At 64.9% G+C, this 55,307-nt stretch carries 58 protein-coding genes and 1 tRNA gene (1 of these 59 running past the window's edge); 32 read left to right on the top strand and 27 right to left on the bottom strand.

Going from position 1 to position 55,307, the window contains the following annotated elements; genetic code table 11:
- A protein-coding gene (locus E4K64_RS34010) for a DEAD/DEAH box helicase (RefSeq protein WP_135167244.1) crosses the window boundary here: on the bottom strand, positions 1-749 show its beginning. Its footprint begins 790 nt before the window's first position; 749 of the gene's 1,539 nt are visible here — the first part of the coding sequence; the start codon lies at positions 747-749; its stop codon lies off the left edge, out of view.
- Between the two features lie 297 nt (positions 750-1,046).
- Positions 1,047-2,006 (bottom strand): helix-turn-helix domain-containing protein, encoded by a 960-nt coding sequence (locus E4K64_RS34005; RefSeq protein WP_135167243.1) that lies wholly within the window; start codon positions 2,004-2,006, stop codon positions 1,047-1,049.
- A 199-nt stretch (positions 2,007-2,205) separates the two neighbouring features.
- On the opposite strand from E4K64_RS34005, the gene E4K64_RS34000 reads away from it, so the two are divergent.
- From E4K64_RS34000 to E4K64_RS33985, 4 genes are all read left to right on the top strand, one after another.
- Positions 2,206-3,720, top strand: a complete 1,515-nt coding sequence (locus E4K64_RS34000; RefSeq protein WP_167772406.1) for a caspase family protein — start codon at positions 2,206-2,208, stop codon at positions 3,718-3,720.
- An 82-nt stretch (positions 3,721-3,802) separates the two neighbouring features.
- Positions 3,803-4,231, top strand: a complete 429-nt coding sequence (locus E4K64_RS33995) for a hypothetical protein (protein ID WP_135167241.1) — start codon at positions 3,803-3,805, stop codon at positions 4,229-4,231.
- Between the two features lie 421 nt (positions 4,232-4,652).
- The gene (locus tag E4K64_RS33990) at positions 4,653-5,900 is read left to right on the top strand and encodes an FAD-dependent oxidoreductase (RefSeq protein WP_135167240.1); all 1,248 of its coding nucleotides are present in this window, start codon (positions 4,653-4,655) and stop codon (positions 5,898-5,900) included.
- Positions 5,901-6,078: 178 nt separating this feature from the next.
- Positions 6,079-6,846 (top strand): outer membrane protein, encoded by a 768-nt coding sequence (locus E4K64_RS33985; RefSeq protein ID WP_126261504.1) that lies wholly within the window; start codon positions 6,079-6,081, stop codon positions 6,844-6,846.
- Between the two features lie 176 nt (positions 6,847-7,022).
- On the opposite strand, the gene E4K64_RS33980 is transcribed toward E4K64_RS33985, so the two are convergent.
- The 4 genes from E4K64_RS33980 to parE all read right to left on the bottom strand — a co-directional run bounded on the left by E4K64_RS33980 (position 7,023) and on the right by parE (position 11,576).
- Positions 7,023-7,793 (bottom strand): SDR family NAD(P)-dependent oxidoreductase, encoded by a 771-nt coding sequence (locus E4K64_RS33980; protein ID WP_135167239.1) that lies wholly within the window; start codon positions 7,791-7,793, stop codon positions 7,023-7,025.
- Positions 7,794-7,813: 20 nt separating this feature from the next.
- Complete coding sequence (locus tag E4K64_RS33975) at positions 7,814-7,999, bottom strand: hypothetical protein (RefSeq protein WP_018641722.1); 186 nt, start codon at positions 7,997-7,999, stop codon at positions 7,814-7,816.
- A 304-nt stretch (positions 8,000-8,303) separates the two neighbouring features.
- Positions 8,304-9,092: an outer membrane protein gene (locus tag E4K64_RS33970; RefSeq protein ID WP_135167238.1), complete on the bottom strand. Its 789-nt coding sequence runs from the start codon at positions 9,090-9,092 to the stop codon at positions 8,304-8,306.
- 441 nt (positions 9,093-9,533) lie between these two features.
- Complete coding sequence (gene parE, locus E4K64_RS33965) at positions 9,534-11,576, bottom strand: DNA topoisomerase IV subunit B (RefSeq protein ID WP_135167237.1); 2,043 nt, start codon at positions 11,574-11,576, stop codon at positions 9,534-9,536.
- Between the two features lie 272 nt (positions 11,577-11,848).
- Between parE and E4K64_RS33955 the strand changes: the two genes are divergently transcribed.
- The 3 genes from E4K64_RS33955 to argC all read left to right on the top strand — a co-directional run bounded on the left by E4K64_RS33955 (position 11,849) and on the right by argC (position 14,359).
- A complete protein-coding gene (locus E4K64_RS33955) occupies positions 11,849-12,379 on the top strand; it encodes a DedA family protein (protein WP_135167235.1) in 531 nt (176 codons plus the stop codon).
- Positions 12,380-12,713: 334 nt separating this feature from the next.
- The gene (locus E4K64_RS33950; RefSeq protein WP_135167234.1) at positions 12,714-13,379 is read left to right on the top strand and encodes an FMN-binding negative transcriptional regulator; all 666 of its coding nucleotides are present in this window, start codon (positions 12,714-12,716) and stop codon (positions 13,377-13,379) included.
- Positions 13,376-14,359, top strand: a complete 984-nt coding sequence (argC, locus tag E4K64_RS33945) for an N-acetyl-gamma-glutamyl-phosphate reductase (protein ID WP_135167233.1) — start codon at positions 13,376-13,378, stop codon at positions 14,357-14,359. Before E4K64_RS33950 ends, argC begins: the two co-directional genes overlap by 4 nt.
- A gap of 130 nt (positions 14,360-14,489) precedes the next feature.
- On the opposite strand, the gene E4K64_RS33940 is transcribed toward argC, so the two are convergent.
- On the bottom strand, positions 14,490-14,888 hold the full coding sequence (locus E4K64_RS33940) for an MAPEG family protein (RefSeq protein WP_135167232.1): 399 nt from the start codon (positions 14,886-14,888) through the stop codon (positions 14,490-14,492).
- Positions 14,889-14,952: 64 nt separating this feature from the next.
- A complete protein-coding gene (locus E4K64_RS33935; RefSeq protein WP_167772405.1) occupies positions 14,953-16,761 on the bottom strand; it encodes a PHA/PHB synthase family protein in 1,809 nt (602 codons plus the stop codon).
- A gap of 252 nt (positions 16,762-17,013) precedes the next feature.
- Between E4K64_RS33935 and E4K64_RS33930 the strand changes: the two genes are divergently transcribed.
- From E4K64_RS33930 to E4K64_RS33910, 5 genes are all read left to right on the top strand, one after another.
- Complete coding sequence (locus E4K64_RS33930) at positions 17,014-17,289, top strand: hypothetical protein (protein ID WP_135167231.1); 276 nt, start codon at positions 17,014-17,016, stop codon at positions 17,287-17,289.
- Positions 17,290-17,504: 215 nt separating this feature from the next.
- Positions 17,505-18,725, top strand: a complete 1,221-nt coding sequence (locus tag E4K64_RS33925; RefSeq protein WP_126261493.1) for an LL-diaminopimelate aminotransferase — start codon at positions 17,505-17,507, stop codon at positions 18,723-18,725.
- Positions 18,726-18,754: 29 nt separating this feature from the next.
- A complete protein-coding gene (locus E4K64_RS33920) occupies positions 18,755-20,071 on the top strand; it encodes a homoserine dehydrogenase (protein WP_126261492.1) in 1,317 nt (438 codons plus the stop codon).
- An 89-nt stretch (positions 20,072-20,160) separates the two neighbouring features.
- Positions 20,161-21,162 carry a class II fructose-bisphosphatase gene (gene glpX, locus E4K64_RS33915; protein WP_135167230.1) on the top strand — a complete coding sequence of 334 codons (1,002 nt, stop codon included), beginning with the start codon at positions 20,161-20,163 and terminating at the stop codon, positions 21,160-21,162.
- A gap of 167 nt (positions 21,163-21,329) precedes the next feature.
- Positions 21,330-22,049: a haloacid dehalogenase type II gene (locus E4K64_RS33910; RefSeq protein ID WP_135167229.1), complete on the top strand. Its 720-nt coding sequence runs from the start codon at positions 21,330-21,332 to the stop codon at positions 22,047-22,049.
- Between the two features lie 233 nt (positions 22,050-22,282).
- Here the strand turns inward: E4K64_RS33910 and E4K64_RS33905 are convergent, their stop codons facing one another.
- Complete coding sequence (locus tag E4K64_RS33905; protein ID WP_126261488.1) at positions 22,283-22,948, bottom strand: GntR family transcriptional regulator; 666 nt, start codon at positions 22,946-22,948, stop codon at positions 22,283-22,285.
- 119 nt (positions 22,949-23,067) lie between these two features.
- Here E4K64_RS33905 and E4K64_RS33900 point away from each other — a divergent pair, with 119 nt between their 5' ends.
- The 6 genes from E4K64_RS33900 (at position 23,068) to E4K64_RS33875 (ending at position 29,443) form a co-directional block, all read left to right on the top strand.
- Complete coding sequence (locus tag E4K64_RS33900) at positions 23,068-23,862, top strand: enoyl-CoA hydratase/isomerase family protein (protein WP_135167228.1); 795 nt, start codon at positions 23,068-23,070, stop codon at positions 23,860-23,862.
- 9 nt (positions 23,863-23,871) lie between these two features.
- Positions 23,872-25,125 carry a CaiB/BaiF CoA transferase family protein gene (locus E4K64_RS33895; RefSeq protein WP_135167227.1) on the top strand — a complete coding sequence of 418 codons (1,254 nt, stop codon included), beginning with the start codon at positions 23,872-23,874 and terminating at the stop codon, positions 25,123-25,125.
- A 65-nt stretch (positions 25,126-25,190) separates the two neighbouring features.
- Positions 25,191-26,183: a Bug family tripartite tricarboxylate transporter substrate binding protein gene (locus E4K64_RS33890; RefSeq protein WP_135167226.1), complete on the top strand. Its 993-nt coding sequence runs from the start codon at positions 25,191-25,193 to the stop codon at positions 26,181-26,183.
- Positions 26,184-26,403: 220 nt separating this feature from the next.
- Positions 26,404-26,886 carry a tripartite tricarboxylate transporter TctB family protein gene (locus tag E4K64_RS33885; protein WP_135167225.1) on the top strand — a complete coding sequence of 161 codons (483 nt, stop codon included), beginning with the start codon at positions 26,404-26,406 and terminating at the stop codon, positions 26,884-26,886.
- A gap of 11 nt (positions 26,887-26,897) precedes the next feature.
- Entirely contained in the window at positions 26,898-28,436 is a 1,539-nt protein-coding gene (locus E4K64_RS33880; protein WP_135167224.1) for a tripartite tricarboxylate transporter permease, read from the top strand.
- Entirely contained in the window at positions 28,433-29,443 is a 1,011-nt protein-coding gene (locus tag E4K64_RS33875) for a 4-hydroxythreonine-4-phosphate dehydrogenase PdxA (RefSeq protein WP_135167223.1), read from the top strand. Before E4K64_RS33880 ends, E4K64_RS33875 begins: the two co-directional genes overlap by 4 nt.
- 16 nt (positions 29,444-29,459) lie before the next feature.
- On the opposite strand, the gene E4K64_RS33870 is transcribed toward E4K64_RS33875, so the two are convergent.
- Together E4K64_RS33870 and E4K64_RS33865 are read right to left on the bottom strand one after the other, a co-directional pair.
- A complete protein-coding gene (locus tag E4K64_RS33870; protein ID WP_135167222.1) occupies positions 29,460-30,203 on the bottom strand; it encodes an SDR family oxidoreductase in 744 nt (247 codons plus the stop codon).
- 364 nt (positions 30,204-30,567) lie between these two features.
- Positions 30,568-31,644 (bottom strand): methyl-accepting chemotaxis protein, encoded by a 1,077-nt coding sequence (locus tag E4K64_RS33865; RefSeq protein ID WP_135167221.1) that lies wholly within the window; start codon positions 31,642-31,644, stop codon positions 30,568-30,570.
- A gap of 278 nt (positions 31,645-31,922) precedes the next feature.
- On the opposite strand from E4K64_RS33865, the gene recJ reads away from it, so the two are divergent.
- The 3 genes from recJ to E4K64_RS33850 all read left to right on the top strand — a co-directional run bounded on the left by recJ (position 31,923) and on the right by E4K64_RS33850 (position 35,555).
- On the top strand, positions 31,923-33,764 hold the full coding sequence (recJ, locus tag E4K64_RS33860) for a single-stranded-DNA-specific exonuclease RecJ (protein ID WP_135167220.1): 1,842 nt from the start codon (positions 31,923-31,925) through the stop codon (positions 33,762-33,764).
- Positions 33,765-33,851: 87 nt separating this feature from the next.
- On the top strand, positions 33,852-34,661 hold the full coding sequence (locus E4K64_RS33855; protein WP_167772404.1) for an SDR family NAD(P)-dependent oxidoreductase: 810 nt from the start codon (positions 33,852-33,854) through the stop codon (positions 34,659-34,661).
- Between the two features lie 96 nt (positions 34,662-34,757).
- Positions 34,758-35,555, top strand: coding sequence for an aldolase (locus tag E4K64_RS33850; protein WP_167772403.1), 798 nt, complete (start codon positions 34,758-34,760; stop codon positions 35,553-35,555).
- Between the two features lie 131 nt (positions 35,556-35,686).
- On the opposite strand, the gene E4K64_RS33845 is transcribed toward E4K64_RS33850, so the two are convergent.
- Positions 35,687-36,916, bottom strand: coding sequence for a lytic murein transglycosylase (locus E4K64_RS33845; protein ID WP_135167217.1), 1,230 nt, complete (start codon positions 36,914-36,916; stop codon positions 35,687-35,689).
- Between the two features lie 146 nt (positions 36,917-37,062).
- Here E4K64_RS33845 and E4K64_RS33840 point away from each other — a divergent pair, with 146 nt between their 5' ends.
- Both E4K64_RS33840 and E4K64_RS33835 read left to right on the top strand, forming a co-directional pair.
- Positions 37,063-37,323, top strand: coding sequence for a hypothetical protein (locus tag E4K64_RS33840; RefSeq protein ID WP_135167253.1), 261 nt, complete (start codon positions 37,063-37,065; stop codon positions 37,321-37,323).
- A 60-nt stretch (positions 37,324-37,383) separates the two neighbouring features.
- Positions 37,384-37,635, top strand: a complete 252-nt coding sequence (locus E4K64_RS33835) for a hypothetical protein (protein WP_135167216.1) — start codon at positions 37,384-37,386, stop codon at positions 37,633-37,635.
- A gap of 40 nt (positions 37,636-37,675) precedes the next feature.
- Here the strand turns inward: E4K64_RS33835 and E4K64_RS33830 are convergent, their stop codons facing one another.
- Positions 37,676-38,206, bottom strand: coding sequence for a MarR family winged helix-turn-helix transcriptional regulator (locus tag E4K64_RS33830; protein WP_135167215.1), 531 nt, complete (start codon positions 38,204-38,206; stop codon positions 37,676-37,678).
- A 54-nt stretch (positions 38,207-38,260) separates the two neighbouring features.
- On the opposite strand from E4K64_RS33830, the gene E4K64_RS33825 reads away from it, so the two are divergent.
- Positions 38,261-38,740: a carboxymuconolactone decarboxylase family protein gene (locus E4K64_RS33825; protein WP_135167214.1), complete on the top strand. Its 480-nt coding sequence runs from the start codon at positions 38,261-38,263 to the stop codon at positions 38,738-38,740.
- Positions 38,741-38,760: 20 nt separating this feature from the next.
- Complete coding sequence (locus E4K64_RS33820; protein ID WP_135167213.1) at positions 38,761-39,264, top strand: cupin domain-containing protein; 504 nt, start codon at positions 38,761-38,763, stop codon at positions 39,262-39,264.
- Positions 39,265-39,288: 24 nt separating this feature from the next.
- Here E4K64_RS33820 and E4K64_RS33815 read toward each other — a convergent pair whose 3' ends face one another.
- From E4K64_RS33815 to efp, 3 genes are read right to left on the bottom strand one after another with little or no spacing between them, the layout of a single operon-like run.
- Positions 39,289-40,281, bottom strand: a complete 993-nt coding sequence (locus tag E4K64_RS33815) for a DUF808 domain-containing protein (protein WP_135167212.1) — start codon at positions 40,279-40,281, stop codon at positions 39,289-39,291.
- Positions 40,282-40,341: 60 nt separating this feature from the next.
- Entirely contained in the window at positions 40,342-41,964 is a 1,623-nt protein-coding gene (locus E4K64_RS33810) for a M23 family peptidase (RefSeq protein WP_135167211.1), read from the bottom strand.
- 24 nt (positions 41,965-41,988) lie between these two features.
- On the bottom strand, positions 41,989-42,555 hold the full coding sequence (efp, locus tag E4K64_RS33805) for an elongation factor P (RefSeq protein ID WP_126261469.1): 567 nt from the start codon (positions 42,553-42,555) through the stop codon (positions 41,989-41,991).
- 162 nt (positions 42,556-42,717) lie between these two features.
- Here efp and epmA point away from each other — a divergent pair, with 162 nt between their 5' ends.
- Genes epmA through E4K64_RS33790 form a run of 3 tightly spaced genes read left to right on the top strand, consistent with a single transcriptional unit; the run spans position 42,718 to position 45,161 of the window.
- Entirely contained in the window at positions 42,718-43,782 is a 1,065-nt protein-coding gene (gene epmA, locus E4K64_RS33800; RefSeq protein WP_135167210.1) for an EF-P lysine aminoacylase EpmA, read from the top strand.
- Complete coding sequence (locus tag E4K64_RS33795) at positions 43,779-44,873, top strand: lysine-2,3-aminomutase-like protein (RefSeq protein WP_135167209.1); 1,095 nt, start codon at positions 43,779-43,781, stop codon at positions 44,871-44,873. The genes epmA and E4K64_RS33795 overlap by 4 nt, the downstream gene beginning before the upstream one ends.
- Before the next feature lie 36 nt (positions 44,874-44,909).
- Positions 44,910-45,161 carry a hypothetical protein gene (locus E4K64_RS33790; protein ID WP_135167208.1) on the top strand — a complete coding sequence of 84 codons (252 nt, stop codon included), beginning with the start codon at positions 44,910-44,912 and terminating at the stop codon, positions 45,159-45,161.
- A 59-nt stretch (positions 45,162-45,220) separates the two neighbouring features.
- Here the strand turns inward: E4K64_RS33790 and E4K64_RS33785 are convergent, their stop codons facing one another.
- The 7 genes from E4K64_RS33785 to E4K64_RS33755 form a co-directional block, all read right to left on the bottom strand.
- Complete coding sequence (locus E4K64_RS33785; protein WP_135167207.1) at positions 45,221-46,306, bottom strand: 3-deoxy-7-phosphoheptulonate synthase; 1,086 nt, start codon at positions 46,304-46,306, stop codon at positions 45,221-45,223.
- 234 nt (positions 46,307-46,540) lie between these two features.
- Positions 46,541-47,119 (bottom strand): HdeD family acid-resistance protein, encoded by a 579-nt coding sequence (locus tag E4K64_RS33780; protein ID WP_135167206.1) that lies wholly within the window; start codon positions 47,117-47,119, stop codon positions 46,541-46,543.
- Positions 47,120-47,188: 69 nt separating this feature from the next.
- Positions 47,189-48,229: a PrsW family glutamic-type intramembrane protease gene (locus tag E4K64_RS33775; RefSeq protein ID WP_135167205.1), complete on the bottom strand. Its 1,041-nt coding sequence runs from the start codon at positions 48,227-48,229 to the stop codon at positions 47,189-47,191.
- A 545-nt stretch (positions 48,230-48,774) separates the two neighbouring features.
- Positions 48,775-49,032 (bottom strand): hypothetical protein, encoded by a 258-nt coding sequence (locus E4K64_RS33770; RefSeq protein WP_135167204.1) that lies wholly within the window; start codon positions 49,030-49,032, stop codon positions 48,775-48,777.
- 122 nt (positions 49,033-49,154) lie between these two features.
- The gene (locus tag E4K64_RS33765) at positions 49,155-49,781 is read right to left on the bottom strand and encodes a PilZ domain-containing protein (RefSeq protein WP_167772402.1); all 627 of its coding nucleotides are present in this window, start codon (positions 49,779-49,781) and stop codon (positions 49,155-49,157) included.
- A gap of 208 nt (positions 49,782-49,989) precedes the next feature.
- Positions 49,990-50,646: a hypothetical protein gene (locus tag E4K64_RS33760; protein WP_235884863.1), complete on the bottom strand. Its 657-nt coding sequence runs from the start codon at positions 50,644-50,646 to the stop codon at positions 49,990-49,992.
- 124 nt (positions 50,647-50,770) lie between these two features.
- Positions 50,771-50,845 (bottom strand) — tRNA-Glu (locus E4K64_RS33755).
- 225 nt (positions 50,846-51,070) lie between these two features.
- Between E4K64_RS33755 and E4K64_RS33750 the strand changes: the two genes are divergently transcribed.
- The 3 genes from E4K64_RS33750 to E4K64_RS33740 are packed head-to-tail and all read left to right on the top strand — an operon-like array spanning position 51,071 to position 51,802.
- Positions 51,071-51,325 (top strand): PilZ domain-containing protein, encoded by a 255-nt coding sequence (locus E4K64_RS33750; RefSeq protein WP_135167202.1) that lies wholly within the window; start codon positions 51,071-51,073, stop codon positions 51,323-51,325.
- Positions 51,326-51,376: 51 nt separating this feature from the next.
- On the top strand, positions 51,377-51,628 hold the full coding sequence (locus tag E4K64_RS33745) for a hypothetical protein (protein WP_135167201.1): 252 nt from the start codon (positions 51,377-51,379) through the stop codon (positions 51,626-51,628).
- A 6-nt stretch (positions 51,629-51,634) separates the two neighbouring features.
- Positions 51,635-51,802, top strand: coding sequence for a hypothetical protein (locus tag E4K64_RS33740; protein WP_135167200.1), 168 nt, complete (start codon positions 51,635-51,637; stop codon positions 51,800-51,802).
- Between the two features lie 125 nt (positions 51,803-51,927).
- Here the strand turns inward: E4K64_RS33740 and E4K64_RS33735 are convergent, their stop codons facing one another.
- From E4K64_RS33735 to E4K64_RS33720, 4 genes are all read right to left on the bottom strand, one after another.
- Positions 51,928-52,566, bottom strand: a complete 639-nt coding sequence (locus E4K64_RS33735; protein WP_135167199.1) for a glutathione S-transferase family protein — start codon at positions 52,564-52,566, stop codon at positions 51,928-51,930.
- 289 nt (positions 52,567-52,855) lie between these two features.
- Positions 52,856-53,308, bottom strand: coding sequence for a VOC family protein (locus E4K64_RS33730; protein ID WP_135167198.1), 453 nt, complete (start codon positions 53,306-53,308; stop codon positions 52,856-52,858).
- Positions 53,309-53,548: 240 nt separating this feature from the next.
- Complete coding sequence (locus tag E4K64_RS33725) at positions 53,549-53,983, bottom strand: hypothetical protein (protein WP_135167197.1); 435 nt, start codon at positions 53,981-53,983, stop codon at positions 53,549-53,551.
- 87 nt (positions 53,984-54,070) lie between these two features.
- Entirely contained in the window at positions 54,071-55,033 is a 963-nt protein-coding gene (locus tag E4K64_RS33720; protein ID WP_135167196.1) for an abortive infection family protein, read from the bottom strand.
- A gap of 69 nt (positions 55,034-55,102) precedes the next feature.
- Here E4K64_RS33720 and E4K64_RS33715 point away from each other — a divergent pair.
- Positions 55,103-55,307: transposase (locus tag E4K64_RS33715; protein WP_135165941.1), on the top strand; the 205-nt coding region annotated here is incomplete at its 3' end.

Below are 55,307 nucleotides of genomic sequence, written 5' to 3'. Positions count from 1 at the left end.
ATGATCGCGTTCTTGAGGTCCTTGGCTTCGCGCAGCAGGCGGCGCAGCAGCTCGCGCTTCTCGTGCGCCTCGCGGCCGGCAGGCACCTGGACCTGCGTGACGGTGACGGCGGCGGTGGCGGGCTTGGAGACCTCGACCTTCTGCGGATTGTGCAGGAAGGTTTCGGTGATGCGCCGGATCTCCGGCGGCATGGTCGCGGTGAAGAAAAGGGTCTGCCGTGTGAACGGGACGAGCTTGCAGACGCGCTCGATGTCGGGGATGAAGCCCATGTCCAGCATGCGGTCGGCTTCGTCGATGACGAGCAGCTCGACGCCGGTGAGCAGGAGGCCGCCGCGCTCGGTGTGGTCGAGCAGGCGGCCGGGGGTTGCGATCAGCACGTCGACGCCGCGCGTCAGCTTGGCATCCTGGTCGCCGAAGGAGACGCCGCCGATCAGCAGGGCGACGTTCAGTTTCTGCCCGGCGCCGTAGCGGTCGAAGTTCTCCTTGACCTGGGCCGCGAGCTCGCGGGTCGGCTCGAGGATCAGCGTGCGAGGCATACGTGCCCGGGCGCGCCCTTTTTCGAGGATGGTGAGCATCGGCAGCACGAAGGCCGCGGTCTTGCCGGTGCCGGTCTGGGCGATGCCGAGCACGTCCTTGCGCGCTAGGACGTGGGGGATCGCCTGTTCCTGGATGGGGGTCGGGGTGGTGTAACCGGTGGCCGCCACTGCGGCGAGGACTTTTTCGGATAGTCCGAGATTTGAGAAGGACATTGAGCCTCTGGTCGAAACCGCCGTTCGGAATCGAGGGTAATAAGGCTGTCGCGTTCCACCCCGAAACGGCGCGCTCTCAAAGAAGCTGGGGGTGCTGACTCACGCGAACAAAGCGCAAGGCTCAGGAATCGCTCTTCGATCTGAGCCGCGTCGCCCCGGAACATAGGCGGGAATCGGCCAAAGTCAATGGAGCGGGCGCGGGAAGATCCTAAAAAACCTGAGGTTTTTGCCCAAATCTCGGGCGCTGCTAGGGTTTTCCGGCCGCGTATGAATCGAGCGAGGTTCCAGGCTCGGCGGCTACCCCCGATCCGAGCCTTGGGCCCGGAAGTCGCCGGGGGCCATGCCATAGGCGGCGTTGAAGACCCTGTAATAGGTCGCCAGGCTCTCGAAGCCGCAGGAGGCCGCGATATCGGCGATCAGCCGCTCGGGCGCCTCGCGCATCAGGCGGCGGCTCTGTTTCAGGCGTTCATCCGTCACGGTCTGCGAGAAGGTCTTTTCCGCGGTCTCGAACAGCATGTGCAGGTGGCGCACGGATATTCCGAGCTCGTCGGCGACCACCGTCGGCGCCAGATGCGGGTTCTGCAGCTGCCGCGCGATCAGGCGACGGGCCTGGGCGAGGCGGGCGGTCCGCAGCGCGGCCTGTCCGCGCCGGCTGCCGGGCCTGACGATGCCGCGCTCGATCAGCGCCAGGTGGGCCAAAGCCTGGACCAGGGAGGTCGCATCGTCGGCGCCTTGATCCCTGGAGGCTTCACCGAGTTCGACAAAACAGGCTTCGAGCAGGGGCGCCAGGGTGGGATCGCCGAACGTGCGGGGCGCAAGCTCGCGCATGCGCTTGTCCTGCCCCGGGATGATGCTCACGGGGATCTTCAGGATCCGGAGGTGGAAGCCCCCGGTGCCCAGCGGCGCGGTGCGGTAGGGCAGGTCGGTATGGCTGGTCGCGAAGCTGCCGTTGGCGATCGAAAAATCGCTTCCGCGCAGCCCGCCGAACCACCCGCCGCTGCCGAGCTGCTGGTAGACGCAGATGGCGTCACCCGGCGCGTCGGCGATGTCGGAGCCGCTGCGTTCGACCGCGTAGGGCGAGGCCTTCAGCTCGACGAGGCCGGCGCCGCCCAGCTGACGTAGCGAGAATTCGCCGAAGAAGTCCGCGCGGTGCTCGCGGGCGAGCTCGGCGGTGACGCCGAACAGGCCCTTGGAACGCACCTCGCGCCAATAGTCGAAGCGATCATTCGGCGCGACTTCGTCGGTACACCAATACACGGCAACCCCCGCTTGCAGCGCAATGCCCCAGATTGTGCAGATTCCGCGGGAATCTGCCATAGCCGGATCATGGATCCGGAGCCCTGTTCCCTTGAACCGTCGTTACGCCTGCGCCGACTATCACACAGCGGCAGGGGGTCCAATGAACTGCCGTTCGAAGGAAGCGGCCTCTCCGCCGTTCTGCAACGGGAAATTTGCGATGACGCGTCGGCTTTTCAGAATTCTGGCGGCCCTTGGCCTTGCGGCGGGCCTGAGCGGCTTTGCGCTTCCCGCTTCTGCCGAGAAGCGCGTTGCGCTGGTCGTCGGCAACAACGACTACAGGAACGTCCCGAAGCTGCTCAAGGCGGTCAACGACGCCCGCACCATGGGCGACACGCTGAAGCAGCTCGGCTTCTCGGTGATGGTCGCGGAGAACCAGAGCCGGCAGCAATTCTCCGAGACGCTGCTCGCCTTCGACAAGGCGATCGAGCCCGGCGATACCGCGTTCTTCTTCTACGCCGGCCACGGTTTCGAGATCGCCGGCCAGAACTATCTGCTGCCGACCGACGTGCCGGCGGCGACGGAAGGGCAGGAAGAGCTGGTGCGCGACGCCTCGATCCTGGCCGACCGCATCGTCGAGCGCCTGCAGAACAAGAAGGCGCGGACCTCGATCCTGGTGTTCGACGCCTGCCGCAACAACCCGTTCGAGCGCAAGGGCACCCGTGCGGTCGCCGGCGCCGGCGGGCTTGCGCCGATGACGCAATTGCCCGAAGGCGTGTTCTCGGTGTTCTCGGCCGGTCCCCGCCAGACAGCGCTCGATCGTCTGTCCAATGACGACGCCAATCCCAATTCGGTGTTCACGCGCACCTTCGCCAGGGAGCTGCTCCAGCCCGGCGAGAACCTCGTGCAGGTGGCGCAGCGCACCCGCCGCGCCGTCAGCGAGATGGCCGATACCGTCAAGCACAGGCAGGTGCCGGTCTATTTCGATCAGATGGTCGACGACGTTTTCCTGAGCGGCACGGCGAAGGACGCCGCCGCGCGCCCGGCCGATCCGCCGCAGCAGAAGCTCGCGGCACTGCCGCCGGTGTCGGTGCCGCAGCTGCCGAAGGAGGTGACCACCAACGCGCCGATCGCGAGCTTCTCGCGGCACAATGGCGGCTGGAGCGTTACGTTCTCGTTCGCCGACCCGACGCTCGGCATTTCCTGGCGCATGGCTGGCAAGAGCGATTTCCGCGAGACCGGCTTCATCGACACGCTCGATCCGCGCACGCGCAAGCGGATGCCGAACCCGTCGATCGAATTGCCGTCGGACGCGCAGGCCGGCACTATCGAGGTCCGCTATGTCGACCAGTCCGGCGACATGCAGGGGCCGTTCCCGATCCGGTTCGATCCCGAGGCCGCGCTGATCCGCGACCAGCGCAAGATCCTCGACATGACTTCGACGAGCTGGCTGTCGTTCCGCGAGTTCAACGGGCTGCTGGTCTACTACACGCACCTCGTGTCCTACCGCTGCGCCATCCGCGAGGTGCGCATCGGCATCGACACCGCCGTGCCCAACCAGGTGCTGAAGATGCCGCCCTGCGACATGCGCGATCCCAGCGCCATCAGCGCCGGCATGCCGCTCTACATGAAGCTCGCGCCAAGCACGCAGTCCGTCTCGGTGGAGCTGACCTACCGCGACGGCAGCGTGTCCGAGATCAAGAGCTTTCGCAGCGCGAACCGCAGCAATAATTGAGGGCGATGGTCGGCGGATACGGATCGGAAGAGGAACAACTCCTGGTGTCCTGGATTGTCTGCCCAAACCAGGGAGATGATCCATGATCCGCAAGTCCATCCTCGTAGCCTTCGCATGCGCTGCGCTTTCGACGACCGTACTCGCTCAGGGCGGTGGCGGAGCAGGCGGCGGCGGTGGAGCGGGTGGCGGTGCCAGTGCCGGTGCTGCGGCCGGAACGGGGACCGGCGGCGCGGGATCGGCGGCCAGCTCAGGCGCCGGAATGGGCACATCCTCCAGCAGCGCCAATTCGGGGCCGTCGGCTCCTTCGGGGATGGGGATTCACGGCACCACGACCGGGGCCAACGTCAACACCAATACCGGCCAGATCAATCCGAACGTTCGGTCCCCGACTGCGAACGGCACCTCGCCATCGGCCGCGCAAGCTGAACGGAACGCAGGTGTCGGTCATGCGCCGAACGGCTTGCCGATCGGCAGTCCGGGCACCGGCACCAGCAATGAAGATCAGAAATAGGCAGGTGCTGTGCACATAGGCCCGCGTGGTACGGGCCTATGTTGCCTCGCAAGCGGCGACCGGCGGCGCTGACGCGAACGGCCGCGCCGGCAAAGCTAGACCCGCGGCTCGCTCTCTTCCGCATCGCGGCTTCGGCGCGTGCGCAGATAGACCAGCGCGATGTTGATGGCGAGCCAGGCTGCCACGCCTGCAAGCAACCATGCCACGTTGAACGTTCCCTCTGGTACCCTTTTGGGGCGTATATCCCCGTTTTAACAACTGGGTGAGCGGCTTATTCCCGGGGGTCGGAGGGGCCGGCGCGATCCAAGCTGTGGGCCGGCGTTCGACAACCCGGCTCCAAATTCAGGCGCGGTTCGCCGGGAATCGGCGCTACATTATCCGCCATATCTCGATCGTACTCGCATCGCGGATCGTGGCTGCAATGACATCCGAACAACCATCAAGCCGGACGAAAAAGGTCCGCTGCTGCGTCGTCGGCGGCGGACCTGCCGGCATGATGCTCGGCTATCTCCTGGGGCGGGCCGGCATCGAGGTCGTGGTGCTGGAGAAGCACGCGGATTTCTTCCGCGATTTTCGCGGCGACACCGTGCATCCCTCGACGCTTCAGGTGATGGACGAACTCGGCCTGATCGAGGGCTTCCTGAAGCTGCCGCATCAGCGCCTGCAGAAGATGGACGGCCTGTTCGGCGGCACGCCGGTGCGCATCGCCGATCTTTCGCGACTCCGCACCAAATACCCCTTCATCGCCTTCATGCCGCAATGGGACTTCCTGAACTTCCTGCGCGAGGCCGGCCGGCGCTTTGCCTCGCTCGAGGTGATGATGAGCACCGAGGCGGTCGATCTGATCCGCCGCGGCGAGACCATCGCCGGCGTGCGCGCGCAGACGCCTGACGGCCTCATCGACATCGAAGCCGATCTCACCATCGCATGCGACGGCCGGCATTCGACGGTGCGCGAGCGCGCGGGGCTCGCGGTCGAGGAGATCGGCGCGCCGATGGACGTGCTGTGGTTTCGCGCCGGTCGCAACGCCGAGGAGACGGAAAACGTGTTCGCGCGCGTCGAGCCCGGCAAGATGATGATCACCTTCGATCGCGGCGATTATTGGCAATGCGCCTATGTCATCGCCAAGGGACAGCACCAGTCGGTGAAGGCGAGGGGGCTGCAGGCGCTGCTGGACGACGTCGTGCGGATGGCCCCGGTCCTCAGATCCGGCATTGCCGAGGTGAAGAGTTTTGACGACGTCAAGCTGCTGACCGTCGCGATCAACCACCTGCCGCGCTGGACGCGGCCGGGCCTGCTTTGCATCGGCGATGCCGCTCATGCGATGTCGCCGGTCGGCGGCGTCGGCGTCAATCTCGCCGTGCAGGATGCGGTCGCGACCGCCAATCTGCTGGCGGACAAGCTGCAGCGCGGCTGCCCCTCCGAGAACGAGCTCGATGCCGTCAGGCGTCGCCGCGAGTTCCCGGTGAAGATGACGCAGCGCATGCAGGTGCTCGTGCAGAACAACATCATCAGCGGCGCCCTGCGGAGCGGCGACCGGCCGCTGAAGGTGCCGCTGATCGTGCGCCTCATCACCGCGCTGCCATGGCTCCAGGGCATTCCGGCGCGCCTGCTGGCGCTCGGCGTGCGGCCAGAGCACGTGCATTCGAAGGTCGCGCCGGCGTCGTAGCGCAGCACATCGGTAGGGATAACATCGCGTTAAATCGCACGGCGGGCGTTGCGGGTCTGCAACAGCGCGGGCGGATTTGCGGACCTGAGCGGCCGGCGCGCCGCGTTAACTGTGTTGATTCGAATTTTAGTAACACCCGTCTGTGACCGTGCGCCCATCAAAGGACACGGGGTGTACCATGCGTAATAAATTGATTGCCGCCTTCGCCTGCACGACCGCACTGGTTTCGACCGGCGCTGCCTCCGCCGCCGATCTCGGTGCGCGCTACACGAAGGCGCCCGCCTATGTCGAGCCGCTGTTCACCTGGACCGGCTTCTATGTCGGCGGCCACATCGGCGGCGCATGGACCAACGAGCATTTTGTCAACAACGGGATCGGCGCGCCGTTCGGCGACCTTTCGCCGGGTGATAGCTTCCGTCAGCGCAAATCGGGCATCATGGGCGGCGCCCAGATCGGCTACAACTGGCAGGCCAACAACTACGTGTTCGGCATGGAAGGCACGATCTCCGGGCTCGACAACAAGGGCACGATCACGAACACCGAGTTCGGGGCCGGGGACGACGTGTTCTCCTGGCGCGCCAACGTGCTCGCGACCGTCGTCGGCCGCGCCGGCTTTGCCGTGCAGAACAACCTCTTCTACATCAAGGGCGGCTATGCCGGTGTGAACAACCGTCTCTCGGTTACCGATACCGCCGGTGTGGCGACGGGCTCGGGCGGACAGACCCACTGGGCCAACGGCTGGACCGTCGGCGCCGGCTGGGAATACGGCGTCACCCGCAACTGGATCGTCGGCCTCGAATACAATTACGCTGCCTTCGGCAGCCAGACCTATCAGCTCGGCGGCACCTCCGGAAACTACACGTTCGATGCCAAGCCGCGCGACATTCAGTGGGCCGTGGTGCGCGCGAGCTACAAGTTCGACGCACCGACCATCGCCCGCTACTGAGCACGTCGACGCAACGCGACCAACGATCAAGAAAAGCACCGCAAAATTCAAAAGCCCCGGCTTGGTCCGGGGCTTTTTTTTGCGCGTGAGAAACGTCAATCTCACAGACCCTTGCGTGATGCGAAAAGCCCCGGCAGGGATGCCGGGGTTTTTTCATGCGTCGCGTCGCGCGCGCCTCAGGCCATCACTGAGAAGCCGCCATCGACGGGGATCGCGGTGCCCGTGACGAAGTTCGACGCGGGCGATGCCAGGAACACGGCGATGCCGGCAAAGTCGTCGATGTCGCCCCAGCGTCCCGCAGGCGTGCGCGCCAGCACCCGCTCGTGCAATCCCGACACCTGCTGCCGCGCGCCGCGGGTGAGGTCGGTATCGATCCAGCCCGGCAGGATCGCATTGACCTGGATGTTGTCGGGCGCCCAGGCATTGGCGCAGGCGCGCGTGTACTGCACGATGCCGCCCTTGCTCGCCGCATAGGCGGCGGCGAAGCTCGCACCGAAGATCGACATCATCGAGCCGATGTTGATCACCTTGCCGTTGCCGGATGCCTTCAAGGCCGGATAGGCAAGCTTCGAGCACAGGAAGGCGCTGGTGAGGTTGGTGTCGATCACCTTGTTCCACTCGTCGAGCTCAAGCTCGTGCGGCGGCTTGCGGATGCTCATGCCGGCGTTGTTGACGAGGATGTCGATGCGGCCGAGATCCTTCAGAACGCGGGCAATCATGGCTTCGATCGCGGCCCTGTCGGTGACATCGGTCGCAACCGCGATCGCCTTGATGCCGCGCTGGCCGAGATCTTCGACGGCCGCTTTGGACTTCGCCTCGTTGCGTCCGACCACGGCGATGTCGGCGCCTGCATCGGCAAGGCCGCGCGCCATGCCGAGACCGATGCCGCCATTGCCTCCTGTGACGATCGCGACTTTGCCGCGGAGATCGAACCGGCTGGATGTCATGCTTGTATTCCCCGTTTCTTTTATTGGTTGCTCTGCCAGATCAGCACCAGCCCGAAGCCGGCCATGGCGGCGCCATAGCCGGCCCATTGCAGCTGGTTGACCATGAAGCTCGATCGCGGCCAGGGGACGGTGCCGGTGCCCTGGCCGATCCAGAGCAGCCCGACGGCAGTTGCAAACAGGCCTGCGACAAGCAGAAATCTGCGCATGCGTCCCTCCCATCGATCCGCTCTGTCGCGACTCGCGGCGTGAAGGATGTGCTGCGGCCTCGAAAGCTTGGGTGCACAGTAACCGTAGCTGTGGTTTGGATACAATGGCGGTGCCGGCCCAAGCCGTCGCGGGCGCATGCCGCAACGCGCGGGGCAGAGCGATCACCGACGCTGCTTGGGCGGCAAATGTGGCCCAGTTCGCGCAGTGTGCCGTCGCTGAAGGCGAGCATCGGCCGCCCGACAATCCCATAACGAAAAAGCCCCGGACAATGCCGGGGCTTTGACGTCTGAACTTGCGTTCGGATCAGTACTTGGCGACGACCGGACCGGTCCAGTTGAAGCGGTACACCAGCGAGGTGCTGATGGTCTGCACCAGCGGCTTGAAGGTGATGTCGCGGCCGTTCGAAAGGTTGCCGACGTCGGTCAGTTCCGAGATGGCCCTCTTGTCGTAATAGGCCGCGCGATATTCGGTCTTCATGAACCAACCGGGAGCCGAGATCCCGAAGATGTTCAGGTTGTTCTCGACGCCGCCACCGACGAACCAGCCTCCGCGATCGAAGCCGTTGGTGTGCAGGCCGGACGGAAGAGCGGTCGCGGTGTTGAACAGGGTGGTACCCTTCCAGTGCGAGCTGGAGTAACCGCCGTTCACGTAGGACAGCACGTTCGGAGCGACCAGATAACCGAGGCGAGCGCCCGCTGCCCAAGAGTAGTCGTTCTTGATGTTACCCGCGATGAAGGGGCCCTGATCCTGGATGGTGCCCTTCAGGCTGCCGAACTGGCCATCGGCGAAGACGCCGGCGACCCAGGTGCCAGCGAACTGCCAATCGTAGCCGGCGCCGACGGTGCCGAACCAACCGCTGCCGCCCTGGCGCTGGTTGAAGCCGAGGATCGGAGCGCCGGTCAAGGTTGCGTCCACGCCAGTGTCGGCTGCCCAGACACCGCCGCCGCCGCCGCCGAAGATGTAGAAGCCGGTCCAGTTGGCGACGGGCGCCGGCATCGGGGCCTTCACGTAGGGACGGGCACCCAGGTCGGCGGCCGAGGCCGAACCGGTCATCGCGGCAACCGCGGTCAGAGCGAGCAAAATCTTCTTCATGTCAAAATCCCCAACCTTGGTCTGTCGTAGCAGGCGCGAGCGCACTGAAGTTCGTGTCATCTGATGACCTGAACTATAGACGTTTCCTCCCGAAATGCTGTTGCCGGGCAGGCACAGTCGCCGGAAAACGCCGGGAAGCGCGCATTTGCGGCCTGAATGCCTAAATCATAAATAACTGTGTAAATTCAAAGACTTGCTCAGATTTACACGTCGCCAATTCGGGTAGGGTTTCGTTAGGAAATTCGGCCTTCTCCGAAATCGTGGCCGTCCCGCCACGGCCCGAGCACCGCGAGTCGGTGGCCGAATCGCCGCGGCGGTGCCGGGAATCGCCGGATGCGAGGCGGACGGTAGGCAGGTATATCCGGCAAGGAATGGCCCCCAGAACAAGAGAGCCCCGGCTTCTGGCCGGGGCTCTTGAGCGGCGTGCGACGGTGCTGGCGCTCAGACGTCCAGCAGCTCTTCGCTGGCAAACTCAGCTTTGTCCGAGATGAAGGCGAAGCGCGCCTCGGCCTTGGTGCCCATCAGGCGCTCCACCGAATCTGCGGTGGTGTCACGGTCGTCTGGCAGCAGGACCACCTTGAGCAGGGTCCGCTTGGCCGGATCCATGGTGGTCTCCTTGAGCTGGGCCGGCATCATTTCGCCGAGGCCTTTGAAGCGGTTCACCTCGACCTTGGCGTTGGCGTTGAACGCGGTCTTGATCAGCTCGTCCTTGTGCTTGTCGTCGCGTGCGTAGACCGACTTCGTGCCGTGCGTCAGCTTGTAGAGCGGCGGCACCGCGAGGAAGAGATGTCCTTCGTCGATCAGCTTCGGCATCTGCCGGTAGAAGAAGGTGATCAGCAGCGACGCGATGTGCGCGCCGTCGACGTCGGCGTCGGTCATGATGATGATGCGCTGGTAGCGCAGATCCTCTTCGCGATATTGCAGGAGCTGGCCGCAGCCGATCGCCTGCACGAGATCGGAGAGCTGTGCGTTCGCCGTCAGCTTGTCCTTGCCGGCGGAAGCGACGTTGAGGATCTTTCCGCGCAACGGCAGCACGGCCTGCGTCTTGCGGTCGCGCGCCTGCTTGGCGCTGCCGCCGGCCGAGTCGCCTTCGACGATGAAGAGCTCGGAGCCATCGGTGCCGGCGTCGGTGCAGTCGGCGAGCTTGCCGGGCAGGCGCAGCTTCTTGCCGGCGGTCTTGCGCGCCGTTTCCTTCTCCTGCCGGCGGCGCAGCCGCTCCTCGGCGCGGTCGATTACGAAGTCGAGCAGCCGGTTGGCCATGTTCGGATTGCCCGACAGCCAATGGTCGAACGGATCCTTCATGGCCTGTTCGACGATGCGCTGTGCTTCGGCGGTGGCGAGACGGTCCTTGGTCTGGCCCTGGAATTCGGGCTCGCGCACGAACACGGACAGCATCACGGCCGCGCCCACCATCACGTCTTCCGAGGTGATGGACGAAGCGCGCTTGCCCTGGCCGACGCGCTCGGCGTGATCCTTCAGGCCTCGGAGCAGCGCGCTGCGCAGGCCGGATTCGTGCGTGCCGCCGTCGGGCGTGGGGACGGTGTTGGTGTACGAGGAGAGGAAGCCGTCCGCATCCGCGGTCCAGGCCACCGCCCATTCGCAGGCCCCATGCGCGCCGTTGCGGCCCGACTTGCCGGAGAAGATGTCGGGATGCACCAGCGTGTCGGCGTGGATCGCCGCCGCCAGATAGTCCTTGAGGCCGCCGGGGAAGTGGAACGTGGCTTCCGCCGGCACGTCCTCGACGCCCTTGAGCAGCTCGGGCGCGCAGTTCCAGCGGATCTCGACGCCGCCGAACAGATAGGCCTTCGAGCGCGTCATCTTGAACAGGCGCTGCGGCTTGAAGGCAGCCTTAGGCCCGAAGATGTCGGTGTCGGGTTTGAAGCGCACGCGCGTGCCGCGGCGGTTGTTGACCTTGCCGAGGTCCTCGAGCTTGCCCTTTGGGTGACCGCGTTCGAAAATCATGCGGTGCAGCTTCTGGCCGCGCGCGACCTCGACCTCGAGCCGCGAGGAGAGGGCATTCACCACGGAGATGCCGACGCCGTGCAGACCGCCGGAGGTCTCGTAGACCTTGCTGTCGAACTTGCCGCCCGAATGCAGCGTGCACATGATCACTTCGAGCGCCGACTTCTTCGGGAACTTCGGATGCGGATCGATCGGGATGCCGCGGCCATTGTCGGTGACGGTCAGGAAGCCATCCGCACTCAGCTCGACTCCGATGAAGGTCGCATGTCCCGCCAGCGCCTCGTCCATCGAGTTGTCGATGACCTCAGCGAACAGATGATGCAGCGCCTTCTCATCGGTGCCGCCGATATACATGCCCGGCCGGCGACGCACCGGTTCCAGGCCTTCGAGCACCTCGATGTCGGCGGCGGTGTAGTCGGCTTCCCCGCCGCTTCCGCGCGGCGCCGCCCTGGCAGCGCGCGGCTTCGGCTCGTCGCCGCCGAAAAAGTCGTCTTTTGCTTTGGGTTTCAACTGCTTGGACATATATCTTGATGCGTTTTGAGGGCCGCATGGGCGGCGAATCGATTTGGCCGACTATGCCACTTCTGACCGGGAAAGGTTATTGCAGGGCGGGCCGGCCGGTGTGGTTGGGCGCCAATCCCGACGATTTTACGCCGCGGGCCATCCATTCCCGGCAATTTGACGTTCATGCCCAGCCTGTATCGGGTTTTGTGACTTGATGTCACACAAGTGCTTGGCTTACCAGTCTTTTTCATCGAGCAGCACCTTGAGACGGGGCGGGAAGGCTATTTTTGATGGAGCAGTTTGCGCACGCCCTGGCCGATTTCGTGCGCGTTCACCAGGCTTGGGCGGCCCCGATCGTGTTCCTGCTCGCCTTCGGGGAGTCGCTTGCCTTCATCTCGCTGCTGGTTCCGGCCTGGGGCGCGCTGGTCGCGATCGGTGCGCTGATCGGGGCGAGCGGCATCAGCTTCTACCCGGTCTGGATCGCCGGCGGCCTCGGCGCGGCGCTGGGCGATTGGGTCTCTTACTGGTTCGGCTATCGCTACAAGGAAAAGGTCGCCGAGATGTGGCCGCTCTCGCGCTATCCGGGCCTTCTGCCCAGAGGCGAGGCCTTCGTGCGCAGCTGGGGCATCCCCAGCATCTTCATCGGCCGCTTCTTCGGCCCCTTGCGCGCCTCGGTGCCGCTCGCGGCTGGCATCTTCGAGATGCCCTATTGGAGCTTCCAGGCCGCCAATTTCGTCTCGGCCCTGCTCTGGTCGGCCGTGCTTCTGCTGTTCGGCGACGTGCTCGCCAAGATCATGGAATGGATCTGGCGGATGATCTAAGTCCCGTCATCCGGGGCGCTCGCCAAGCGAGCGAACCCGGAATCTCGAGATTCTCTGGTGCGTCAGTGCGCCCCATAGTTCGATGCCCCGCATCGCCCCCGGAATGACAAGGGTTGCCTTGACGGGAACCCGATCTCGTTTTATAGCCGCGCGCCATGATCAACGCCGCGACCATCCTGTTCGCCCGTCGCCGCCGCCGCTCTTTAGCGGTTTGGGCGGTCGATCGCGTTTGAGATCATCGTCTTTGCCGCTGGATCCGATCCGCGGCATGCTCTCCCCTGTCAGCGCGATCTGATCCGGCGGCTCCCTCGAGGAGGCCCAGCAGGAGACCACGATGTACACGCCACCCTTTTTCAAGCAGGACCGCGCCGCAAGCCTGAAATTCGCCGAAGCGCGCGGCTTCGGCACCATGTGTGCCTTCGACGGCAGCAAGCCGATCGCCTCGCCGTTGCCCTTCTATCTGACTTACGCCGCCGACGGCACGCCGCAGGCCGCCTTTCATGTTGCCCGTCACAATCCGCTGCTAAAGCTGGCGGGCAGTGATGCGTCCTGGCTGCTCGCGGTCAACGGCCCCGATGCCTATGTATCGCCGGATTGGTACGTCTCGCCGGATCAGGTGCCGACCTGGCTCTACCAGTCGGTGCATCTGAGCGGGCCGGTGCGCCTTCTGACGGACGACGAATTGTCGGTGCAGATCGACACGCTCAGCGACAAGTTCGAGAGCTGGCTGCTGCCGAAGAAGCCGTGGACGTCGGGCAAGATGACGGCGGGCCGCCTGGAGACCATGAAGAAGGCGATCGTGGGTCTGGTGATGAATGTCGAAGAGGTCGAAGGCAGCTTCAAGCTCAACCAGCACAAATCGGACGCAGATTATGCGGCGATTGCCAATGCGCTCAGTGCCGGCGATGCCGACGCCAGGCAGATCTCGGATTTGATGCGGCAGGCAAGGCCGCAGGTTTTTGCAGACGACACGAACATGCTCGAAGGGAGCGCGCCATGAGTCTCGCTGACACCACCAAAGCTCCGACCGCCAGTGCGGCCAACAAGCCCGCCACCGTCTTCGTCGACGGCGGCTCCGGCACGACCGGCCTCGGCATCAACGAGCGGCTGAAGCTTCAGAGCGACGTCGTCGTGAAGACGCTTCCCGACGACAAGCGCAAGGACCCCGCAGCCAAGAAGGCGCTGATGGAGGAGGTGGACCTCGTCATCCTCTGCCTGCCCGACGATGCCGCCAAGGAGACGGTCGCCCTGGTCGACGGCATGGGAGCTCATGGGCCGAAGGTGCTCGACGCCTCGACCGCGTACCGGGTCGCGCCGGACTGGGCCTACGGCTTTCCCGAGCTGACGCCGGACCAGGCCGGCAAGATCAAGGCCGCCAGGAAGGTCTCCAATCCCGGCTGCTATCCGACCGGCGCGATCGCGCTTCTGCGGCCGATCGTCGATGCCGGGCTGCTGCCGGCCGATTATCCCGTCACCGTCAACGCGGTGAGCGGCTATTCCGGCGGCGGCAAGTCGATGATCGCGAGCTTCGAGGACGGCAGCGCGCCGTCGTTCGAGCTCTACGGCCTCGGCTTCGAGCACAAGCATCTGCCCGAGATGCAGCTCTATTCCAACCTGACGCGGCGGCCGATCTTCATCCCGTCGGTCGGCAACTACCGGCAGGGCATGCTGGTCTCGGTGCCGCTGCAGCTCGACACGCTGCCCGGCAAGCCTGGCGGAGCCGACCTGCAAGCCGCGCTCGCAAAGCGTTACGCGGGCTCGAAATACGTCAAGGTGATGCCGCTTCAGAACGAAGCGTCAAAGGGCGGCCGGCTCGAGCCGGAGGCGCTCAACGACACCAACACGCTCGAGCTCTACGTTTTCGCCAGCGACAAATATCATCAGGCGGTCTTGGTCGCCCGGCTCGACAATCTCGGCAAGGGCGCATCCGGCGCAGCCGTGCAGAACATGCGGCTGATGCTGGGCCTGCCGGAGGAGTAGGGTTGTCTCGTGCCCCGGACGCAGCGCAGCACTTCTTCAGTGATGCGCTGCAGAGCCGGGGCCCATTGTTGCTGTTTTGATTGCAGCCTTCTGTGTCCCGGCGCGCGCTTCGCGCGTCCGGGACACGACATCAAAGCACCCTGAAAATCGCCAGCGCCAGCGCGGCCTGGGCGAGGAAGCCGACGGTGAAGGCGAGGGTGCGGAACACCGGGATGCCAAGCGCGTAGACGATCAGATGTGCGACGCGGGACCAGAAATAGATCGCGCAGGCGAGCACCGTCCATTTCGTGGAATAGTCGATCGCGTTGAGGATCAGCACCAGCGGCGCAAAGAGCACCAGGTTCTCGACCGCGTTGTCATGCGCGAACATCAGCCGGTTCGCCCAGTCCGACTGCGGCTTGTCGTTGCGCGAGGGGTTGGCCATCGCGCCGCTGAGACCGCGGACCTGACACCGGTTGATCGTGTAGGGAATCCAGAGGATCCCGGTCAGAATCACCGTCAGTGTCAGCCAGAACAATTCGCGCGTCATAGTCCGGTCCCCTCTGTCGTCGCTATGGTGAGCGCCAGTCTATACGAAAGCGCAGCCGATTCCGCTATGCGCGCACCCTGACATAGCTGCCGGGCGCGTCCTCGATCGGCGGGAATGCTTCGCTCCCCGGTATGCGCGCGGGAACCTGCTCGGGATCGAGCTCGCCCAGCCATTGCCGCCAGTCCGGCCACCACGAGCCCTTGTGCTCGACGGCGCCCTTCATCCACTCGGCGACGTTGACGTCCTTGATGTTGTCGTTGGTCCAGTACTGATACTTGTTCGAGGCCGGCGGGTTGACCACGCCTGCGATATGGCCCGAGCCCGACAGCACATATTTCACCGGACCGCCGAAGAATTGCGAGCCGTACAGCACCGATTCCGCCGGCGCGATATGATCCTCGCGGGTGGCGAGATTGTAGACGGGCACCTTGACCTTGGAGAGATCGAGAAGCGCGTTGTCGAGCACCATCGTGCCGGTGGAGAGCCGGTTCTCCAGATAACAATTGCGCAGATAATAGGAATGGTTCGACGCGGTCATGCGGGTCGCGTCGGAATTCCAGTGCAACAGGTCGAACGCGCTGGGCTGCTGGCCTTTCAGGTAGTTGCTGACGACATAGGACCAGATCAGATCGTTGGAGCGCAGCATATTGAAGGCCATCGCCATCTTCGAGCCTTCGAGCACGCCGGCCGCCTTCATGTCCTGCTCGAGCGAGGAGATCTGGTCCTCGTCGACGAACACCAGGAGGTCGCCGGCATGGGTGAAGTCGACCTGCGCCGCGAAGAACGTCGCCGACGAGACGCGCTGGCGGCGTTTCTCGGCGAGCCAGGCCAGCGTGGTCGCGAGCATGGTGCCGCCGACGCAATAGCCGGCGGTGTGCACCTTCATCTCGCCGGTGACCTTCTCGATCACGTCCATCGCCGTGAGCGGCCCTTGCTTCATGTAGTCTTCCCAGCTCTTGTTGCCGAGCCGCTTGTCGGGATTGACCCATGAGATCACGAACACGGTGATGCCCTGGTCGACGCACCACTTGATGTAGGATTTCTCCGGCTTGAGATCGAGGATGTAGAACTTGTTGATCCATGGCGGCACGATCAGGAGCGGGGTGCGCAGCACCGTCTCCGTGGTCGGCGAATATTGGATCAGCTGCATGATCTCGTTCTGGTAGATCACCTTGCCCGGCGTCGTCGCCATGTTGACGCCGACGACGAGGTTGTCCGGATCGGACTGGCGGATCTTCAGCATGCCCTTGCCGGCCGCGATGTCCTCGGCGAGCATCTTCAAGCCGCGCGCGAGGTTCTCGCCGCTGCTCGCCACCGTCTCGCGCAGCACCTCCGGATTGGTCAGCACGAAGTTGGACGGCGACAATGCGTTGATGACCTGCTGGACGTAGAACTCCGCCTTGCGGCGGGTCGGCGGATCGAGCCCTTCGGCATCGCGCACCAGCTCCTGCGCCCATTTGGTCGTGAGCAGATAGAGCTGCATGACGAAATCGAAGAACTGGTTCGATTTCCATTCCGGATCGGCAAAGCGCTTGTCGCGGGGGGAGGGCGCGATCGCAGGGGGAGCGTCCTGGCCGGCCATGCGCCGCACTGCCGAGCCCCAGAGGTCGAGATAATCCTTGGCGAGCTTGGTCTGCAGATCCGACGAGCGGGACGAATCCGACAACCAATATTCGGCAACCGAGGTGAAGGTCTTGACGACCTCGGTAAGCTCGGCCGGCGGGCGATCCTGCACCTCGCCGCTCTCGCGCGGCTTGAGGTAGGCCGCAAGCGCCTTGCCGCCGCTCTCCATCGCCCGCGCGACATTCATCGCGAAGGCTTCCGGATCGAACTTGGTCTCGGGTTTGGGCGTATCGGTCGTGGCCATGCTCATGGGCAGAACAGTAACGAGTCATTCCGTATTCGTCACCGCGAAGCTCGCATGTTTGACGCTAAACACGCTCCAAGATGTGCTGCACTGCGATAGAGTTTCTTGGTTTCGTCACAATCGCGGTGCAACCCTGCGGTCGTGGGCCTTGGATGTTTTCTCGCTCGTTCCATTTGTGGGCAGCAATGGTTTGAGCTTGGGCAGGTTGTCGGGTTAGTGTGCGGCAGCTTGCGTTGGGACGAGTAGGGGATTTCCCAAGTGTTGGCGTTGAGGGTCCTACGGAGGTCGCTGCTGATCGGTGGCGCGCTGCTGAGCGTGGCATTTGCGCTGGGCGGCTGTTCGAGTCAGTTCGCGGATATGGCACCGACGGACGCGCAGGCGCATCCGAGGGAGCCCGGGAGCTATCTGCCGGTGCACGACCTGCCTCCGGACCGCGATCAAGCGGTCATCCCGCCGGATCAGCGCGCCAAGATCGAGGCCGAGCTGGCCGCCGCGCGCGATCGCCAGGCCGTTGCCGGCAAGGATGCGAAGTGAGGCGCTGCAAGGGAATCGCTGGCGCCACCGCCTTGCCGTGCTAAAAGACCCCGGTTCAGCCGACGGTCAGGACGAAGGACTTCAGTCCTCGTCGTCGATGATTGCTCTAAGTATTTGATTTTGAGTAATTTTCGCGACGAGGCCGAGCCCCTTTCCGGAGCGCCGTCCTGTCCTGTCGATTCTGTCCTGACCGGTTGCCCGGAGCCCAGAGAGCCATGGAAGAATTTTACCGCATCCGCCGCCTTCCGCCTTACGTGTTCGAGCAGGTCAACCGGGCCAAGGCGGCCGCGCGGAATGCCGGCGCCGACATCATCGACCTCGGCATGGGCAACCCGGATCTGCCGGCTCCGGCGCATGTGCTGGAGAAGCTGAAGGAGACGCTGGGCAAGCCGCGCACCGACCGCTACTCGGCCTCCCGCGGCATCCCCGGACTGCGCCGGGCCCAGGCCGGCTACTACGCCCGCCGCTTCGGCGTGAAGCTCAACCCGGACACCCAGATCGTGGCGACGCTCGGCTCGAAGGAGGGTTTTGCCAACGTGGCGCAGGCGATCACCGCGCCCGGTGACGTCATCCTCTGTCCGAACCCGAGCTATCCGATTCACGCCTTCGGCTTCTTGATGGCGGGCGGCGTGATCCGCTCGGTGCCGTCCGAGCCGACGCCGCAATTCTTCGAGGCGGCCGAACGGGCGATCGTCCATTCGATCCCGAAGCCGCTCGCGCTCGTGGTCTGCTATCCGTCGAACCCGACCGCCTATGTCGCGAGCCTCGATTTCTACAAGGACCTCGTCGCATTCGCGAAGAAGCACGAGATCCTGATCCTGTCCGATCTCGCCTATGCCGAGGTCTATTTCGACGAGAGCAACCCGCCGCCCTCGGTGCTCCAGGTGCCGGGCGCGATGGACGTCGCCGTCGAGTTCACCTCGATGTCGAAGACCTATTCGATGGCCGGCTGGCGCATGGGCTTTGCGGTCGGCAATGAGCGCGTGATCGCCGCGCTCGCCCGCGTCAAATCCTATCTCGATTACGGTGCGTTCACACCGGTCCAGGTCGCGGCGACCGCGGCGCTGAACGGCCCGGATGATTGCATCAAGGAGATGCGCGACACCTATCGCAAGCGCCGCGATGCGCTGGTGGAATCGTTCGGCCGTGCCGGCTGGGAGATCCCGCCGCCGGAGGCCTCGATGTTCGCCTGGGTGCCGCTGCCGGAGGCTTTCCGCAGCGTCGGCAGCATGCAGTTCGCCACCCTGATGGTGGAGAAATCCGGCGTCGCGGTCTCGCCCGGCGTCGGCTTCGGCGAGCATGGTGAAGGATATGTCCGCATCGCCATGGTGGAAAACGAGCAACGGATCAGGCAGGCCGCGCGCGGCGTGCGACGCTTCCTTGAAAGCGGCATCGAAACGTTGCACAACGTCGTTCCGCTCGCCAATCGGCGTTGAGTTCTCTTCGGCAGGTTTTCTAAGACATCATGGTTGCACCCCTGAAAGTGGGCATAGCGGGGCTCGGCACCGTGGGCGCCGAAGTGGTCCGTTTGATCGAAACGCAGGCGCGCGTGCTCGCGGGCCGCAGCGGCCGCGGCATCCGCGTCGTCGCCGTCACCGCGCGCTCGAAGGCGAAGAAGCGCGGCGTCGATCTGCGCGGCGTCGAATGGGCCAGGGATCCGATGGCGCTGGCCACCCATCCCGGCATCGATTGCTTCGTCGAGCTGATGGGCGGCGCCGGCGATCCCGCGCTGTCGGCGGTGGAGGCCGCACTCAACGCCGGCAAGTCGGTCGTCACCGCCAACAAGGCGCTGCTGGCCAAGCACGGCCTCAAGCTGGCCAAATCAGCCGAAAAGCACGGCGGTGCGCTGAATTTCGAGGCAGCCGTCGGCGCCGCGATCCCCGTCATCAAGACGTTGCGCGAGGGGCTTTCCGGCACCGGCATCAACCGCGTCTACGGCATCCTCAACGGCACCTGCAATTACATCCTGACCCGGATGGAGCAGGAGGGGCTGTCCTTCGCCGAATGCCTCAAGGACGCGCAGCGGCTCGGTTATGCCGAGGCCAACCCGTCGTTCGATGTGGATGGTCACGATACCGCGCAAAAACTCGCGATTCTCGCCAGCCTCGCTTTCGGCACGAAAGTTGCTCAAAGCGCGGTGTATGTCGAAGGCATCTCATCCATCGCGCCGGAAGATCTGCGCGCGGCGTCCGATCTCGGCTACCGCGTCAAGCTGCTCGGCGTTGCGGTGCGCACCGCCAAGGGCATCGAGCAGCGCGTGCATCCGACCATGGTGCCGAAATCCTCCTCGATCGCGCAGGTGATGGGCGTCACCAATGCGGTCACGATCGACGGCGAGGGCATTCCGCCGATCACGCTGGTCGGCCCGGGCGCCGGCGGCGCCGCAACGGCATCCGCAGTGGTCGCCGACATCGCCGACGTCGCGCGCGGCATCCGCGCCAATCCGTTCGGCCGGCCCATCGCGCAATTGCGCGACACCAAGAAGGCGCCGATGGAGCGCCACGAGGGCGGCTATTACATTCGTCTTCTGGCGCGCGATTTCCCCGGCACCGCGGCTGCGATCGCGACGCGGCTGGCCGAGCAGAAGATTTCGATCGAGTCGATCGTGCAGCGACATCCCAATGGCGGCGCTGCGCCGGCGGACGGCAAGGCGGTCCCCGTGCCCGTCATCCTGATCACCTACGCGACGCACGAGGATGCCGTGCGCCGCGCCCTCGCTGCCGTGCAGAAGGACAAGGTGATCAGCGGACGGCCGCAGGTGATCCGGATCGAGAAGAACTGAGGGCGGTTCGTTCGAACGAATCGTGGGCGTTGCGAATTGATGTGTGGGCAGAGAACTTCTGTCCAGAACCGGTTTGAAGGAGTTAGCCGATGTCGACCCATATTTCAGTCCCGCCGCAAGCGTTGCTCGAGCGCATCCTGACGCTGGAGATCGTGCGGGTGACGGAGCGGGCGGCAGTGTCGTCGGCGCGCCTGCGCGGCCACGGCAACGAGAAGGCGGCCGACCAGGCCGCGGTCGACGCCATGCGGCGCGAGCTCAACAAGCTGCCGATCCAGGGCACCGTCGTGATCGGCGAGGGCGAGCGCGACGAAGCGCCGATGCTCTATATCGGCGAGCAGGTCGGCCTCAAGACGGGTCCCGAGGTCGACATCGCGGTCGATCCGCTCGAAGGCACCACGCTTTGCGCCAAGAACATGCCGGGCTCGATCGCCACCATGGCGATGGCCGACGGCGGTACACTGCTGCACGCTCCCGACGTCTACATGCAGAAGCTCGCGATCGGTCCCGGCTACGACAAGGGCGTCGTCGAGCTCGATGCGAGCCCGGCCGACAACGTCCGCCGCCTCGCCAAGGCCAAGGGCGTCAAGCCGGAGGGGATCACCGTTCTCGTGCTCGACCGTCCGCGCCACGCCAGCATCATCGAGAGCGTGCGCTCCACCGGCGCCGCCGTGCGTCTGATCACCGACGGCGACGTCGCCGGCGTGATCCACTGCGCCGATCCTGACAATACCGGCGTCGACATGTATCTCGGCACGGGCGGCGCGCCGGAAGGCGTGCTCGCCGCCGTGGCGCTGCGTTGCATCGGCGGCCAGATGCAGTGCCGCCTGATCCTCGATTCCGACGAGAAGCGCGAGCGTGCCGCCAAGATGGGCGTCAACGATCCCAAGATGATCTACGGCATCGAGGACATGGCGCGCGGCGACTGCCTGTTCGCCGCCACCGGCGTCACCACGGGCTCGCTGCTCTCGGGCGTCAAGTTCCGCAAGGACGGCGTGATCGAGACCGAGACGGTGGTGATGCGCTCCGTCACCGGCACCGTGCGCTACATCAAGGCCGAGCACCGCGAACTGGCCAAGTTCCATTTGGACTGAGCGACGCAACAACGACTGCCGTCATTCCGGGGCGATGGGACCGCGCAAAGCGCGGACCGGAGAGCCCGGAATCCATCGGGCGGCAGAGTGCGAGGTGAAATGGATTCCGGGCCTGCGCCTTGCGGCGCATCCCGGAATGACAATGATAAGAACAAGAGGGAAGCGCCATGTCCGATCTCTCCGCCGTCAAAGCCCTGGTGTTCGACGTGTTCGGCACGGTTGTGGACTGGCGCACCAGCCTGATCACCGACTTCATGTGGTGGAGCAAGCAGCGCGGCATCAGCGCCGACTGGACCGCCTTGGTCGACGGCTGGCGCGGCATGTACATGGCCTCGATGGACGACGTGCGCCAGCATCCCGAGCGCGGCTACGTCATGCTCGATGATCTGCACCGCCGCTCGCTGGAGAAGCTGGTCGCGCAGTTCGCGATCAAGGGCCTCACCGAGGCCGATCTCGACTACCTCACCAAGGGCTGGCACCGCCTGCATCCCTGGCCGGACAGCGTCGCCGGCCTGACGCGGCTGAAATCAAAATTCGTGATCGCGCCGCTCTCGAACGGCAACGTCGCGCTGCTCACCAACATGGCGAAGTTCGCCGGCCTGCCGTGGGACCTCATCATGTCGGCCGAGCTGTTCGAGCACTACAAGCCCGACCCCGAGACCTATCTCGGCGCAGCAAAGCTGCTTTGCCTCAAGCCGGACGAGGTGATGATGGTCGCCGCCCACAACGGCGATCTCGCGGCCGCGCAGAAGAACGGATTGAAGACCGCGTTCGTGGCACGGCCGACGGAATACGGTCCGCTGCAGAAGGTCGACTTCGAGGGGACCGGCGATTGGGACATCGTCGCGAGGGACTTTGGCGGAATCGCCGATAAATTGGGTTGCTAGAGCATGATCCGGAAAAGTGCGCAGCGGTTTTCCGAAAAGATCATGCTCAAACAACAACCTAAAGCGCGATGACGATTCATCCTCATCGCATCGCGCTATAGGCCGCACCTTGGGGGCGCAGTAGCGTTCCTTGCTTCAACGCGATACGCGGTTGCATTGCCCTATCGATTTCGTTTGTCACGTCGTGAACGCGGCAGCTTTCGCAGGTGTGGTGTGGCGACGGTACCGGTGCGTCACGCGATTCTCAGCGTGAGATCGTTGCCTTCCGTCTCGGCAAAGCCCGCCTGCAGCACCTCTTCGCGCTTGTGGCGCAGGTGCGCGCGCAGAATATGCGAGAGGCCGGCCCCGTCGCGCCTCTGCAGCGCGTTCAGGATCGCCTCGTGCTCCTTCACCGCGAGGGCCCAGCGCTGCGGCGTCATCGGCGTGACGTAACGCGCGCGGCGGATGCGTGCTGTCACCGATGTGTAGAGCCCCGCGAGCACGGGGTTTCCGGCTGCGGTGACGATGGCTTCGTGAATGGCGCGGTTGCCGCGGTAGTACTGGATCAGGTCGCCGTCGCGATAATGCTCCACCATGGCTGCATGAGCGGCGGCGATCGCGTCAATCTCGGCGTCCGTGATGCGCTCGCAGGCGAGCTCGCCGGCGAGGGCCTCCAGGCCCTGGCAGACCTCGAACAGATCGCGCATGTCGTTGTCGGTCAGTTTTGCTGCGCGCGAGCCGCGATGCGGCAGGAGCTGCACGAGTCCCTCGGCGGCGAGCACCTTGAGCGCCTCGCGCAGCGGTGTGCGCGAGATCCCGAGCCGCTCGCACAGCTCGCGCTCGGGAATCCGGGCGCCCGGCGGAATTTCGCCGTCGAGCAGGATCGCGCGGATACGGCTGACGACATCCTCGTGAAGCATGGGGACCGGCGCTCCAATTTGAATGCAAAACCGCAGAATTTGATCGAAATATCGAAGTTCCGGCTTGCTAATGGCGAATTTTGCATTCAAAAATGCAAAAAACAAGAGGACATGAGGAAATGGACTTGGCGGCGGCGACGGACGACCTCGTTTTTGAATGCAACGACGGCATCGGGCGGATCACCTTCAACCGCCCGCAGGCTCGCAACGCCTTCACCTTCGCGATGTACGAACGGCTCGCCGTGATCTGCGAGCAGGCCAACCGCGACCAGACCATCAAGGTGCTGGTGCTGCGCGGAGCCGGCGACAAGGCCTTCGCCTCGGGTACCGACATCAACCAGTTCCGCGAATTCAGGACACCGCAGGACGCAATCGACTACGAGAACCGGATCGATCGCGTGCTGACCACGCTGGAGCAGTGCCGCGTGCCGACCATCGCCGCGATCAACGGGTTCTGCACGGGCGGAGGGGCCGGCATTGCCGCAGCCTGCGACCTGCGCATCGGCACGAAGAGCACCAAGATCGGATTTCCGATCGCCCGCACGCTCGGCAATTGCCTGTCGATGTCCAATGTCAGCCGTCTTACGGCGCTCATCGGCGCCGCGCGCGTCAAGGACATCATCTTCACCGCGCGTCTCGTCGACGCCACGGAGGCCGCGAGTGTCGGGCTGCTCGGCGAAATCGTCGAGGATCTCCCAGCTCTCGATCGCCGCGCCGGCGAGGTCGCCCGGCTCGTCGCCAGCCACGCGCCGCTGACGTTGAATGCGACCAAGCAGGCGGTCGCCCGCTTGCAGCGGCGGCTGACGCGTGACGAAGGCGAGGACCTCATCCTGATGTGCTACACGAGCCAGGATTTTCGCGAAGGGCTCGATGCTTTCCTCAACAAGCGCGCGCCGCAATGGCGCGGCCAATAGGACGCCCCGATGCAAAGCTCGCAATCCACCTCGCGCCGTTCGGGACCGCTCGCCGGCCTCAAGGTCGTCGATCTCACTCATGTCATGGCCGGGCCGACCTGCACCCTGATGCTCGCCGACATGGGCGCTGACGTCATCAAGATCGAAAAATCGCCGAACGGCGACGACACCCGTCATTCGGTACCGCCGAAGATCGGCGATGAGGCGGCCTCCTTCCTGATGATGAACCGCAACAAGCGCGGCATCGTGCTGGATCTCAAGACCGAGGGCGGCAAGCAGGTGCTGCGGCGGCTGATCGCGGACGCCGACGTGCTGGTGGAGAACTTTGCGCCCGGCGCGATGGAGCGTCTCGGCTTCGGTTACGAGGAGCTGCACAAGCACTATCCCTCGCTGATCTATTGCTCGCTGTCGGGCTTTGGTCGCACCGGTCCCTACAAGCACCGCCGCGGTTTCGATCTCGTCGCGCAGGCCATGAGCGGCATCATGAGCTTTACCGGCGAACGCCCCGACGGTCCGCCGGTGAAATGCGGCCCGCCATTGTCCGACATCACCGCCGGCCTGCTCGCGAGCATGGGCATCCTCGCGGCCTACGCGCACCGTCTCAAGACCGGCGAGGGGCAGTGGGTCGAGACCTCGCTCTACGAGGCTGCGCTGGTGCAGACCTATTGGCAGTCGACCATCGCGCTCGCCGCAGGCACCGCGCCGCGCGCGATGGGTTCGGCCCATCCGCTCAACGCGCCGTATCAGGCGTTCGAAGCCTCGGATGGCTGGCTCGTGGTCGGCGGTGCCAACAAGAAGCACTGGCTGCTGATGCTGGAAGCGCTCGGCGCGAGCGAGCTGGCCGCCGACCCCCGCTTCGTCAACGGCGCCGACCGCATGGCGAATCTTGGAGAACTGGAAGCGGTCTTGAGCGAACGCTTCCGCACCCAATCGCGGGCGCACTGGCTCGCGGCGCTGGACGAGAAGGGCGTGCCGTGCGGACCCGTGCACGACATGCTGGAGGCGCTCAGCGATCCCCAGACTCTGGCGCGCGAAATGGTTGTCGAGGTCGAGCATTCCACGCTCGGACCTGTGAAGACGATCGGGCTTCCGGTCAAGTTCTCGGAGACCCCGGGCAAGGTGCGATCGGGTGCTCCCGTCTATGGCGAGCATACGCGCGAGGTGCTGGCCGAGCACGGGTTCGACCAGATGCAGATTGAAGCGCTCGCACAAGAAGGCGCTATCGTCCTGGGCTCGGCAAGACGCGAGGAGCGCGTCGCCTGACCGGACGTCGATACGGACAAGACCAAAGATAAGAATACGAAGACAAAAATCAGCTGGAGGAAATCATGGGTCGGACGTCAACATTTCTGCTCTCCGCGGCCGCGACCGTGCTCGCCGGCACGATGCCGGCGCTCAGTGCCTGGCAACCGCAAAAGCCGATCGAGTTCGTGGCGACCGCCGGGCCGGGCGGCGGCACCGACAATCTCGCCCGCGCGGTGCAGAACATCATCACCAAGCACAAGCTGACCGAGCAGCCGATCGTCGTCGTCAACAAGGGCGGCGGCAGCGGCGCCGAAGGCTACGTCTACGGCAAGGCGTCGGCCGGCGATCCCTACAAGGTGATCTTCGGCACCTCGAACGCCTGGCAGCAGCCGCTCGTCTCCAAGGTCGCCTTCAACTACACCGATCTCACCCCGATCGCGGCGATGGCGCAGGACGAGTTCCTGCTCTGGGTCAAGCAGGATTCGCCCTACAAGAACGCGGGCGATTATCTGAAGGCGGCGGCATCGGGCGAGTTCAAGATGGGCGGCGCGCAGTCAAAGGACACCGACGAAGTCTTGACGCGCATGATCGAGAAGGTTGGCAAGGTCAAGCTGACCTACATCCCCTTCAAGAGCGGCGCCGAGACCGCCGTGCAGCTTGCCGGCGGACATCTCGACTCCCACGTCAACAATCCCAGCGAGAGCCTCGGGCAATGGCGCGGCGGCACGCAGCGTCCGCTTTGCGTATTCAGCCCGAAGCGGTTGCCGCAGGGGCCGAAGGTCACCGCGACCGAAGGCTGGAGCGACGTTCCGACCTGCGTCGAGCAGGGCCTCGACATCAAGCAATATGAGCAGCCGCGCACGGTGTGGCTGCCCGGCAAGGTCACGCCGGAGCAGGCCGCGTTCTATGTCGACCTCATGAAGAAGGTACAGGCAACGCCCGAGTGGAAGGACTACATCGAGAAGACGTCCCAGGTCGACACCTTCCTCACCGGCGCCGAGTTCGACAAGTTCATCAAGGAGGACCTCGAACACGTCAAGCAGGTCGCCGGCGAGCAGGGCTGGCTCGTCAAGTGAGGCGGGGCGGGCCTCAAACTCCTCCGTCGTCCCTGCGAACGCAGGGACCCATACCGCGTGATCTCACGAGGAGCGTTGGTGGCGGTACCGACTTGGCTTCCAGTCTCCGTCAAGCCCCTCCCTGTGGTTATGGGTCCCTGCGTCCGCAGGGACGACAGCGAATGCTGGGAAAGTGCTTGCGTCATGACTGGCCACGGTCCGTAGCCTGAGTGGAGTCTCCATGATCTCACGTCGCGCGCTTGAACTCGCCACTGCCGTCCTCACCGGAGGTTTCGGCGTGGCCGTCGTCACCTCAAGCTTCGACAACGGCATCGGCTGGTCGAGCGCTGGCGTCGAGGCCGGCACGTTCCCGTTCCTCACGGGCATCATCATCGTGCTCGGGAGCATCTACAATCTGGTGCGGGGCGTGCTGCCGGTAGCGTCCCTGGCCAATGTCCGGGTCGCGATCACACAGATCGAGTTGCGCCGGCTTGCCGGCCTGTTCGTGCCGGCCGCGATCTTCGTTGCCGCGATTCCGCCCCTCGGGATTTACATCGCCTCGGCGCTCTATGTCTTCGCAGTGCTGGCAATCCCGCAGCACCAATCCGTGCCCCGTGCGCTCGCCATGGCGGGGGCCGCGTCGCTGGCGCTCTATGTCGTGTTCGAGCGCATGTTCCAGGTCAGCCTGCCGCACGGTGCGCTCGCCGCCGCGCTCGGGTTTTGACGGAGAAGCCGATGGACAATCTAGCAGAGCTCCTGCACGGCTTCACCATCGCGGTCACCGTACCGCATCTGGCCCTGATGGCGGTCGGCGTGCTGCTCGGCATTCTCGTCGGCGTGTTGCCGGGGCTCGGCGCGCCGAACGGCGTGTCGCTGCTGTTGCCGCTGACCTTCGGCATGCAGCCGGTGTCGGCGATCATCCTGCTTTCCAGCATGTATTGGGGCGCGCTGTTCGGCGGCTCCGTGACCTCGATCCTGTTCAATATTCCGGGCGAGCCGTCGTCGGTCGCGACCACCTTCGACGGCTATCCCATGGCGCGGGACGGCCGGCCGACCACGGCGCTCGCCACCGCCTTCGGTTCGGCGGCGTTCGGGGCCCTGGTTGGTGTCGTCCTGATCACGTTCCTGGCGTCCTGGGTGGCGCAGGTCGCGCTCGCCTTTGGCCCGGCGGAATATTTTGCGGTCTATTTCCTGGCCTTTGCCAGCTTCGTCGGCATGGGCGGCGCGGCACCGATCAAGACCGTCGTGGCGCTCGCGATCGGCTTTGCCATCGCCGCGATCGGCATCGACACCGTCTCCGGCAGCGTGCGCCTCAACATGGGCATCGACGAGCTCGTCAAGGGCGTCAGCTTCGTCGTCGCGGTGATGGGCCTGTTCGGCATCGGCGAGCTGCTGGTCGCGGTCGAGGAGGAGTTTCATGCCCGCGCGGTGTCCTCCAGGATCGACTGGCGCGAGGTGTTTCGCGCCGTCGGCCGTCTGCCGCGGCATGGCGTGGCGCTGCTGCGCAGCGCTGCGATCGGCTGCTGGATGGGAATTACTCCGGGCGGCCCGACCGCGGCCTCGTTCATGAGCTATGGCATCGCGCGCCGGTTCTCGCGCCGCGGCCGATATTTCGGCACAGGCGAGGTCGAGGGCATCATCTCGCCGGAGACCGCTGATCATGCCGCCGGCACCAGTGCGCTGCTGCCGATGCTCTCGCTCGGCATCCCCGGTTCGGCGACCGCAGCCGTCATGATGGGCGGGCTGATGATCTGGGGCCTCAATCCCGGGCCGATGCTGTTCGTCGATCAGAAGGACTTTGTCTGGGGCCTGATCGCCTCGATGTATGTCGGCAACATCGTCGCGGTCGTGCTGGTGCTGCTTACGGTTCCGGTATTCGCCGCCTTGATGCGGATTCCCTTCGTGGTGATCGCGCCGCTGATCGTGATCATCTGCGTCGTCGGCGCTTATTCCGTCTCGAACTCCTATCTCGACGTGGTCATGATGCTCGGCTTCGGCGTCGTCGGCTATCTCTTCAAGAAGCTGTTCTATCCGCTGGCGCCCCTCGTGCTCGCCATCGTCATCGGCGACAAGGCCGAGGACGCGTTCCGGCAGTCGATGCTGATGTCCAAGGGATCCCTCGGCATCTTCTTTGCCAACAAGCTGGTGACATGCCTGATCGTGGCCGGCATCGCGCTCCTGCTGCTGCCGCTGGTGCTGCAGCTCGCGCGCCTTTGGCGCAAACCCGCATCCCCCACGGCCGATACGACAAGCCAGGAGAAAGTGATCATATGACCGCAAAGCCGCTGATTGCGCTGGCCATGGGAGATCCCGCCGGCATCAGCCCCGAGCTGACGGCCAAGCTGGTGGCGCACGATGACATCCGCGCCCGAAGCCGGCTCGTCGTGATCGGTGACCGCCGCATCTTCGACGAGGGCGCGCGCGTTGCCGGCGTCGAGCCGGCGCTGACGACGGTGAAGCAGGGCGCCGACCTTCGCGCGGCAGCGGGCGAGGCGCTGTTCGTCGACCTCGGCCATCTCGATCCCAAGGAGGTCGAGCCGAAGACTGCGACTCTTGCCGGCGGAAAATTCGCGCTGACCAATTACAGGCATGCGCTCGAGCTCGGCCGCGACGGCCAAGTCGACGCGGTCTGCTTTACCCCCTTCAACAAGCAGGCGATGCGGCTTGCGCGCGCCGAGTACGACGACGAGATCGCGTTCTCCGCCGAGGTGGTCGGCCTCAAGACGCCTGCCAGCGAATTCAACGTGCTTGATCAGCTCTGGAACGCACGGGTGACTTCACACATTCCGCTGAAGGACGTGGTCGCAAGACTGTCCAGCGAGCGCGTCCATCGCGCGCTCGAGCTGACTGATGCCTGCATGCGCAAGGCCGGCTTCGCGCGGCCGCGCATTGCGGTCGCCGGTCTCAATCCGCATGCCGGCGACGGCGGCAATTTCGGCCGCGAGGAGATCGACGTGATCGCGCCCGTGGTCGCAGCCGGCCGGCGCGAGGGCATTGCCGCGGAGGGACCGTTCCCGGCCGATACGGTGTTTCTGCGCGCCAAGGCCGGCGCCTTCGATGCGGTGCTGACGATGTATCACGACCAGGGCCAGATCGCGATGAAGCTGATGGGCTTCGATCGCGGCGTGACCTTGCTGGGCGGCTTTCCATTCCCGATCTGCACGCCCGCGCACGGCACCGCCTACGACATCGCAGGGCAGGGCATTGCTTCCATCGGCGCCAGCCGCGCCGCGGTGCTGCTCGCGGCGGAGATGGCAGCGGCCGGCAAGCGTCCTGGATGAACGACCGGCAGGGCTCTCAGAAGTTCGCGAGCCACGCCGCAAGCGACGTCGCCCCTAGCCGCGCCTCGCCGAGCGGATTCAGCGATGTGTCGTCAATGAGACTGCCGTAATACGGCGTCTTCGGGTCTCCGACCACCGGTCTGGTGTCGCCGGATGCCTTCAGACGACGCGCGATGAATTCATTGAAGGGAGCCTTCTCGGGACCTGCGATGTCGATCGTGCCGTTGAGCGGCTTGCCTGTTGCGACCTCGGCGAGGCGCGCGGCGACATCGTCGGCCGCGATCGGTTGGAACAAGGCCGAGGGAACGACGATCTTGCCGTCATTCGCACCCATTTCGGCAATGGCGCCGAGGAATTCGAAGAACTGGGTCGCGCGCACGATCGAGTATGGCACCGGCGAGGACTTGATGATCGTCTCCTGGGCGAGCTTGGCACGGAAATAGGTGTTGCCGGGTGACCGTTCGGCCCCGACAATCGACAGGGCCACGTGATGCTTCACGGCCGCGGCAGCCTCCGTCGCGACGAGATTTTTGCTTGAACGCTCGAAGAATGCGAGCACGGCGGCCGGTTCCCAGGACGGCGCATTGGCAACATCGACGACGACATCCGCGCCTGCCAATGCCGCAGCGAGGCCGTCGCCGGTCACGGCATTCACGCCTGATTTCGGCGAAGCTGCCACGGGCTCGTGACCTTGCTGCTTGAGCCGCGCCACGAGCTTGGATCCGATCAACCCGGTTCCGCCGATCACGACAATCTTCATGAAAGTCTCCTCAGCATGGGGCAAATGTGAGCTTGGTGGGGGCCTGAAGCGAGTCATGGTCCGCAGCTCAACGCGACGCGGAATCTACCCGAGCAATGCGGCGAGCTTTTGCCTGGAATAGGCCTGGTTCGCCGGAAAATGCTCAATCGCGCACGAGGGGATATGAGCTGGTCGGTCGGGGATCATTCCCCTCTTACAATGGCGTGCGGGCATGGTCATGCCACGCCATGAAGGCGGGGGTTTTGCCCGACGTGTCAAAAGAGCTTTGGCGAGGCGGCGTTCGGGTGGGCGTAAACACCAATGAAAACAACCCCAAGCTACTGTGCATGGGGTTGTTTTCGCGTTTTTGAATCGGCCTGCGAGCTCACGCCCCGCAGACGATCACGCCGTACCAGCCGAGCCCGCGATAGGTCTCGTAGCCCGGCGTCGCATGGAAGGCGATCAGCGGACCGTTGCGGTCGTGATAGAAGCCGGAGCGCTGGCCGTTCAGCGAGATCGAGATGCGCTCGCTGAGGATGCCCTGGCCGTCGGACGCCGCGATCACGCGCATATTCGAATCGACCAGCAGCACGCGCGCCTTGTCGCTGTCGCCGACGCGCACGCCCTGGACGATGGCGCGAGCCTGCGGCTCCCAGTCGAAATGGATGGCGAGCACGCCGATCGGGGCGCCGTTCGCCTGACCGCCGGCGCGGACACTGGCGCAATAGGTCGCCACCTGCGCGTTGCCGAGCAGCGGCTGGTTCTCGACGTCGCCGGCGACGTAATCGTCACCGGAGCGCAAGCTGCGCGCCTCGCGAAACCATTTGGTGTGGGCGACGTTCTGGCCGACGACGCGGAAGCGGTCGGCCCGGCCGTTGGCGATGACGTTGCCGTCGAGGTCGCAGAGCCACAGGTCGAGATAGACGGTGTAGGCCCCGAGGATCACGCCCAGGCGCTGCGAGGCATGCGAGACGGCCGCAGCGCTCGGCGAGGCCGCGCAGTCGACCACGGCGGAATCGGTCGCCCACCAGCGCACGTCGCAGGTGCGTTCGTAGAGGTTGCGGTCGATCAGCTCGATGGCGTTCAGCGACAGGTCCATCATGCGCTCGCCGCGCGAACGCTGGCTCATCCGCTCGATCGAGGAGACGAGGTCGCCGGTGCGCTTCGTCAGCTGTGTCTCGAGCTCGCGTGCGATGGTCTCGACCTGCTGGCCGACGCCGCGCACCTCCTGCGCCACCACGGCAAAGCCCGCGCCTTGCGCGCCGGCGCGCGAACTCTCGATCAGCGCGTTCAGCGCCAGCATCTTCATCTGGTTGGTGATCTGCTGGATCGACTTGGTCTTGTCGACCGCGATCTGGTTGACCTCCGCGGTGAGGCGGTTGATCAGCGCGGAAATATCGGAATCGTCCTCAGCGGGTTCGGTGGCGATCGGCTTGGCCTTCAGACCCAGCGCAGCAGACATCGGGGGCATCCCTTGGCAATGAGGTCTGATCTGCAACGAACCCGGAACTACAAATTACAGATCGAATACGATTCTTTTTCGAAGATTCCGCCTAACGCCTGCTTAATTTGCTGTTCGGCGGATTGCCCAAATGATAGTCACTCGGCGCAGCAAATCGGCAATCCACCGCTTTGTGCGCCGCGGAGATTGCAAATGCCCGGAGATTCCGGGTCAATCGTTCCGCAAGCCGGACCGGCGCGACCTCGTCGGCTGCGGCTTCCTCAAACCAACTGCGATACATGACGCCGCCTGCCACCGCCTTGCCCGTCGAAGCGCCCCAGGCGTTCCTGGGCGTCGCGCGCTCGCTCACCGACAAGCTCTGGCGCGACCGGCTGGACGCTCGTGGCGCGGCCAAGGCGCTTGCCATCGTGCAGCAGCACCAGCTTCCGGAACTGCTGGCCCGGGTGCTGGCCGGCCGCGGGGTCGATATCGATGCAGTCCAGGACTTCCTCGATCCGACCATCCGCAAGCTCTTGCCGGACCCGTTCACGGTGACGGAGATGGAGGCCGCCGCCAAGCGGATCGCGGACGCCGCAGCGAAAGGCGAGAAGGTCGCGATCTTCGGCGATTACGACGTCGACGGCGCGACCTCGGCGGCGCTGCTGGCCTGGCACCTGCGCCATTGCGGGCTCGATCCGCTGATCCACATTCCCGACCGCATTTTCGAGGGCTACGGACCGAACACCGAAGCGGTGCGTGCGCTCGCCGCGAAGGGCGCCACGCTGCTCGTCACCGTCGATTGCGGTACCACCAGCATCGAGCCGCTCGCCGAAGCCAAGCGCCTCGGCATGTCCGTGGTGGTGATCGACCACCACCAGGCCGGCACGGAGCTGCCGGAGGTCGACGCGCTGGTCAATCCGAACCGGCTCGACGATCTCTCGGGCCTTGGCCATCTCGCCGCCGTCGGCCTCGTGCTGGTGACGCTGGTGGCGGTCAATCGCGAGCTGCGCCGGCGCGGCTTCTGGAGCGCGGAGATGCCCGAGCCGGATCTGCTCGGCATGCTGCATCACGTCGCGCTCGGTACGGTTGCGGACGTGGCGCCGCTGATCGGCCTCAACCGCGCCTTCGTCGCCAAGGGCCTGATCGCGATGCGCCGGCGCGATCACGTCGGCCATACCGCGCTGATGGACGTGGCCCGGCTCAATGGCCCGCCGGAGGCCTGGCATCTCGGCTTCATGCTGGGGCCGCGCATCAATGCCGGGGGCCGCATCGGCCGCGCCGATCTCGGCGTGCGGCTATTGCTGGAGGGCGACAGCGTCGAGGCAGCGCGGATCGCGGCCGAGCTCGACCGCCTCAACAGCGAGCGCCGCGTCATCGAGCAGGCCGCAGAGGCGCAGGCAGAAGCCGAGGCGCTGGCCTCGATCGGACTGGAGGACAAGCTCGGCGTCATCGTCACGGCCTCCGAAGGCTGGCACCCCGGCGTCGTCGGCCTCGTCGCCTCCCGCCTCAAGGAGAAGTTCTCGCGGCCCGCCTTCGCCATCGCGCTGGAGCCCGGCGGCATCGGCACCGGCTCGGGCCGCTCGATCGCCGGCGTCGATCTCGGCAAGGCGGTGCGGCAGGCGGTGGCCGACGGCATCCTGCTCAAGGGCGGCGGGCACGCGATGGCCGCGGGCGTGACGTTGCGGAAAGAGAAGCTCGCCGAATTCCGCGCCTATCTCGAGAACGCGCTGGCGCAGGACGTCGCCGAGGCCCGCCACGTCAACGAGCTCTATATCGACGGCGCGGTCTCCGCGCGCGCGGTGACGACGGAGCTCGCGGCGACGCTCAACCGCGCCGGGCCTTTCGGCAGCGGCAATCCGGAGCCCGTGCTGGCGCTGCCGGCGCACCAGCTCGTCTTTGCCGACGAGGTCGGCCAGGCCCACCTGAGGCTGCGCCTCAAGTCGGGTGACGGCGCCATCGTCAACGGCATCGCATTCCGCTCGGTCGGCCAGAAGCTCGGCAACGCGCTGCTCGCCAATCGCGGCCAGCAATTGCATGTCGCCGGCTCGCTCTCGGTCGACCGCTATCAGGGCGCCGAGCGGGTGCAATTCCGCGTCGTCGACGTCGCGCTACCGGATCAGGGGCCGTCCGTGATTAGATGACGCATGATCCGGAAAAGTGTGAAGCGGTTTTCCGAAAAGATCATGCGTGAAAGATAACGTCTCAAACAACAAGAAAAGGGAGTGAACATGGCAGGGCAGGTTGAGGGCAAGGTCGCGCTGGTGACGGGCGGGGCCTCCGGTATTGGCGAGGCCATCGTCGAGCTGTTCGCACGCGAGGGCGCCACCGTCGTCATCACGGACATCGATGAGCTGCGCGGGCCCGAGCTCGCCAAGCGCGTGACAAAGGCTGACGGCAAGGCGATCTTCCTGGCGCAGGACGTCACCAGCGAGGAGCGCTGGATCGAGGTCGTCGCTGAGATCGCCAAGCGCTACGGCCGGCTCGATATCATGGTCTCCAATGCCGGCATCGGCATTGCGGTACCCTCGATCGTCGACATGACGCTCGCTGACTGGCGCAAGCAGAATGCGATCAATCTCGACGGCGTGTTCCTCTCGGTCAAGCATTGCCTGCCCTTGATGCGCAAGACCGGCGGCGGCTCGATCGTCATGATGTCGTCGCTGGCGGGCTTGCGCGGCGCGCCCGGTCTGTCGGCCTATTCGGCGACCAAGGGTGGCGTGCGGCTGTTCGCCAAGTCGATCGCCATGGAATGTGCGGCGGCCGGCGACGGCATCCGCGTCAACTCGGTTCATCCCGGCATCATCGACACGCCGATCTGGGGCAAGATCCCGACCGGGGCGACCGGCGCCGGCCAGAACGCGCCGATCGATCCGGAGGAACGGGCCAAGGTCGCAACCCCGCTCGGCCGCGCCGGTCAGGCCGCGGAGATCGCCTCCGGCGTGCTGTATCTGGGCTCCGATGCCTCGCGCTACGTCACCGGCAGCGAGCTCGTGATCGACGGCGGCATGAATGCCGGGGGCGTGCCGCGGCGGGCCTGAGCCGCGCAGGGCAGGGCGGCACGCGCAGGGGCTGACGCGCAGGCGCGGCCGCTGTACAACGCGAATAGCTCCCGACCGACAGAGGTGTCCTTCGCCATGGCGCACAGCCTTCATGCTTCCTCACCCGCGCCCGCGCCATTCCGCTCGAACCGGCCAGACCTTGCGACCGATGCGATCCGCACCGCGCGCGAGGATCTGGCCGCCTGCTTCCGCATGGCAGCGCGCAACGGTTTTGAGGAAGGCATCTGCAACCACTTCTCGGCCGTCGTGCCTGGTCACGACGATCTGTTCCTCGTCAATCCCTATGGCTACGCCTTTCGGGAATTGAGCGCTTCGAAGCTCCTGATCTGCGACTTCCACGGCAACGTGCTCGACGGCGAGGGCGTGCCTGAGGCGACCGCGTTCTACATCCACGCCGAGATGCACAGGCTGCTGCCGCGCGCCAAGGTCGCGTTCCACACCCACATGCCCTACGCCACGGCGCTTTCGATGACCGAAGGCGAGCCCCTGATCTGGGCCGGCCAAACCGCGCTGAAATTCTACGGCCGCACCGCCGTGGATCGCGACTATAACGGCCTCGCCCTCGACAGCCGCGAAGGCGCGCGGATCGCCTCGGCGGTGGGCGATGCCGATATCGTCTTCATGAAGCATCATGGCGTGATGGTGCTGGCCCCGACCATCGCGGAGGCCTGGGACGACCTCTATTACCTCGAACGCGCTGCCGAGGTGCAGGTGCTTGCGATGTCGACGGGACGGAAGGTGCTGCCGGTCGATCCCGCGGTTGCGGCCGAGACCTACCGGCAGATGCGCGAGGGCGATAGCGAATCCGCACGGCTGCATCTTGCGGCGATCCGGCGTCAGCTGGATGCGGAGGAGCCGCAGTACCGGCATTGAGGCAGACTGGCATTCCGGAGCGCGCGAAGTGCGAGCCCGGAATCCATCGTGCAGCAAGCGACGTGGTGAAATGGATTCCGGGCTCGCGCCAAGTGGCGCGCCCCGGAATGACGGCCGGAGAGGGTCGTGGCCTACGACCCCTGCCGGAGCTTCGCCAGCACCTTCAGCCCGCCATAGCCGTCCGCCGGCGTGATGCCTGCGCGCTGCTGGAAATCCTTGACCGCCTTCATGGTGTCGTTGCCGACGCGGCCGTCGGTGCCGCCGGTGTCGAAGCCGGCTTTCGTCAGGCGCGTCTGCATCTCCTGCACCTCGGCGAGCGTCAGGGCGCGCTCGGAGCCGGGGAAGGGTTGAATGAACGGCGGCGCGCCGAGGCAGCGGTCGCCGAGATGGCAAATCGCAAGCGCATAGTTCATCGAAGGGTTGTAGCTCTTCACCGCGTAGAAATTCGGTCCCAGCAGGAACGTCGGCCCGCCCGCGACCGGCGTCCACATCTGCGCGGATGCGTTCGGCTGCGGGAAGGGCGCACCGTCGGCGCGGGTGACGCCGGCCGCCTGCCAGGCCGCGTAGCTGCGGCTGCCACTCATATTGCCGGCCGCGCGCACCTCGTAGCCCCAATGCTCGCCGCGATGCCATTTGCCGCGATTGACGAGATATTTTGCGGTCGATCCCAGCGCGTCATCGGGCTTGCCGAACGGCGACACCTTGCCGTCGCCGTCATAGTCGATGCCGACATTGAGCCAGACTTCCGGCATCCATTGCGAATGCCCCATCGCGCCGGCCCAGGAACCCTTCATCTCCTCGGGCGTGCTCCAGCCTTTGTCGACGATGCGCAGCGCGTTGATCAGCTCGGTTTCCCAATAGGCCTTGCGGCGCGGCTCGTTCCAGACAAGCGCGGCAAGCGAGGGAAATACCGGCGTCATGTGGTTCTGCTGCACGAGAGGATCGCCATAGGCGGACTCGACGCCCCACAGCGCCAGCAGCGTGCCGCGCTCGACTCCGAAATCGCGCTCGATGCGTCCAAGCAGCGCCTCGTTGTTCTTCAGCGCGATCTTGCCGTTGATGATGCGCCAGTCGGAGACGCGGCGATTGATGTATTGCCAGACCTGCTCGTGGAATTCAGGCTGGCTGCGCATCTGCTTGAACACGCTCATGTCGGGTTCGACCCGTCCCATTGCGCGTTGCCAGGTCGCGGCGGAAATGCCCTTCGCCAGCGCACGTGCACGAAAGCTCTCGCGCCATTCCTCGAAGCCCGGAGGCGCGGCGTGAACGCTCGCGGGTAACGCGAGCGCGGCGGCCGCGCCCAGCGTGGATTTCAGAAGTGCGCGGCGGGTTTGATGGGGCGAGGAATCAGCGTGTTTCATCGGCACATTCTAGCCGGAAACATGGCCCGTGTGAGTCGGTTCCTGGAACAGCCGTTGCATGATTTGGTGTCGGCCCGATGGTGCTGTTCCGCCGGAACAAACTGTCGCAGTCCCGCATTCCCTCCGCACGATATGAGGAGAAGAATATGAGGACATATCTGTTTGCCGCCGCAATGATTACCGCCATCGCGACTCCCGTGTGCGCTGACGAAGTCGGCGTTCACGTCGGTCCGGTCGGCGCCGGCGTGACGGTCGGTCAATCCCACGAATATCGCGAGCGAGACCGCGATCGCGAACGCACCACCGTGATCAGGGAGCGCGAGCCCTCTGATCGCACCACCGTGATCAAGAAGGAAGATGAATTCGGCAATCGCGAAAAGACCGTGATTCACCACGACAACGACTGACGGAATAGGCCCCGGCCTGAGTGCCGGGGCCGCTTCTGTTCATCAGGAAGTCGGGCTGGAATGAAGATACGCACGCATGCGGAGAGCCATGTCGTCGAACTCGATGACGGATCGCAATGGCAGATCTTTCCCGGCGATCTCGCGACCACGCTGAGCTGGAAGCCCGAAACCGAGCTGCACCTGGAGCCGAGCCGCGACCAGGTGAGCTCGCATGTGCTGGTCAATGCTGCCGATAAAACCCGCGTGCGGGTGATCGCCGCAGGCGAGGCCTGGCCCGACGGCGAGGTCAAGGATGCGCTGAAGGGCGGCTAGAGTCCCGCCGGTCGCAGAAGTCGGGACGGAGCCGTCCAGACTAATCCTCTTGTAGCTCGGTCGCGATGCCGGTGAGCCAGCGCCGGATTGCAGTCTCCGTCTTCATATCCAGGCTTCGAGCAAGGCGCTTCTCCAATTCGATCACGCGCTCCCGGCAGGCTCTCAGAAGCGTGGCGCCGCGCGGCGTCAGCGTCCATTGCTGGATGCGGCCGTGAACGGGATGGGGCGTCATCACGATCGCGCCGTCACGTTCGAGATTGCGGATGATGACCCCGACGGTCTGAGGTGTCAGGAAGGTGAGGCGGGCAACGTCGGCGCCTGACAGACCCGGATAGGCATTCAGCATCGTCAGCACGGCGAATTGCGGCGAGGTGACGCCGAGATCGGCGAGGGCCCGCTCCATCGTCAGCCGGACCGCAGCATGAGCCTGGCGCAGCAGATAGCCGAGATAGCCTTGCTCGCCGCGCTTGCCTTCGCCGGGAGCGGGGACGCGCACCGTGCCGTCGTCGGCAGGTTCTTGCACCTTGCGGGCAGTTTTCGATCTTGCGGCAACAGCAGTCTTGCGCGACATATCAGAGCTCTTATAAGATATAAGGACACTTACAATAAGACGAGGTGAACCGCAATGTCCCATGCCCGCAGCGAATACGAGGATTTCAAGACGATCGCGCCCGACGTCTTTGATGTGGTGCTGGCACTGGGGCAGCTTGCGGGCAAGGCCGGCCTGGACAAACAGCTGATCGAGCTCGTCAAGCTGCGCGCCTCGCATATCAACGGCTGCGCCTTCTGCGTGCAGCACCACGTCCTGCTGTCGGAACGGATCGGCGTTCCCGTCGACAAGCTTCATCTGGTCGCGGTCTGGCGCGAGGCGCCGATCTTCTCGCCGCGCGAGCGTGCCGCGCTGGCCTGGGCCGAGGCGTTGACCTTGCTGCCGGAGGGCGTCAGCGAGGAAGTCTACACCGAAGCCGCCCGGGAATTCTCCGAGAGCGAGCTGATGTACCTGACTTCGGCCGTCGCCTCGATCAACGTCTGGAACCGTTTTGGTGCCGCATTTCGTTGGACGCCGGCGTCGCGGCCGGCAGCAGCGAATGCTGCGGCATCCTGATCGGCGCGCGGGAGGTCACGATGACAGCAATGAACTTTTCCGTCGCGCAACGCCCGGCGCCGTCAGGTTCGACGGCGTTCGCCGTCGTCGCGGGGCTCGCCTGCGCGCTGGCGATCGGCAAAGCGCTTCCTGTGACGATGGACACTGTGTCGGGCGCACTGGCCCCGCTCTGCGCCAGTGCTGCGGATGGTTCGTCGCTCGACAAAGTCGAGCCGATCGGCTCCTACGCGCTGCCCAACGTCCCGGGCAAGCGCGTCACCATCGTGCGCGTCTCCTACGGTCCCGGCGGATTTTCGCGGCCACATCGTCACGCAGGCTCGGTGACGGCCACCGTCACCAAGGGCGAGATCCGCTCCCAGCTCGGCGGCGGCCCGGTCGAGACATTCGGCGTCGGCCAGTCGTTCTTCGAGCCGCCGGGCTCGACGCACCTGGTCTCCGCCAATGCCAGCATGACAGAGCCGGCGGAATTGATCGCGGTGTTCGTGGCGGATGAGGGGGCGCAGCTCACGACGTTCTTGGATTAGCTCGCGCGCGTCGTCCGGATGCGGCTAAGAGGCTCGATCCCGCGATCGCCTCAACCGTTTCCAGGCCGGTGCGAGTCCGTATTCGACCGCCGGAATCGCAAGCGCACCGATGATCAGCCCGAGCACGCCTGAGATGGCGGCCTCGACCGACCATTCGATGATACCGGCAACCGATGGAAGGACATGCACGGCAGCCTCGGTCGCGGCATGGACCGTGCGGCCGACTGCGGGCGGGCCGTATTTTTCGATGCCGTGCAGGATGATGCCGCCGCCGACCCAGATCATGGCGGCGGTGCCGATGGTGCTCAGCACCGCCAGGAAGGCGGGCATGCCGCGGACGAGCGCGCGCCCGAGCAAGCGGATCGCGCCGCCAATGAAGGAAGCGCTGTCATAACGCGCAAGGGCCAGCCCGGCATCGTCCGCCTTCACGATCAGGGCGACCACGCCGTAGACCCCGACCGTGATTCCGAAGCCGACCAGCGCCAGCACCAACGCCTGTGTCCAGATGCTATCTGCAGGGAGCGCCGCCAGCGTGATCGCCATGATCTCCGCCGACAGGATGAAATCCGTCTTGATGGCGCTCGCGACCTTCTCGTCCTCGACCGACCTTGCATCCAGCGCGATCGGCTGGAGCTGGGCTTCGTGATGGTGCGCGTGATGCGGCATCACCGCTTCGAGCACCTTCTCGGCACCCTCGTAGCAGAGAAAGACGCCGCCCAGCATGAGCAGCGGCGTGACCGCGGCGGGAAGGAAATAGCCAAGCAACAGGGCGATCGGCAGCAGGATCAGCAATTTGTTGCGCAGCGATCCGACCGCGATCTTGCCGACGATCGGCAGTTCGCGCTTCGAGGCGAAACCGATCACGTAATTCGGCGTGACGGCGGCGTCGTCGATGACCACGCCGGCGGCCTTCGTGCCCGCTTTGGCCGCCTGGCCCGCGACATCGTCGAGCGAGGCCGCCGCCACCTTCGCGATCGCTGCGATGTCATCGAGAAGACCGATCAGTCCGGCACTCATCAACCCTGTCCTTTGTTCGTTGGAGCCGGCGGTGTGCGCGACAACAGCTCTTGCAAGCCGTCAGTTGTCCTCGCCGCTCGATCCTTCGCGCAGGTCCGGCTTGAGCACGTCGTCCGGCAAAGCGTGTGCGACCGGCTGCGCCGTGACCGCAATCTCCGGGCCGATCTCGCGGCCGCGGGCGCGGATCAGGCGTTCATAGGCGGAGACCAAGGTGACGTAGGGGCTGACCCAGATCCAGCCGTCCCGTGTGAACACCTGCGCGTCGAAATGCAGGTGCATCGACGTTCCGGCGGGATGGTCGAGATAGTTCGAGATCACACCGATCTTCTCGCCTTCGGTAACGATGCGGCCGTTGAGCACGCCATTGGCGTTCATTGCATGCGGGTTCATGTGCATGTAGCGGAAACGGATGTGCTCGGTGCGGCTGTTGACCTGAAGCGTCGCAGCCTGGTCCTTGGCTCCGCGAATGACGATCGCGTCGCGCACGGCGACGACGGCGCGCTGCTTGGGATCGCAGGGCTCGCGGCCTTCACCGGGCGGCGGGCAGTCCGCGGCACGGATGTCCTCGCCCTGGTGGCCGTAGCCGCCGGCACATTGCCACACCTCGAAACTGCGGGACTCGCAGAAATTGTCGCGCCAGGGATAGGCGGTCGGACCATCGCTCCTGTCGCGCTTGCCGTAGGATTGCGAGCGCACGAAGGCGGGTGCCTTTTCGAGGGGAAAGCGGATCTGGGCATAGACCATCATGTCGGGATGGCCGCCCTGCTTGCGGTAACCGGTGTTGGGGATGATGTCGCCGCTTGGCCGGTAGGTGAAGTCCGGCGAGCGCTCCGCCGGACGATCGAGCACGTTCGAGGCAATGTCCGTCAATGGCCGCGTGCGTTGGCCGCCGGCGACACGCAGCGCCTTCAGGAAGCGCTCAGCGACCGGATAGGCTTCCTTGCAGGCGAGCCGCCTGGGCTTGGCGACACTGTCGAGGCACTGGATCGAGACCACATAGGCGACGCCGAAGCGGGTGAAGGCGTAACGCACATAGCCTTCGCGGATGAATCGTCGCAGGTCCGGATAGAGCGTGGCGAGCGGCTTGACCGGCTCGCCCTTGCCCCCCGAGGGATCGGCGATGTCGTAGACGAGCGCCGAGCCAGTGATCTGCACTTCGACCGGCCGTGCGAACACGCGGGCCGGCATGCCGTCGCCGGCGCCGGGCTCCAGCGAGAAGGTCGCGCTGTAGCCGGCGGGGCCGGCATCGAACATGTCGACGGGATTGAAGTCCGCCTGGTAGCGTGAAAGTGCGAGCGTCGCCGGCGCGCCGCTGCGTTGCCCATCGAGGTAGGCGGCGGCGTCGAACGGCAGCAGCACGGGCACCGGGCTGCGGGTGATGCCGGTGAAGAACCGCGAGGAGACCGCGTTGAGCTGCACCAGTGCGGGCGTCGCGCGCGGATCGTAGCGCGGCACGGAACGGCGAGGCGCGAAGGCGAAATCCTCCGCGACCCGGGGGCGGCTGTTGATTTCGGTGCGGAACTGGTCGAGCGCTGCGCGCCAGTCGACGCGCAGAGCCGTGAGCGAGGGGCTGCGGAATTCATCCGCAGCGAGAGCAGAGGCCGTGAAGAGCGAAAGCGACGCCAGAACTTGCGAGACGAAGCGGAAACCCTTCCCAACCACTGTCTCGCCCCCCGGCGCCACCTGTTGCGACCGCTCTGGTCCCCGTCAGTCCTTGGCGCGCTCGGAATAGGAGCCGTCTTCGGTCATCACCACGATGCGGGTGCCGACCGAGATGTGCGGCGGCACAGTGGTGCGCACGCCATTGGAGAGCACCGCGGGCTTGTAGGATGACGAAGCGGTCTGGCCCTTGGTCACCGGCTCGGTCTCGACCACTTCCAGCGTCACGCGCTGCGGCAGCGCGATCGAGACCGGGTTGGTGTCGTGCATGGACAGCTTGACCGTCATGCTCTCCTGGAGATAAGCGGCGGCATCGCCGACGACGTCCTTGGGAACCTGGACCTGATCGTAGGTTTCCGGATTCATGAAGTGGAAGCCGTCGCCGTCTTCATACAGGTAGGTGTAGTTCCGCTCTTCGATGGTGGCCTTTTCGACCTGGTCGGTGGTCTTGTAGCGCTCGGAGATCTTTACCCCGTCCGAGATTCGGCGCATTTCGATCTGGCTGACCGGGGTGCCCTTGCCGGGATGGATGTTCTCGGCGCTGACGACGACATAAAGCTTGCCGTCTTGCTCGATCACGTTGCCCTTGCGAATAGAACTGGCGATGACTCTCAAAGTGATATTTCCTGCTTGCTTGGCCCGGCACCGGCCAGGACGTGGTCAAATCGATGGGGGACTTGGGGCCTCAAATCGGACCTCGGCGCCCGTTTCGGGCCGCAACATACTGATTTTGCCGTTAGAAGCCAGCGTTTTGCTCGCGCCAGGAGCGGTCGGTTAATGGCTGGGGACAAGCCGATCTCACCGTTCTGGTCGCCCGACCGCTACCTCGACCGGCGGCCCTTCCTCAGGGCAAGGGGGGCCATTACCGGAGCAATACGGGGCTTTTTCGCCGAGCAGGGCTTTGTCGAGGTCGAAACCTCCATTCTCCAGGTCTCCCCGGGCAATGAGACCCATCTGCACGCCCCCCGGACCGAGCTGATGCGGCCGGACGGCAGCCGCGCCAGCCGTTACTTGCGGACGTCGCCCGAATTCGCCTGCAAGAAGCTGCTGGCGGCGGGCGAGACGCAAATCTTCGAGTTCGCCCGGGTGTTCCGTGACCGCGAGCGCGGCGACCTGCACCTGCCCGAATTCACCATGCTGGAATGGTATCGGGCAGGTGCCTCCTATGACGCCATCATGGCCGACACCGTGGTGGTCATCGCCCGGGCCGCACAGGCGACTGGGATCGGGACCTTCTGCTTCCGCGGCCGGACGGCCGATCCCTTTGCCGAGCCGGAGCTTCTGACGGTCGCGGGTGCCTTCGAGCGGTTCGCTGGCATCGATCTGCTGTCGACAATCTCGGGCAGCGAGAGTAACCGTGCCGCGCTCGCGGCTGCGGCCGACGGAAGGGTTCGGGTAGCCGAGGACGACACCTGGTCCGACATCTTCAGCAAGGTGCTGGTCGAGCATGTCGAGCCGCATCTGGGGCAGGGGCGTTTGACCATCTTGTTCGAATACCCATCTCCAGAGGCGGCGCTGGCGCGCGTCAAGGCGGACGATCCCAGGGTGGCCGAGCGCTTTGAAGTCTATGCGTGCGGCGTCGAACTCGCCAACGGATTTGGGGAACTGACCGACGCCGAGGAGCAGCGCAAACGCTTCACGGAATCGATGACGGAGAAGCAGCGCCGCTACGGCGAAGCCTATCCGCTGGATGAGGACTTTCTGGCCGCTGTTGCCGCAATGCCGGAGGCGAGCGGCGTTGCGCTCGGCTTCGACCGGCTGGTGATGCTGGCGAGCGGCGCATCGCGAATTGACCAGGTGGTGTGGACACCGCCAGCAAATGAAACGTCTAGTGAGACATGACGAAGACCAATCTTGCCCGTACCTTGCGTGAGCCGGCCGAACTTGTGGCCGAGCATCTTGCTCCGGCCGCAGCGCTGCCCGCGCTCGAGCGCGTGGCTGCGCGCTATGCGGTCGCGATCACGCCGGCGCTGGTCGAACTGATCGACACGTCCGATCCCGACGATCCCATCGCCCGTCAGTTCGTTCCGACCGCCGCGGAGCTGGAGATGCAGGCCGGCGAGAACGCCGATCCGATCGGCGATCATGCGCACTCGCCAGTATCAGGCATCGTGCATCGCTATCCCGATCGAGTCTTGTTCAAGCTCGTTCACGTCTGCGCGGTCTATTGCCGCTTCTGCTTCCGCCGCGAGATGGTGGGGCCCGGCAAGGAGAGCGCGCTGTCGGACAATGCCTACCGCGCGGCGATCGATTACATCCGATCGCATCACGAGATCTGGGAGGTGATCCTGACCGGCGGCGATCCCCTGATGCTGTCGCCGCGCCGGATCGGCGAGGTCATGGCCGACCTCGCCGCCATCGATCACGTCAAGATCGTCCGCCTTCACACCCGCGTGCCCGTGGCCGAGCCCGCCCGCATCAGCGATGAGTTGGTTGCGGCGCTCAAGGTCGAGGGCGCGACCACCTGGGTGGCCGTGCATGCCAACCATGCGCGCGAATTGACGGGGCCGGCGCGCGCCGCCTGCACGCGGCTCGTCGAGGCCGGCATTCCGCTGGTGAGCCAGTCCGTGCTTTTGCGCGGGGTCAATGACAACATCGCCGCTCTGTCGGATTTGATGCGAGCTTTCGTCGAATGCAGGATCAAGCCCTATTATCTGCATCACGGCGATCTCGCGCCGGGCACGGCGCATCTGCGCACGACACTGGCCGAAGGGCAGGACTTGATGCGGCAATTGCGCGGTCGGGTGTCAGGGCTGTGTCAGCCGGACTATGTCATCGACATTCCCGGCGGCGCCGGCAAATCGCCCGTGGGGCCTAATTATGTCTTGGCGGAGCAAAATACCGCAGCCGATGCACGTGAAGCGGAATCGAAAACGAGCTATCGTATCGTCGACTATTGCGGCGACGTTCATCTCTATCCGCCTGAGACCTGAGCGGTGGGAAGCGGCGGCTTGAATGGAGGATCGGATATGAAGAAGATCATGCTCGCAGCATCGCTTGCGGCCTTGCTCGGCGGCGCGGCGATTGCGCAGACCGGCCCCAAGGGATCGACGTCGGGTGGCGCCAGCTCCGGATCTCTGCCACAGGCTCCCGTGGGCCATCGCCAGCCGCGCCTCTCGGACGTGCCGAACGAGAAGAATGTGAGCGATCCGAACGATCCGCTCAGCAAGGAAAACCAGGCGCTCGACAAGAAGATCAAGAGCATCTGCCGCGGCTGCTGATCGGCTTACCTCTCCCCGTCGGGGAGAGGTAAGGACAGCGACCGCGATTTTGTGTCGGGCTATGCCGACCGCTCGTGCAATCCGGCGCGACGGCTGTTGCGGCGGACCTCGACCGCGTCGGCGAGCTGCTCGAGCACGGTGGCCGTGGTCGGCCAGTCGATGCAGCCGTCGGTGATGCTCTGGCCGTAGACGAGCGGCTTGCCCGGCACCACGTCCTGGCGACCGGCGACGAGATTGCTCTCGATCATGACGCCCATGATGCGGTTCTCGCCGCCGGCGATCTGACCGGCGATGTCCGCCGCGACCTGCGGCTGGTTCTCCGGCTTCTTGCTCGAATTGGCGTGGCTCGCATCGACCATCACCAGCGGCGCGACGCCGGATTTGGTCAGCTCGTTGCAGGCCGCCGCAACGCTTGCCGCATCGTAGTTCGGATTGCTGCCGCCGCGCAGGATGATGTGGCAATCCTCGTTGCCGGCGGTCGAGGCGATCGCCGAGCGGCCGAGTTTGGTGACGGCCATGAAATGATGCGGATGCGATGCTGATTTCACCGCATCTGCCGCGATCCGCACATTGCCGTCGGTGCCGTTCTTGAAGCCGACCGGGCACGACAGCCCGGACGCCAGCTCGCGATGGATCTGGCTCTCGGTCGTGCGCGCGCCGATCGCGGCCCATGACACGAGGTCGGCGATGTATTGCGGCGTCGTCATGTCCAGAAACTCTGCGCCGGCGGGCAGGCCGAGATTGTTCACCGCCGACAGCACGTTGCGCGCCAGCCGCAGGCCCTTGTTGATGTCGAAGCTGCCGTCGAGGTCGGGATCGTTGATCAGGCCCTTCCAGCCGACCGTGGTGCGCGGCTTCTCGAAATAGACCCGCATCACGATCTCGAGCTGATCGGCGAGGTCTTCGCGCATCTTCGCAAGGCGCTCGGCGTAATCGAGCGCGGCCCTCGGATCATGCACCGAGCAGGGGCCGACGACGACCAGAAGACGGTCGTCCTGGCTGCTCAGGATGGCATGGATGGCGTTGCGCGCGGCCATGACCACACGGGTGGCGGTGAGCGTGCGCGGGACCTCCCGCATCACCTCGTCCGGGGTGCTCAGTTCTTTCAGTTCGCGGATGCGAAGATCGTCGGTCGTGCTCAGCACGGCGGGCTCCTGTTTGTTTCGAACCTGCCGGCCAATAAAAAAGCCGCCAGGTCTGGCGGCTTGTTCGGACGTTTGCTGCAATATTTCAGATTGAGCGCGATCCTCCTGCCGCCAGCGAGCTGTCGTAGCTAAAATACCAAAAATAGCTGGTGGCGACGGTGATCATGGCAGGCCATATAGCGCGCCGTTCGAGGGTTGTCACCCCCCAATCGGCGCAGCAGGCGACGGGGCGCGTCAGGTGTTGCTGTTGCGCGCCGCCAGCGCCATGCCGATCAGGCTGGCGCCGCCGAACAGCAGGTTGATACCGACGAGGATGCCGATGGCCCATTCCGCGGAGCTCGGCAGCCCCGTGATCACCATGAACGAGATCGCGATGTCGACGAGGCCCGAGATCAGCAGCCACGACCAGCGGCTGCTCAACTCGCGGCGGTGCTCCAGCGCGTACATGATGGTGGCAACGCCTTCGGCGAGGAAGTAGGCGCCAAGCACGATGGTCAATGTCAGCACGGCCTGGACCGGCCGGGCGAGCAGCAGGATGCCGGTGAGCACGGCGAGCGCAGCCGAGATCAGCGACCACCAGAAGCCCGGCGTGTTGCGCGCCCAATAGGTCACGATCAGCCCGCCGATGCCGCTGATCAGGAACATCCAGCCGAGGAAGATCGCGATCGCAAGGCTCGCGAGCGGCGGCAGGATCAGCGCCGCGACGCCGAGAACGGCGAGCAGGATGCCTTCGAACAGGAAGGCCTTCCAATGCGCCTTGACCGTCTGGTTCATGGCGGATTGCAGCCGTGAAAACTCCTCGGGCGATGTCATCGGCAGGCTCCAGATCGAAGGGTCAGTGCTCAACCTAGTATGCGCGCGGCGCGCTCGCCATGCGGTGGATCAACCGCCGCCGGGCGCCGACGAAAAACCTTCCGCGCTGGTACGGATGCGGTTGCGGCCGAGAATGTAGATCGCGGTTGTGACAATCAGAAGCGCGAGGCCGAGCAGGATCGAGACGAAGCCGATCGGGATCAGGGCCAGTGTCAGGTTGCGCTCGGGATTGATCAGCCAGTGATGGATCGAGGTCAGCACGAAGGCGAGGCCGAGAAAGCCGACGCCACCGCCGGCGAGCAGCAGCGCCCACATCCGGCGGAGTTGGCTGAGCCGCTCCCGCGCGACATCGGTCCGGGGGGCGTGGTGGCGGGCGACGCGCCGGACCAGGCGGATTGCGAAGGCGATCGAGCTGAAGCCGACCAGCAGGCTGGCCGCGCCCAGCCACATCCGCAGCGTCGGATCGAGGTCGGGCATCCTCTGCAAGGTCAGCAGCGGAAAGTCGAACGCCGAATGCAGCGCGAGCGGGCCGGCGAGCATCAGGAGGCGGCTGGACAGGCGCGCCCAGTCGCGATGGTGGCGGTTCGCGCCCAGCGCCGTGCCGGCGCGCGCGATCGTCAGGTAGGCGCCCGCGATGATGCCGAGCGCGCCGTGGAACGGCACGGTCAGCACGCTGCGCAAGGCGGCGAGCGAGCGCCACATCTCGGCGTGCTGAACCAGATAGGCCAGGTTCTCGTAAGCAGCGAAGCCGAGGCCGACCGCGGCGCCATAGACCACGGTGTCCATCGGATTGGCAAAGGTCCGCCGCTTGGTCGAGGAGATCAGAACGATGGCGATCACCTTGACCGCTTCCTCAGGCAGCGCGACGCCGAAGATCGAGTGCATGGCCAGCGCCACCCAGGGGTCGTCGGGGGCTGCGACCATCTTGGCGAAGGGGGCCCGGGCGAGGCCCAGCAGCGAGATGCTGGCCGCACCTAACAGGAACGCGGTCCAGACCTGAGCGGGCGGGCCGGGTCGCTCTTCAGCGGCGATGACAAGCCACAGCATCAGCAGCGCGGGCGCGATGGCAGCAGTTCCGATGACGGTGGGCAACGCTTCGATCAGGTACATCGGCGCCGAAAATAGGTTCCCTTGGTCCGCTAATCTACATTCAGCGATGCGACCATGTGTCATGCGCTCGCTGTCGGCTCACTTAACGCGCGCGACAGCTCCCGTTCATCTGCCGTCGCCCGCCGAGCCGTAGAATACAAGCGTAATCAATTGGATCACAGTACCAGTTCGTCAGCCATGGCAAAGGCCGCGTCTGCCGAGACCGGAGCATGTTGGTAAGCCAGATCAATGATATGCGCGGGTTTCTTTGAGTCGCTGGCCAGCTTACCCCGCCGGTCGCGGTGGAGCGCCGAAAGCAGGGCTGGTCCAGAGGTGGGACGGCCTGCAGGCCTGCTAGTTGCGCTTTGAGTCCCTGCGGGGCGGCGAAGCGGTCCGGCGCGTCCGCGCCTGTTCCAGCTCCCAGAAGGCGCGTACGAGGCACGTGCCGAGGCAGAACACGATGAGCAACAGCAGGAAGGCTTGGTCGACGGCGGGGATGTGTATCATGGCGATGATAAAGCAACGCCCATGCCATGCGTTCCCGCGCCGGCCGGCGCTTTCTGCCGTCAGTGGGTGGTGAACGGCGGCGGCGCTTCGGGGGCGACGTCGAAAGCGCCGAGATGGAACTCGCCCGCCGGGGATGTATCCGGATCACCCGGCTGCGATAGCAGCGTGAACGCGGCCTGCGGGTAGAGCTTCCAGATCTCCAGATCGCCGGCCGTGATGGTCAGCCAGCCGAACGTGTACATGTAGCGTCCGGGCGCGGTGACCCGGCCGACCCTGTCCCAGGTAATCTTATCAACTGTGATGTTGTTGACTGCCATCCGGTCCCCCGATCGCGAGTCCGCAAATGACGTCCGGCGCGAGGCACGGACCGTCAAAAATTGATCCCGCAATGGGGCGGCGATAGGGCGGCGATGCGGAGGCTGGACGGCCGCCGGTCCGGTCAAGCCGATTGCTGCAGCGGCGAGCGCGCAACGAGCCGGACCACGTCGTCCCGCACCTGCTTCTCGGCGAATCTGACCGCGAAGCCGTTGTCGAACTTGCGGATGACCCGGCCCACACACGCGCCGACGGCCAGCGCGGTTCCCACCGGCGGGTCGTACTCGCACGATATGGCGACGCCGGCCGTGGAGACGTCGATGATGAAGCAGGGATGGGTGCTGCCGTCGGCGAGCGTCATGAAGGTGTGCGAGACCTGGGGAACGAAGCGCGCATCACGCCGCAACTCCTGGATGCTGTCGTCCTTTTGCTTTTTCTCCAGCCAGGTCAGCTTCTCCGACATCCAGGCGCGCCGCGCCCGCGTCATGTCCAGCTCCATCAGGAAGCCGGCCTTCAGCGTCGCGCTGATGGTGCACTGGAATTCGCCGAAATCCTGGAAGTAGGACGTGAGACGCTCGCCGACCTTGCCGACGACAGGCACGTCCACGATCATGCGGAAGGGCGAGACGCGCTTGGTGCGGCAAGCGAAGGTGCGCAGCTTGCCCTCGCAATCGTACCAGCGCGGCAGCGAGTAGCTGCCGTTCACGGCGACGTCCACTGCTCGTTGCCTGAGGAACTCTGTGACGGACATGCGCGCCAATCGTGTCTGGGATCGTTTCCGTAATTCCACGGTAGCGGTCAAATTCTAAGTAAATGATACCGGCGCTCAGAAGCGGGGGTAAATTTCCGGTAAATGCTGCGCCTCGACGGCGCAGGAAAAAGCGCGGCATAAGGACCCGCTTTGCAGCAGGCTTTCTCACAACCTCGTCATTGAGGGCGCGGTGGAGCAACCGCGCTGCCTAGGAAGATCCGAACAGCACCAGCAAGGCCAATGCGCCGACGGCCACGGCGAACTGGATCGTCGTCCATGTCAGGCCGTTCGGGCTGATCTCCAATCCCAGTTGCGGCAATGCGCGCCGCAATGCCAGCGCCGTGAATGCTTCGACGACGGCGAGCAGGAGGGCGATGCCGGCGAGGAAAGACCAGGAGTCCGCCGGCGGCAACCACGGCGCGAGCCAGGCGGGGACGGAGCCTTTCAAGGCGGCCAGCAACGCGAACCATCCGAACCAGAATGCGGAGCGCTTGACGATATCCGCGCCGATCGTTTCGGGCTCGAGGCGGATGCCGATCCCTGCCAGCGCGCTTTCAATGCGCCCGCCGTCGGTCAGGAAGATGAACGCCCCCAAATAGAGAGGAACGCGCGACTGGAAGAGCAGGGCGACGACACCGAACAGGATGACATCGCCGAGGAGATCCAGGGCGATCCCGCCTGACGGCACCGGCGCGGCCGGCGCGAGATCGGCCTTCGGACGCGATCCGGCGCGGGCCATGTGCTCCAGCATCTTGGCGCGCAGGTCCGATGGATGCGGGCGGGGATGGCCCAGCCATGGCGGAAGGTCCGGCGTCAGTGCGGACGCGCCGGGCAAACCTTCAATCTCGGGGTAGCGCTGCGCCATGGGCCAGGACCGGTTCCAACCGACATTGGTCGGTGGCGAGCGGTGGGGAGGTTCATGCGGAAGCAGCGGAAATTGCTGTTCGGCCGCCGTGGCGGCTCATGCGGCGCGTTCATCGCCTGCGCACTGGCGCTCCCTAGCGGAATCGAACCGCTCTCTCCACCGTGAAAGGGTGGCGTCCTAACCGATAGACGAAGGGAGCAAACGCAGGGCCCTGCCGTTGTTCCCGGCACGGCCGCTGGCCGGCCGAACAGGGCCCGGCGGCTTGCAGCGGGCGAACGTATAGTGGCCTTTCCGCCTCCGGGCAAGCCGGTCGGGCCGGTCTTTTGGCCCCGGTGGACAGCGCCGATCCTGGACGATCAGGAGGCGATTGCAACGGTTTGTTAGGGGGTCCCTGAGTAGCGCTGGGGAGGGAGATCTCTCGCCAATGCCACCGCCGAAAAAGCGAGCAGCCCGCAAGCTGCTGTCGAAGCACGCCTGGATCACGCTCGACGGCGGCTTCGCCGCGCGGCATTGCCTGGTCCAGGACATCTCGGATTCCGGCGCCAAGATCACGCTGGACGAGGACACCAGCCAGCTCCCGGGCGTGATCCGGCTCGCCTTCGCACGCGATTCGCGCACCGGTCGGAGCTGCCAGGTGGTCTGGCGCCGCGGCAAATTAGCCGGCATCAAGTTCATCTGATCGCCGGCCGCCCCGATGGCGCGCTGCGCCGGTCCGGGCTAGAACGCCGCCATGCGCAGGCCGCTCCTCGTTCTGATCTCGTTGCTCGTCACAACCGCCGCGGCGGCGGAGGCCCTGCGTCTGCCGCCTGCCGAGCGGCCGCAGGCGGGCGCAACCGCCGCGCCGCTGAAGGGCGCGGCCGGCAGCAAGGCCCGAGGAAGCTCCTGCGCCTCCTATGGCCCGCGCTTCGTCATGGTCGAGGGCACCGGGACCTGCGTGAAGATCGACGGCTCGATCAGCGTCGACACCACCGTCAGGCGCTAAAGGCCGATGTCGCCGGATCTGCTGCGCCTCGACCTTATCGTTCCCGTCGTGATGTACTGCGCGCTGCTGTGGTGGGTCGGCCGCGGCCTGAGCTGGACGGCGCGGCTGGCGACCGCGGCGGTGACCCTGGTGCTGATCGTCGGCGTGCTGCTGGTCGAGCGCGGCTGGCGCTAGGCCAAGGACAAAAACGCGAAAACAACCCCATGCACAGTAGCCGTCAAGCGCCGAAGTGACGGCGAAGGTTTGCGCCGAAGCGCGGATTCATCTTGCTCTCACCGCAACTTAGGCGCACCGCCGGCTCACGACATCGGCGGTGCGACATGTTGTGCAAATCCGGGCCGCTTGCCGAGCTCGGCGAGCCAGCGCGTCAGGTGCGGCTGCGCAGGCCGGGAGATGCCCTCGACCCCGAGCCAGCGCCGCGCATAACAACCGAGCGCGATGTCGGCGAGCGTGAATGCATCGCCCTCCATGAACCGGCGCGAGGAGAGCAGGCGGTCGGCGATCGCCCAGACCTCGGCGGCGGCGTCGGCATCGCGCTGCACCTGGATCATGTCGCGCTCGGCGGGCGCCGTGCGCACGATGCCCCAGAACACCGGGCGGTCGACCGGCTGCACCGTCGACAGCGTCCAGTCGAGCCAGCGGTCGACCGAGGCGCGCTGCTTCGGCGCCTCCGGATAGATCGGCGTGCCGCGTCCATGCGCGAGGCAGAGATAGCGCATGATCGAATTGGATTCCCACAGCACGAAGTCGCCCTCGACCAGCGTCGGGATCCGCGCGTTGGGGTTCATCGCCAGATACTCGGCCTCGCGCGTCCTGCCGTGGCTCATACCGGCGTCGATGCGCTCATAGGGCAGATCGAGCTCGGTCAGGCACCACAGCACTTTCTGCACGTTGACCGAATTGGCGCGGCCCCAGATCGTCAGCTTGGTATCAGGCATGAAGCGTCTCCCCGCATTGTCGCTTGTTGCGGGTGATAGCGGAATCCGGTGCCCGGAGCGATGCGCGATTGCAGCGCGCCCCTCATGCAAAAAGCTCCGCACGAGGCGGAGCTTTCATTGCAAAGTTCAACCTGACGGTCAGCGGCCGAAGAACAGCCATAACAGAATGATCACCGGGATCGGCACGCCAATCATCCACAGCAACAGCCCTCTCGCCATCGCATCCTCCTCCAATCGCATCACTGGAGGGTGAACGCCGGGGCTAAGCGCTTGTTCCTGTCCTGCGAGCCTACCAGTGGCCGGTGTTGGGCATCGAGGCCCACGGCTCCTGCGGCGGCTTCGGCTCGCCCTTCTGCAACAGCTCGATCGAGTGCAGGTCCGGCGAACGGACGAAGGCCATGTTGCCGTCGCGCGGCGGCCGGTTGATGGTGACGCCGGCCTTCATCAGCTTCTCGCAAGTGGCGTAGATGTCGTCGACCTCATAGGCGAGATGGCCGAAGAAGCGATCCTCGCCGTAGGTCTCCTCGTCCCAATTGTAGGTGAGCTCGACCAGCGGCGCCCCGCGCGTCGGCGGCTGCTTCTTCAGCGCCTCGAGATCGTCCGCCGAGCACAGGAACACCAGCGTGAAGCGCCCCTTGTCGTTCTCGATCCGCCGCACCTCCTTCAGCCCGAACGCATCGACATAGAATTTCAGCGCAGCATCGAGATTGCGCACGCGCAGCATGGTGTGGAGGTATCGCATTTTTCTTATCTCCTTGAGAACGTCTTGAGATTTTTGGGCCGATCAGGCTGTAGGGAGCACAAAATAACAGTAAAATCCGCATCGGGGCACTACCATACGTGCGGATTACGTGCGGGTCAGACACACTTTGTCATTGGCATAGCGCAGAATCTTGGCCGGGTTTTCAATCGAGCCCGTGTCTGTGCAGCACCCCTCTCGAGCCCTTGGGTCGGGGGTGGGCATAGCGCCGAAGGCGGGCGTTCAGTAGATCTCGGTCACAACTCTGAAGCCCTTTATGGCCTCAGGGACCTCACTGAAGGGGGTGACTTTCCCGCCGGTGTAGGTGTCGACGACGTAACCGTTGTACGCCGCAAAGACGTGGCCTTCGCCCAACTCCCTGTGTGAGGTCAGGACAAGTATCGGAGACAGTGTAGTAGACTTCTCAAAAAGCTCTTCGATCGTCAGGCCCTTATGGAATTCGTCGAAGCGTCTGGAGATGCCCAAGGACGGCAGTGCTTCGAGCCAACACTTGGGAGGAATGCCTTCAGATTGCGTGAAGGGTCCAATCCCGAGGATTTCTGCCTGCTTGTTGATGGCTTCCATAACATCGGGGATTTTCTTGCCGGTGATGGCAGCGAGCGCTGTTGGCACGCAGAAGGTACCCTGAACCCAATCAGTTACATCATAGAGCGGCATTGAAAACTCCGTCGGCCTCAAATCACGCTACAGGGCCGCTGGTTCGGCTTCGCAGTCGGCTACGGTTCGCGCTGAACGGGCTGTCCATTAAGGCAGCTTCTTCTCAGCCTCGCTGAGAAAGAGAATAGTTGAAGCGGTCATGTGCAGGACATACGAAACAAGTTCTGCTGGCGGCTCGTTGTTCGGAAGCGTCCCGGCGCCATGCCCACCTTGGCGGTTTCGGGCGGTTGGTATTCCCGATGAAAGTATCGTCCTCAAGCCTGTAAAATGACTTTCCCAATATGCGGGTATCAGACCTTTATCGAGGCACGTTTTGACCAATTCGGAAGCGGTCGATCGGTTTGGATCAAATGGCCAGCCGCGTTTGTGGCAAATGATTTTCATCGTGCTCTCGAAGGACTTCGCGCAGTCTACCAACGCTTCCTCATGCTTGCCGTGACGATAGTGTTCAAAGGCGCTAAGAAATTCGTCCTGGGCGTTTTTGAACTCGACGCCACGCAGAACGTCTAGCGCAGGAATGACTGCTTCCGCATGGATGAATGCGGAATCTATCCGAACAATTTGACGATCTACAAACTGATAGCCGACGCCGTGCTCTTTAAACCGAGTATTGAGTTCGTTGATAGCTTCGGTGGCGATCTCGTCCGATTTCTGCCTACGTAAATAGTCGAAACTGCGCGTATGACCGTCGATCAGTCGAAAGGAAAGCTCAACCGCGTCGAGGACGCGATCGACATTGGATTCGCGTTCAAACCAACCTCGTACGTCCTGATAAGCAGCGCTCGGTGAACGCTGGTCGATACTGGGAAGCAGCGTCATAACGCTGAATTCGCGCCGTAAGATCTTCGCAATTGTAAAGTAAACATCAAAGATCTTGTCGTCGCTACGAGAGCCTGAAGTATAGTAAGGCACACCAATAGCATCGTCCCATATATGCTCGATCTGCATTTTCAGACCGTAGGGGATATGATCATATTGATAGATGTCTGGTTGTGTGCCGCTCTCGCGCAGCTTGCGTTTCGAGTAGAGGTCTGAGCTGGTCCCGCAAATCTGAACAGCGCGATAAGTGGAGTTTCTGCCTGACGGCGGGCAAGATTGACCCGCGAATCAGGAGAGACGATGAGCAGACGAGCACGGCGGAACCACACTCCGGCTTTCAAGGCGAAGGTGGCACTTGCCGCCGTCAAGGGTGACCGCACGCTGGCGCAACTGGCGGAGCAGTTCGACGTTCACCCCAATCAGATCACATCGTGGAAGGCCCAGCTCGAAGGCAGCGCTGCCGATGTTTTCGGTCCGGGCGGCGGGAGTCGGATCGCCGAACCCA

Origin of the sequence: Bradyrhizobium frederickii, assembly GCF_004570865.1 — a bacterium.
GTDB lineage: Bacteria > Pseudomonadota > Alphaproteobacteria > Rhizobiales > Xanthobacteraceae > Bradyrhizobium > Bradyrhizobium frederickii.
This window is presented reverse-complemented; position numbering and strand designations above follow the sequence as displayed.

Coding starts and splice junctions, on each gene's coding strand:
- glpX (WP_135167230.1), top strand. CDS start 20,161: ATGTCGACCCATATTTCAGTCCCGCCGCAAGCGTTGCTCGAGCGCATC.
- E4K64_RS33780 (WP_135167206.1), bottom strand. CDS start 47,119: ATGACATCGCCCGAGGAGTTTTCACGGCTGCAATCCGCCATGAACCAG.
- E4K64_RS33855 (WP_167772404.1), top strand. CDS start 33,852: ATGGCAGGGCAGGTTGAGGGCAAGGTCGCGCTGGTGACGGGCGGGGCC.
- E4K64_RS33825 (WP_135167214.1), top strand. CDS start 38,261: ATGTCCCATGCCCGCAGCGAATACGAGGATTTCAAGACGATCGCGCCC.
- E4K64_RS33740 (WP_135167200.1), top strand. CDS start 51,635: ATGTCGCCGGATCTGCTGCGCCTCGACCTTATCGTTCCCGTCGTGATG.
- E4K64_RS33725 (WP_135167197.1), bottom strand. CDS start 53,983: ATGCCGCTCTATGATGTAACTGATTGGGTTCAGGGTACCTTCTGCGTG.
- E4K64_RS33830 (WP_135167215.1), bottom strand. CDS start 38,206: ATGTCGCGCAAGACTGCTGTTGCCGCAAGATCGAAAACTGCCCGCAAG.
- E4K64_RS33850 (WP_167772403.1), top strand. CDS start 34,758: ATGGCGCACAGCCTTCATGCTTCCTCACCCGCGCCCGCGCCATTCCGC.
- E4K64_RS33760 (WP_235884863.1), bottom strand. CDS start 50,646: ATGGCGCAGCGCTACCCCGAGATTGAAGGTTTGCCCGGCGCGTCCGCA.
- E4K64_RS33895 (WP_135167227.1), top strand. CDS start 23,872: ATGCAAAGCTCGCAATCCACCTCGCGCCGTTCGGGACCGCTCGCCGGC.
- E4K64_RS33900 (WP_135167228.1), top strand. CDS start 23,068: ATGGACTTGGCGGCGGCGACGGACGACCTCGTTTTTGAATGCAACGAC.
- E4K64_RS33905 (WP_126261488.1), bottom strand. CDS start 22,948: ATGCTTCACGAGGATGTCGTCAGCCGTATCCGCGCGATCCTGCTCGAC.
- E4K64_RS33970 (WP_135167238.1), bottom strand. CDS start 9,092: ATGAAGAAGATTTTGCTCGCTCTGACCGCGGTTGCCGCGATGACCGGT.
- E4K64_RS33735 (WP_135167199.1), bottom strand. CDS start 52,566: ATGCCTGATACCAAGCTGACGATCTGGGGCCGCGCCAATTCGGTCAAC.
- E4K64_RS33890 (WP_135167226.1), top strand. CDS start 25,191: ATGGGTCGGACGTCAACATTTCTGCTCTCCGCGGCCGCGACCGTGCTC.
- argC (WP_135167233.1), top strand. CDS start 13,376: ATGAGTCTCGCTGACACCACCAAAGCTCCGACCGCCAGTGCGGCCAAC.
- E4K64_RS33845 (WP_135167217.1), bottom strand. CDS start 36,916: ATGAAACACGCTGATTCCTCGCCCCATCAAACCCGCCGCGCACTTCTG.
- E4K64_RS33730 (WP_135167198.1), bottom strand. CDS start 53,308: ATGCGATACCTCCACACCATGCTGCGCGTGCGCAATCTCGATGCTGCG.
- E4K64_RS33870 (WP_135167222.1), bottom strand. CDS start 30,203: ATGAAGATTGTCGTGATCGGCGGAACCGGGTTGATCGGATCCAAGCTC.
- E4K64_RS33910 (WP_135167229.1), top strand. CDS start 21,330: ATGTCCGATCTCTCCGCCGTCAAAGCCCTGGTGTTCGACGTGTTCGGC.
- E4K64_RS33790 (WP_135167208.1), top strand. CDS start 44,910: ATGAAGAAGATCATGCTCGCAGCATCGCTTGCGGCCTTGCTCGGCGGC.
- E4K64_RS33765 (WP_167772402.1), bottom strand. CDS start 49,781: ATGTCCGTCACAGAGTTCCTCAGGCAACGAGCAGTGGACGTCGCCGTG.
- E4K64_RS33975 (WP_018641722.1), bottom strand. CDS start 7,999: ATGCGCAGATTTCTGCTTGTCGCAGGCCTGTTTGCAACTGCCGTCGGG.
- E4K64_RS33920 (WP_126261492.1), top strand. CDS start 18,755: ATGGTTGCACCCCTGAAAGTGGGCATAGCGGGGCTCGGCACCGTGGGC.
- E4K64_RS33835 (WP_135167216.1), top strand. CDS start 37,384: ATGAAGATACGCACGCATGCGGAGAGCCATGTCGTCGAACTCGATGAC.
- E4K64_RS33815 (WP_135167212.1), bottom strand. CDS start 40,281: ATGAGTGCCGGACTGATCGGTCTTCTCGATGACATCGCAGCGATCGCG.
- E4K64_RS33820 (WP_135167213.1), top strand. CDS start 38,761: ATGACAGCAATGAACTTTTCCGTCGCGCAACGCCCGGCGCCGTCAGGT.
- E4K64_RS34000 (WP_167772406.1), top strand. CDS start 2,206: ATGACGCGTCGGCTTTTCAGAATTCTGGCGGCCCTTGGCCTTGCGGCG.
- E4K64_RS33990 (WP_135167240.1), top strand. CDS start 4,653: ATGACATCCGAACAACCATCAAGCCGGACGAAAAAGGTCCGCTGCTGC.
- epmA (WP_135167210.1), top strand. CDS start 42,718: ATGGCTGGGGACAAGCCGATCTCACCGTTCTGGTCGCCCGACCGCTAC.
- E4K64_RS33980 (WP_135167239.1), bottom strand. CDS start 7,793: ATGACATCCAGCCGGTTCGATCTCCGCGGCAAAGTCGCGATCGTCACA.
- E4K64_RS33925 (WP_126261493.1), top strand. CDS start 17,505: ATGGAAGAATTTTACCGCATCCGCCGCCTTCCGCCTTACGTGTTCGAG.
- E4K64_RS33885 (WP_135167225.1), top strand. CDS start 26,404: ATGATCTCACGTCGCGCGCTTGAACTCGCCACTGCCGTCCTCACCGGA.
- parE (WP_135167237.1), bottom strand. CDS start 11,576: ATGTCCAAGCAGTTGAAACCCAAAGCAAAAGACGACTTTTTCGGCGGC.
- E4K64_RS33770 (WP_135167204.1), bottom strand. CDS start 49,032: ATGGCAGTCAACAACATCACAGTTGATAAGATTACCTGGGACAGGGTC.
- E4K64_RS33995 (WP_135167241.1), top strand. CDS start 3,803: ATGATCCGCAAGTCCATCCTCGTAGCCTTCGCATGCGCTGCGCTTTCG.
- E4K64_RS33745 (WP_135167201.1), top strand. CDS start 51,377: ATGCGCAGGCCGCTCCTCGTTCTGATCTCGTTGCTCGTCACAACCGCC.
- E4K64_RS33955 (WP_135167235.1), top strand. CDS start 11,849: ATGGAGCAGTTTGCGCACGCCCTGGCCGATTTCGTGCGCGTTCACCAG.
- E4K64_RS33940 (WP_135167232.1), bottom strand. CDS start 14,888: ATGACGCGCGAATTGTTCTGGCTGACACTGACGGTGATTCTGACCGGG.
- E4K64_RS33840 (WP_135167253.1), top strand. CDS start 37,063: ATGAGGACATATCTGTTTGCCGCCGCAATGATTACCGCCATCGCGACT.
- E4K64_RS33865 (WP_135167221.1), bottom strand. CDS start 31,644: ATGTCTGCTGCGCTGGGTCTGAAGGCCAAGCCGATCGCCACCGAACCC.
- E4K64_RS33775 (WP_135167205.1), bottom strand. CDS start 48,229: ATGTACCTGATCGAAGCGTTGCCCACCGTCATCGGAACTGCTGCCATC.
- E4K64_RS33750 (WP_135167202.1), top strand. CDS start 51,071: ATGCCACCGCCGAAAAAGCGAGCAGCCCGCAAGCTGCTGTCGAAGCAC.
- E4K64_RS33935 (WP_167772405.1), bottom strand. CDS start 16,761: ATGAGCATGGCCACGACCGATACGCCCAAACCCGAGACCAAGTTCGAT.
- E4K64_RS33985 (WP_126261504.1), top strand. CDS start 6,079: ATGCGTAATAAATTGATTGCCGCCTTCGCCTGCACGACCGCACTGGTT.
- E4K64_RS33950 (WP_135167234.1), top strand. CDS start 12,714: ATGTACACGCCACCCTTTTTCAAGCAGGACCGCGCCGCAAGCCTGAAA.
- E4K64_RS33795 (WP_135167209.1), top strand. CDS start 43,779: ATGACGAAGACCAATCTTGCCCGTACCTTGCGTGAGCCGGCCGAACTT.
- recJ (WP_135167220.1), top strand. CDS start 31,923: ATGACGCCGCCTGCCACCGCCTTGCCCGTCGAAGCGCCCCAGGCGTTC.
- E4K64_RS33880 (WP_135167224.1), top strand. CDS start 26,898: ATGGACAATCTAGCAGAGCTCCTGCACGGCTTCACCATCGCGGTCACC.
- E4K64_RS33875 (WP_135167223.1), top strand. CDS start 28,433: ATGACCGCAAAGCCGCTGATTGCGCTGGCCATGGGAGATCCCGCCGGC.